At 40.6% G+C, this 57,671-nt stretch carries 43 protein-coding genes and 1 other RNA gene (1 of these 44 cut by a window edge); 27 read left to right on the forward strand and 17 right to left on the reverse strand.

The features are described from left to right. Nucleotides 1-1,580, reverse strand: the start of a protein-coding gene (locus tag ACXM0J_RS00840) for an SbcC/MukB-like Walker B domain-containing protein (RefSeq protein ID WP_086264829.1). The gene continues 2,017 nt to the left of window position 1, outside the view; 1,580 of the gene's 3,597 nt are visible here — the first part of the coding sequence; it begins with the start codon at nucleotides 1,578-1,580; its stop codon lies off the left edge, out of view. A 9-nt stretch (nucleotides 1,581-1,589) separates the two neighbouring features. Further along, complete coding sequence (locus tag ACXM0J_RS00845) at nucleotides 1,590-2,858, reverse strand: exonuclease SbcCD subunit D (RefSeq protein WP_086264830.1); 1,269 nt, start codon at nucleotides 2,856-2,858, stop codon at nucleotides 1,590-1,592. A gap of 164 nt (nucleotides 2,859-3,022) precedes the next feature. Between ACXM0J_RS00845 and ACXM0J_RS00850 the strand changes: the two genes are divergently transcribed. Then, entirely contained in the window at nucleotides 3,023-3,496 is a 474-nt protein-coding gene (locus tag ACXM0J_RS00850) for an OsmC family protein (protein WP_213034388.1), read from the forward strand. A gap of 74 nt (nucleotides 3,497-3,570) precedes the next feature. Here ACXM0J_RS00850 and ACXM0J_RS00855 read toward each other — a convergent pair whose 3' ends face one another. Continuing rightward, on the reverse strand, nucleotides 3,571-3,948 hold the full coding sequence (locus tag ACXM0J_RS00855; protein ID WP_001059437.1) for a VOC family protein: 378 nt from the start codon (nucleotides 3,946-3,948) through the stop codon (nucleotides 3,571-3,573). Nucleotides 3,949-4,328: 380 nt separating this feature from the next. Here ACXM0J_RS00855 and ACXM0J_RS00860 point away from each other — a divergent pair, with 380 nt between their 5' ends. Together ACXM0J_RS00860 and ACXM0J_RS00865 are read left to right on the forward strand one after the other, a co-directional pair. Continuing rightward, nucleotides 4,329-4,781 (forward strand): ABZJ_00895 family protein, encoded by a 453-nt coding sequence (locus ACXM0J_RS00860; RefSeq protein WP_032004218.1) that lies wholly within the window; start codon nucleotides 4,329-4,331, stop codon nucleotides 4,779-4,781. A gap of 83 nt (nucleotides 4,782-4,864) precedes the next feature. Next, complete coding sequence (locus ACXM0J_RS00865; protein WP_086264832.1) at nucleotides 4,865-5,770, forward strand: TIGR01777 family oxidoreductase; 906 nt, start codon at nucleotides 4,865-4,867, stop codon at nucleotides 5,768-5,770. Here ACXM0J_RS00865 and ACXM0J_RS00870 read toward each other — a convergent pair. Then, nucleotides 5,762-6,877 carry an NAD(P)/FAD-dependent oxidoreductase gene (locus ACXM0J_RS00870; RefSeq protein ID WP_086264833.1) on the reverse strand — a complete coding sequence of 372 codons (1,116 nt, stop codon included), beginning with the start codon at nucleotides 6,875-6,877 and terminating at the stop codon, nucleotides 5,762-5,764. The genes ACXM0J_RS00865 and ACXM0J_RS00870 overlap by 9 nt on opposite strands. Before the next feature lie 25 nt (nucleotides 6,878-6,902). Beyond that, the gene (gene hemB / locus ACXM0J_RS00875) at nucleotides 6,903-7,916 is read right to left on the reverse strand and encodes a porphobilinogen synthase (RefSeq protein ID WP_086264834.1); all 1,014 of its coding nucleotides are present in this window, start codon (nucleotides 7,914-7,916) and stop codon (nucleotides 6,903-6,905) included. 142 nt (nucleotides 7,917-8,058) lie between these two features. On the opposite strand from hemB, the gene ACXM0J_RS00880 reads away from it, so the two are divergent. The 10 genes from ACXM0J_RS00880 (at nucleotide 8,059) to ACXM0J_RS00925 (ending at nucleotide 24,891) form a co-directional block, all read left to right on the forward strand. Next, a complete protein-coding gene (locus ACXM0J_RS00880) occupies nucleotides 8,059-8,556 on the forward strand; it encodes a thioesterase family protein (protein WP_002121786.1) in 498 nt (165 codons plus the stop codon). Nucleotides 8,557-8,823: 267 nt separating this feature from the next. After that, nucleotides 8,824-9,975, forward strand: a complete 1,152-nt coding sequence (locus ACXM0J_RS00885; RefSeq protein ID WP_086264835.1) for an EmrA/EmrK family multidrug efflux transporter periplasmic adaptor subunit — start codon at nucleotides 8,824-8,826, stop codon at nucleotides 9,973-9,975. 6 nt (nucleotides 9,976-9,981) lie between these two features. Continuing rightward, nucleotides 9,982-11,505, forward strand: a complete 1,524-nt coding sequence (locus ACXM0J_RS00890; protein WP_086264836.1) for a DHA2 family efflux MFS transporter permease subunit — start codon at nucleotides 9,982-9,984, stop codon at nucleotides 11,503-11,505. Nucleotides 11,506-11,808: 303 nt separating this feature from the next. Further along, complete coding sequence (gene ggt, locus ACXM0J_RS00895; RefSeq protein WP_086264837.1) at nucleotides 11,809-13,794, forward strand: gamma-glutamyltransferase; 1,986 nt, start codon at nucleotides 11,809-11,811, stop codon at nucleotides 13,792-13,794. Nucleotides 13,795-13,955: 161 nt separating this feature from the next. Then, nucleotides 13,956-14,315: a transfer-messenger RNA gene (ssrA, locus tag ACXM0J_RS00900) on the forward strand. 87 nt (nucleotides 14,316-14,402) lie between these two features. Beyond that, complete coding sequence (locus ACXM0J_RS00905; protein ID WP_086264930.1) at nucleotides 14,403-16,679, forward strand: type I restriction-modification system subunit M; 2,277 nt, start codon at nucleotides 14,403-14,405, stop codon at nucleotides 16,677-16,679. Continuing rightward, on the forward strand, nucleotides 16,679-18,043 hold the full coding sequence (locus ACXM0J_RS00910) for a restriction endonuclease subunit S (RefSeq protein ID WP_086264838.1): 1,365 nt from the start codon (nucleotides 16,679-16,681) through the stop codon (nucleotides 18,041-18,043). Before ACXM0J_RS00905 ends, ACXM0J_RS00910 begins: the two co-directional genes overlap by 1 nt. Next, nucleotides 18,040-21,291 (forward strand): type I restriction endonuclease subunit R, encoded by a 3,252-nt coding sequence (locus tag ACXM0J_RS00915; RefSeq protein WP_086264839.1) that lies wholly within the window; start codon nucleotides 18,040-18,042, stop codon nucleotides 21,289-21,291. Before ACXM0J_RS00910 ends, ACXM0J_RS00915 begins: the two co-directional genes overlap by 4 nt. A 49-nt stretch (nucleotides 21,292-21,340) precedes the next feature. Beyond that, nucleotides 21,341-23,557 (forward strand): McrB family protein, encoded by a 2,217-nt coding sequence (locus tag ACXM0J_RS00920; protein WP_235823113.1) that lies wholly within the window; start codon nucleotides 21,341-21,343, stop codon nucleotides 23,555-23,557. Nucleotides 23,558-23,568: 11 nt separating this feature from the next. Then, nucleotides 23,569-24,891 carry an McrC family protein gene (locus ACXM0J_RS00925; protein WP_086264840.1) on the forward strand — a complete coding sequence of 441 codons (1,323 nt, stop codon included), beginning with the start codon at nucleotides 23,569-23,571 and terminating at the stop codon, nucleotides 24,889-24,891. A gap of 65 nt (nucleotides 24,892-24,956) precedes the next feature. On the opposite strand, the gene ACXM0J_RS00930 is transcribed toward ACXM0J_RS00925, so the two are convergent. The 4 genes from ACXM0J_RS00930 to ACXM0J_RS00945 form a co-directional block, all read right to left on the reverse strand. Continuing rightward, nucleotides 24,957-25,241, reverse strand: a complete 285-nt coding sequence (locus tag ACXM0J_RS00930; protein WP_086264841.1) for a hypothetical protein — start codon at nucleotides 25,239-25,241, stop codon at nucleotides 24,957-24,959. Between the two features lie 637 nt (nucleotides 25,242-25,878). Next, on the reverse strand, nucleotides 25,879-27,225 hold the full coding sequence (locus tag ACXM0J_RS00935; RefSeq protein ID WP_086264842.1) for an OprD family outer membrane porin: 1,347 nt from the start codon (nucleotides 27,223-27,225) through the stop codon (nucleotides 25,879-25,881). A 77-nt stretch (nucleotides 27,226-27,302) separates the two neighbouring features. Next, entirely contained in the window at nucleotides 27,303-28,688 is a 1,386-nt protein-coding gene (locus ACXM0J_RS00940; RefSeq protein ID WP_086264843.1) for an MFS transporter, read from the reverse strand. Nucleotides 28,689-28,860: 172 nt separating this feature from the next. Continuing rightward, nucleotides 28,861-29,805, reverse strand: a complete 945-nt coding sequence (locus tag ACXM0J_RS00945; RefSeq protein ID WP_000050879.1) for a dihydrodipicolinate synthase family protein — start codon at nucleotides 29,803-29,805, stop codon at nucleotides 28,861-28,863. Nucleotides 29,806-29,992: 187 nt separating this feature from the next. Here ACXM0J_RS00945 and ACXM0J_RS00950 point away from each other — a divergent pair, with 187 nt between their 5' ends. From ACXM0J_RS00950 to ACXM0J_RS00990, 9 genes are all read left to right on the forward strand, one after another. Beyond that, nucleotides 29,993-30,883: a LysR family transcriptional regulator gene (locus ACXM0J_RS00950; protein WP_001105551.1), complete on the forward strand. Its 891-nt coding sequence runs from the start codon at nucleotides 29,993-29,995 to the stop codon at nucleotides 30,881-30,883. 136 nt (nucleotides 30,884-31,019) lie between these two features. Next, nucleotides 31,020-31,541: a sigma-70 family RNA polymerase sigma factor gene (locus ACXM0J_RS00955; RefSeq protein ID WP_086264932.1), complete on the forward strand. Its 522-nt coding sequence runs from the start codon at nucleotides 31,020-31,022 to the stop codon at nucleotides 31,539-31,541. Next, nucleotides 31,542-32,558, forward strand: a complete 1,017-nt coding sequence (locus tag ACXM0J_RS00960) for a FecR family protein (protein ID WP_086264844.1) — start codon at nucleotides 31,542-31,544, stop codon at nucleotides 32,556-32,558. A gap of 138 nt (nucleotides 32,559-32,696) precedes the next feature. After that, the gene (gene hphR / locus ACXM0J_RS00965; protein WP_304457260.1) at nucleotides 32,697-35,870 is read left to right on the forward strand and encodes a hemophilin receptor HphR; all 3,174 of its coding nucleotides are present in this window, start codon (nucleotides 32,697-32,699) and stop codon (nucleotides 35,868-35,870) included. Between the two features lie 190 nt (nucleotides 35,871-36,060). Continuing rightward, nucleotides 36,061-36,852 carry a Slam-dependent surface lipoprotein gene (locus ACXM0J_RS00970; protein WP_002041986.1) on the forward strand — a complete coding sequence of 264 codons (792 nt, stop codon included), beginning with the start codon at nucleotides 36,061-36,063 and terminating at the stop codon, nucleotides 36,850-36,852. Nucleotides 36,853-36,931: 79 nt separating this feature from the next. Then, nucleotides 36,932-38,422, forward strand: coding sequence for a hemophilin secretion modulator (gene hsmA / locus ACXM0J_RS00975; protein ID WP_086264845.1), 1,491 nt, complete (start codon nucleotides 36,932-36,934; stop codon nucleotides 38,420-38,422). Between the two features lie 10 nt (nucleotides 38,423-38,432). Further along, nucleotides 38,433-39,368 (forward strand): energy transducer TonB, encoded by a 936-nt coding sequence (locus ACXM0J_RS00980; protein ID WP_086264846.1) that lies wholly within the window; start codon nucleotides 38,433-38,435, stop codon nucleotides 39,366-39,368. A 32-nt stretch (nucleotides 39,369-39,400) separates the two neighbouring features. After that, nucleotides 39,401-40,000 carry a biliverdin-producing heme oxygenase gene (locus ACXM0J_RS00985; protein WP_086264847.1) on the forward strand — a complete coding sequence of 200 codons (600 nt, stop codon included), beginning with the start codon at nucleotides 39,401-39,403 and terminating at the stop codon, nucleotides 39,998-40,000. Nucleotides 40,001-40,028: 28 nt separating this feature from the next. Continuing rightward, nucleotides 40,029-40,469: a YbaN family protein gene (locus ACXM0J_RS00990; RefSeq protein WP_086264848.1), complete on the forward strand. Its 441-nt coding sequence runs from the start codon at nucleotides 40,029-40,031 to the stop codon at nucleotides 40,467-40,469. 5 nt (nucleotides 40,470-40,474) lie between these two features. Here ACXM0J_RS00990 and ACXM0J_RS00995 read toward each other — a convergent pair whose 3' ends face one another. Continuing rightward, nucleotides 40,475-40,750: a hypothetical protein gene (locus ACXM0J_RS00995; protein ID WP_086264849.1), complete on the reverse strand. Its 276-nt coding sequence runs from the start codon at nucleotides 40,748-40,750 to the stop codon at nucleotides 40,475-40,477. A gap of 321 nt (nucleotides 40,751-41,071) precedes the next feature. Between ACXM0J_RS00995 and ACXM0J_RS01000 the strand changes: the two genes are divergently transcribed. Together ACXM0J_RS01000 and ACXM0J_RS01005 are read left to right on the forward strand one after the other, a co-directional pair. Next, nucleotides 41,072-41,779 carry a YoaK family protein gene (locus ACXM0J_RS01000; protein ID WP_086264850.1) on the forward strand — a complete coding sequence of 236 codons (708 nt, stop codon included), beginning with the start codon at nucleotides 41,072-41,074 and terminating at the stop codon, nucleotides 41,777-41,779. Nucleotides 41,780-41,929: 150 nt separating this feature from the next. Next, nucleotides 41,930-43,843, forward strand: a complete 1,914-nt coding sequence (locus ACXM0J_RS01005) for an esterase/lipase family protein (RefSeq protein WP_213034389.1) — start codon at nucleotides 41,930-41,932, stop codon at nucleotides 43,841-43,843. A 55-nt stretch (nucleotides 43,844-43,898) separates the two neighbouring features. Here the strand turns inward: ACXM0J_RS01005 and ACXM0J_RS01010 are convergent, their stop codons facing one another. The 7 genes from ACXM0J_RS01010 to betI all read right to left on the reverse strand — a co-directional run bounded on the left by ACXM0J_RS01010 (nucleotide 43,899) and on the right by betI (nucleotide 52,890). Then, nucleotides 43,899-45,233 carry a basic amino acid/polyamine antiporter gene (locus tag ACXM0J_RS01010; protein WP_086264852.1) on the reverse strand — a complete coding sequence of 445 codons (1,335 nt, stop codon included), beginning with the start codon at nucleotides 45,231-45,233 and terminating at the stop codon, nucleotides 43,899-43,901. Between the two features lie 5 nt (nucleotides 45,234-45,238). Next, nucleotides 45,239-46,117 carry a homocysteine S-methyltransferase family protein gene (locus ACXM0J_RS01015; protein ID WP_086264853.1) on the reverse strand — a complete coding sequence of 293 codons (879 nt, stop codon included), beginning with the start codon at nucleotides 46,115-46,117 and terminating at the stop codon, nucleotides 45,239-45,241. Nucleotides 46,118-46,334: 217 nt separating this feature from the next. After that, nucleotides 46,335-46,805 carry a hypothetical protein gene (locus tag ACXM0J_RS01020; protein ID WP_479750155.1) on the reverse strand — a complete coding sequence of 157 codons (471 nt, stop codon included), beginning with the start codon at nucleotides 46,803-46,805 and terminating at the stop codon, nucleotides 46,335-46,337. 91 nt (nucleotides 46,806-46,896) lie between these two features. Beyond that, entirely contained in the window at nucleotides 46,897-48,537 is a 1,641-nt protein-coding gene (mqo, locus tag ACXM0J_RS01025; protein WP_086264855.1) for a malate dehydrogenase (quinone), read from the reverse strand. Nucleotides 48,538-49,047: 510 nt separating this feature from the next. Beyond that, nucleotides 49,048-50,706, reverse strand: a complete 1,659-nt coding sequence (gene betA / locus ACXM0J_RS01030; RefSeq protein ID WP_057062629.1) for a choline dehydrogenase — start codon at nucleotides 50,704-50,706, stop codon at nucleotides 49,048-49,050. 95 nt (nucleotides 50,707-50,801) lie between these two features. Continuing rightward, complete coding sequence (betB, locus tag ACXM0J_RS01035; RefSeq protein WP_086264857.1) at nucleotides 50,802-52,274, reverse strand: betaine-aldehyde dehydrogenase; 1,473 nt, start codon at nucleotides 52,272-52,274, stop codon at nucleotides 50,802-50,804. Beyond that, nucleotides 52,267-52,890: a transcriptional regulator BetI gene (gene betI, locus ACXM0J_RS01040; RefSeq protein ID WP_005070763.1), complete on the reverse strand. Its 624-nt coding sequence runs from the start codon at nucleotides 52,888-52,890 to the stop codon at nucleotides 52,267-52,269. The genes betB and betI overlap by 8 nt, the downstream gene beginning before the upstream one ends. 264 nt (nucleotides 52,891-53,154) lie before the next feature. Here betI and ACXM0J_RS01045 point away from each other — a divergent pair, with 264 nt between their 5' ends. The 3 genes from ACXM0J_RS01045 to ACXM0J_RS01055 all read left to right on the forward strand — a co-directional run bounded on the left by ACXM0J_RS01045 (nucleotide 53,155) and on the right by ACXM0J_RS01055 (nucleotide 57,591). Next, the gene (locus ACXM0J_RS01045) at nucleotides 53,155-54,777 is read left to right on the forward strand and encodes a BCCT family transporter (protein WP_086264858.1); all 1,623 of its coding nucleotides are present in this window, start codon (nucleotides 53,155-53,157) and stop codon (nucleotides 54,775-54,777) included. A 121-nt stretch (nucleotides 54,778-54,898) separates the two neighbouring features. Then, a complete protein-coding gene (locus tag ACXM0J_RS01050; protein ID WP_033848536.1) occupies nucleotides 54,899-56,965 on the forward strand; it encodes a choline transporter in 2,067 nt (688 codons plus the stop codon). A gap of 11 nt (nucleotides 56,966-56,976) precedes the next feature. Continuing rightward, nucleotides 56,977-57,591, forward strand: coding sequence for a MarC family protein (locus ACXM0J_RS01055; protein WP_002117499.1), 615 nt, complete (start codon nucleotides 56,977-56,979; stop codon nucleotides 57,589-57,591). Nucleotides 57,592-57,671 lie beyond the last annotated feature (80 nt).

The following is a 57,671-nucleotide window of genomic DNA, read 5'->3' on the forward strand; positions in this document are numbered from 1 at the left end:
TATAACTCATGATAAAGTTTAACTTTCTGTTGAATCAGATCTAGCTGAGTGATTTGAGCAAGTTTCTGATCTTTATCTTTACGTTGCTGTTCAAGCTTTAACTCAATTTGTTCAACTGTACCTAGTGAAGCTGTGAGTTGTTCAACTTCACTTTTAGCTTCCGATAGCTTTTGGCGAGCAAGGGTAGGGTTACCGAGCTGTCGTTCAATCGTTTGGTAATTTTGAATAAATTGCCCAAGTTGATGTAGATGCGCTGAAAGGCCTTTGTCCAATACAGCATATTGCTGAGTCTGGGTAAGTTGTTGTTGTAGATAAACTTGACTCTGCTCAAGTTGTGCAATCTGCTGTTGCACAGTATTTTGCTGTTGTTGCAGTGGACTGAGTTTCTGCTCAAGTACATTTTTCTTTTCTTTGCACTTTTTATATTCATCGGCAATAAAGGCACGTTCTTGAATGGACTGTCGAACTTGATTTAAAGCTTGTTGATGTTGTTGCTCAAAATCGAGCGTTTGTTTGAGTTGTTGTTCTGCAAGTTGATATTGTTTTTGTCCGGTTTCAAAAATTTGTACTAAATCATTAAACTTGGTTTGCGCTTGCTGAATTTGCGGCTCAAGTTGTTGTAGCGTTTGTAAATTTTGAGCTTGCTGAAAAACTTGTGGGCGTATTTCAGAGAAAACTTCGAGTCGTTTTAATTGCTCACGTTCAGGGGCAAGTTGCTGATGGTGATTTTGCTGGGTTTGAAACTGTTGTTGTTTAGCTTGAACTTCTTGTTCAAGTTTTGCTTTACGTTCAAACCATTGTTGTTGTTTGTCTAAAACATTTTTTTGTTGTTCTAACTGTTGATGGTTTTGCTCGGCTTGCTGATATTGTTCGGTAAAAGCCGCAATATCTTCATCAGACAAAATTTCGATATGTCCTAAAAACTCTTCAAGCTGTTTACGCTGCTTTGCAATATCGGCTGTTTTACGAAAAGCCAATTCACCGATTTTGGCGAAAATGCTGGAGTTGGTCAGGTACTCAAGTAACTCACCACGCTCGCTGTCTCGTGCTTTTAAAAACGCGGTCACTTCTGACTGAGCAAGTAGTACAGCACGAGTAAACTGTTCAAAAGAAAGCTGTGTAATTTGTTTAACTTTTTCATCAACCGCTTTGGCTTTATCGGCAAGCACCACACCATCGGTTAGACATTTTAAATGGCGTTGCACGCTTTGTAATTTACCATTTGGGTTTTCACGTGCACGTTTAATTTCCCAGCGTGCCAAATAGCGTTTTTGATCTTGTGCGATAAAGCAAAGTTCCGCAAAACCATGTCCTGTACCACGGCGTAAGACAGTTAAAGGTGAGTTGGTGAGTAACTCGGAACCATCAACATCTTTTAATTTGCCATCGCTGTCTTTAAGACGAGGCACCCGATTAAACAAAGCCAGACACATGGCATCTAAAATGGTTGACTTACCTGCGCCTGTTTTCCCTACAATTGCAATCAGACCTGCATGGGCGAGAGGCGCGCTTTCAAAATCAATAAAGTGTTCATCAGAAAGAGATGCCAGATTTTTTATTCGAATGGATAAAATTTTCATGACATATCCTTAAGGGGTTGCATCATTTTCAAGATGTTTTTGTGCTTCTTGTACTAGGCTTAGAAAATCTTTTAAGACAGCATCATCGGCGCTGTAACCTTGTTTTTCCCAAATATTTTGAAAGAGTTTTTCTGGTGTTGGTGGTTCAAGAGCAATGTGCTGAGTAGTATTTGAATCGGTCGCGTCTTTATTCACATATTGACGTGAAATACGCACTAAACGGTAGCGGTCAGGTGGCAGGGCTGCCTCAAACTGCTGACGTAAATTAGGCTGTGGTGGCGTTAAACTATAATATTCAATATCCACATATTCACGGTGGTCAATATTTTCAATCACGCCGTGAGGCAAGGCTTTAAGTTGTTGCAGTACCTCGTTTAGCTCACCACGAATGCGGTGCAATTGTATGCAACGTGGAATTTCGACAGCTTCAAATTGCAAACGGCTGTCTGTGTCTTGAGTCGGATCAACTTTGACCTCAACCACTTGGTGTTTATAGTTAATTTCACTAAAAGAAAGCGGAATTGGCGAGCCACTATAACGAATGTGTGGCTGACCTACTTTTTGTGGTTTATGTAGATGTCCTAAAGCGACATAGTCGACAGCATCTTCAAACAAAGTTGTTGAAAGCGCCTCTTCATTACCAATAATAATTGGGCGTTCAGAGTCGGATGTTTCTCCACCTTGCATGTGGGCATGTGACATCAAAATAAGCGCTTGGTCTGGTGTCTTGCGACGTTTGGCTTCAGCAATGAGTTGCTGGTGCAAATAGGCAATCGCATTTTTACTGTTAGTGGTATGTTCATTAAAACCCGTAATTTCGGCCGAACGTAAAAAAGGCAAGGCAAGGCACCACGCCACAATATCCTGATTTTGATTATAAATAGGTAAAAGTAGTCGATCGAGGTCTAAGGTTTTATCTTCATTCCAGCGAACCACGCCCACGGTTTTTGCGTTATATTTTTCTAAGAGTGGTTCGACCTGTTCAATACGGTAGCCTGAGTCATGGTTACCCGCAATCATGAGTGTTTGCATGTGCGGCGCAAGGCGATGAGCATCTGCTAAAAATTGGTAGAGTTGTTTTTGTGCTTGAGAACCGGGGTTAATCACATCAAAAATATCGCCGGCGATGAGTAGGGCATGTGGTTGTTTTTCTTGAATTTGAGTGAGTAACCAGCTTAAAAATTGTTGGTGTTCGTAGTGGCGTGAATGATTATAAAAAAACTGCCCCAAATGCCAGTCAGAAGTATGTAGAAAATGTACGGACATAGAAACAGACATCAAGCCAAAATAAACACAGATACGTTAGCATAAATTGGCAGGAGATTTTATCAAGACATTTTAAAGTGCTCGTTATTTAAGCCTAAGTTGAAACTTGAATTAAATTTTTCACTTTAAACGCCGCTTTGTTACTATCGACTTAAACCATGAACTTTGAGAACAAAATGACCATTCATGAATACGAAGTAAAAATACAGTGGGAAGGGAATACAGGAACAGGTACTTCTTCTTATCGTTCATATAAAAGAGACTTTAGCATTCAACATCCGCAAAAAACCACGATTCAAGGTTCATCAGACCCTGCCTATTTAGGCGATGTGACCAGATGGAACCCTGAAGATTTATTGGTGGCATCAGCTTCAGCTTGTCATAAGCTTTGGTATTTACACCTGTGTGCAGTCAATCATATTCATGTGCTGAGTTATGTCGACCATGCACTTGGTTTTATGGAAGATGCAGATCCAGTTAAACGTGGTCACTTTACCCAAATTACTTTAAGACCAGAAGTTGTTTTAGAAAAAGGTGCTGACCAAGCGCTTGCAGCAAAACTGCATGAAGAAGCACATCACGAATGCATGATTGCCAATTCGGTGAATTTCCCAATTACATGTGAAGCCAGCTTTAGCTTTGCCGAATAATCAATATGAAATAGCCACCGATAAAAAGGCGGTGGCTATATATTAAAAATAAATAGAGTCGTTAAATAAGATCTTTAAGCTGCGTTTTCATCGACTTGGAAAATACCAAAAACATTGTGGTCTAAATCGACAAAATAGCCATGCCAAGCGCGGCCCGGAATAGCGAATTTATCCATTGCGACAATACCACCTTGCGCTAAAATTTTTGCAGCTACCTCATCGAAGTTTTCGACCTGAACCGAACAGGTAAATGCATTGGTGCCATATTCCATTGGAGGTGTTTGAGCGGGGCGTTTTAATAGCCCACCCATAATTGAAGGTGTCTCTATGCGGTAATATTCAATCGGTAAGCTTTCATCGAGTTTAAATTGCCAGCCAAACACAGCTTGATAAAACTGCGCATCGCGGGCAGGGTTTGAAGACTGGATTTCAAAATAGGCAATGTTGTTCATATTATTTAAAACATATTTTTATGGTGTAAAAAGTATACGCATAGCCTTTATCGCCACGAAAGCACTATTGTGTATGGTGAGCGTAAAATAAATGAAAGTGCTAGAAAATAAAAACCGACGATTCGAGTGATGAGAGAATCGTCGGTCAAAAACTTCATCAAGGGTTTCGGCTGCTAACAAAACCTAATCCGAAGGAAGGAAAGAGTCGTAATGAAAGGTCACCGAAACAATTTTGCGGATGCCGTGCAAAGGAAGTATTCGGTTGCTGCGACCTTATTACCCTATATAACGTCAAGAGATTCGAATTGGTTGACAGAAAAATGAAAAAAAATCGAAAAAAATTTATAATTATTTTTTGAACCCATAAATTAGGCAAAAATATGACCAAATTACGTTCTTACTTTCTCTGGTTTTTTGCTTTATGCATTGTGCTCACCTTAATTGTAGGTGTGGTTGCAGCACTATTACCAGCGAGTGTAGGTGGTATTTTAACAGCTGTTCCATATTTAGGCGCAATGATTTTTGTCTTATTTAAATTTTTAAAGAAAGAACGCCGTGCCCCAACTGTACCAGAAAAAAAGAAATTTACTTTGGGTTTTACCCTGATTTTTTGGGGCTATAACTTGTGTGGTGTTTTATTTGGTCTGTTTTTATTTGCCAGAAAAGACCCTGAGATTTTGCAGAACTTTATGCTTTATCTCAAACAGCCTCAGTTTTTAAGCATTATGGTGATTATGCTTTTAATGTTAGCTATTCCGCTTTATTTAATTACCTACTGGTTTTATGGCAAACAAGCACAGCGCATGGCTGACAAAATGTTTAACGTGCAATAGATCACTACGAAAACTCATACGATTAAATATAAATGAGTCTTATACAATTAAATAAAACGTGAATCCTCAGCTTAGGAGGAAATATGAATAAGAATGTATTAATTACAGGTGCAAGTGGTTTTATCGGAACACATTTAATTAAGTTCTTGCTACAAAAAAATTATAACGTGATTGCTGTGACACGGCAGGCTGGAAAGGCATCTGACCATCCTGCCTTGCAGTGGGTACAAAAGTTTGAAGATATTTCGACCCGACAAATTGATTATGTGGTGAATTTGGCAGGTGCAAATATTGGCGAGAAACGCTGGACCCAGTCACGTAAAAAACAACTCATTGAAAGCCGTGTAAATACGACCCGAAAACTGTATGTATGGCTCAAGCAGTCTGAAATTTTTCCCGAAGTGATTGTGTCTGGTTCTGCGATTGGTTATTACGGAATAGATGATCAAGAAAAGTGGACAGAGGTGTGCACAGAACAAAGTTCACCACAGCCTATTTTTATGTCTCAGCTTTGCCAAGAGTGGGAGCGAGCAGCTTTAGCAGATCCTCAACAAAATACTAAAATTATTCGCTTAGGTGTGGTGTTTGGGCAGGGCGGTGGCATTTTGCCTAAAATGTTGCTTCCTATTCGACTCAATTTAGTCGGTCAAATTGGTCATGGTCGTCAGCCTGTGGTTTGGGTACATATTGAAGATGTATTAAACGCAATTGAGTTTATATTTCAGCATCCTCAATCTGCTCAAATTCACAATGTCGTAGCGCCAGAAAACGTGACTCAAAAAGCTTTTGTTGAACAAGCTGCTGCGGTACTCAATAAGAAACCATTATTGTCGGCGCCAAGTACGGTTTTTTGCTGTTTGCTAGGAGAGCAGTCGCAATTGATTTTGAATGGGCAATACGTTAAACCCGCTGCCTTACAAGCAGAAGGATTTGAGTTTGCTTATCCTCAGTTAAAAATGGCTTTAGAGAATATACTCTCCTCAGGCTAAGATTTTATTTTGCAAACGCTCTGGTGAATAGGCTTTGGCACCCACTAATGTCGGTTGATCCAGCATAAGCTGACGGAGCAATTGCGCAGAACCTGCACCCATGCATAAACCATTTCTAAAATGACCAAAGTTTGCCCATAGGTTGTCCATTTCAGGCATTTTGCCAATGTAGGGAACGCCATTTGGTGAACTTGGTCTGAGGCCTGCCCAGCGATGTACAATCGGGAAATCGGCCAGTTCAGGTACCATTTCTAAACACGCTTCTAAAATATTGTGCTGCGTAGTTTCATCGGTAGAGGTGTCAAAACCACGATGTGCCATGCTTGACCCACACACAATATGACCATCCATACGAGGAATCAGATACATCACTCGATTCATACACATGGTCGGTAGCCAGTGAGCAGGGGTTTTAAATAACAGCATTTGGCCTTGAACAGGTTCGACTGGAATTTCGAGTTGTAATTGTGAGTTCCAGTAATGGCTCCAAGCGCCCGAAGTTATTACAAAATGGTCTGCTGTATGTTTTCGACCATCTTCAGTTTGTAGCGCCTGTATCACATCGCCCTGTTGAATCAGTTTTTTAACAGCAGTGTGTTCGAAAAACTCAACTTTTGGATGTTGTTTTAAATAGCGAATCAGTGACTGTAAAACGCGTGGGTTGCGAATATTAGACAGTTCAGGGAAATAAATGGCTTCTTGAAACTGATCGGAAATATGTGGATTAACTTGCTCTAGCGCATCTCGTTGTAAGTATTCACAGCGCTGCATCGGTTCTTGATGCTGCTCGGCGTAGGAAAGTCCAACGTCAAAATCTTCTTCATCAAAAATCAGCATGCCTGTGTCATGAATTTCAAAATCAATCCCTGTAACAGGGTAGAGCTTTTGGTTCCATGCTTGATAAGAGGCTTTGCCAAATTGAGCAAGTTGGTTCACTGCATGCACATAGCGCCACGGGTACATCGGAGAGAGAATACCTCCGCCAGCCCAAGAGGCTGCTTGTCCCGCTTGTTGTTGATCAAAAATGCTGACTTTACAGCCTTGTTCAACCAACTCCAGCGCAGACATTAATCCACTTATGCCCGCGCCAATGATTGCAATATGCATGCAGTGTTATCCTTTCTCTGCGAACTTAGTTCATTTCCTTGAGTTTTTCAGCAGCGGTTTCTGCAAAGTAAGTCCAGATTCCGTCTGCACCAGCACGGCGGCAGCACATGAGTGATTCTAAAATGACTGAATCTGATAACCAGCCATTTTGAATTGCGCCGGCTAACATTGCATATTCGCCACTCACTTGGTAAATGAATGTAGGAACACCAAAGGTATCTTTCACTTCACGTACCACATCCAGATATGGCATGCCCGGTTTTACAATCACCATGTCGGCGCCTTCTTGAATATCAAGCGCGATTTCATGTAAAGCTTCGGCACGGTTGGCAAAGTCCATCTGGTAGTTATATTTATTACCACCTTTGAGGTTGGATGCAGAGCCAACAGCATCACGGAACGGACCATAGAAGCTAGACGCATACTTTGCAGAGTAGGCCATGATGTTGGTGTAGATGTAACCATTAGCTTCTAAAGCCTGACGAATTGCGCCAATACGGCCATCCATCATGTCACTTGGTGCAATTACTTCGGCACCTGCTTCTGCGTGACTTAAGGCTTGTTTAATCAAGCATTCTACAGTCTCGTCATTTAGCACATAGCCTGTTTCATCAATAATGCCGTCTTGACCATGAGTGGTATATGGGTCGAGGGCACCATCGGTAATTAACACCATTTCTGGTAATTCTTTTTTAAGCAGACGACATGTGGTTTGTACTAAACCATCTTCATGCCATGCAGCTTCTGCGGTGAGGCTTTTATCTTCTTGCGGGGTAACTGGAAAAAGAGCCAGTTTTGATACGCCCAATTCCAAAAGTCTTTCAGCTTTTTTCAGTAACAAATCTGCCGACAAACGCTGAATGTTCGGCATACTTGGAATATCTTGGGTCTGATTTTGTCCCGGTAATACAAATACTGGATAAATCAAGTGATTGGTAGTGAGCTGTGTTTCGCTGACCATCGCACGCAACTGGTCATTTTTACGGATACGGCGCATGCGAGTGGCTGGAAATGCAGGACGATTGAACGTATAAGTCATAACAATCTCGATGTTCGGTATTACACTAGGATAGGTTGGCGGATATTCCATTACTGTCAACCGACTGCTGTATTGTAGCCCCATAATGGTGTATTTGTACAAAATTATGGGCGTTTATCATGCTTTTAAATTTAGGCAACATATGAGTGAAGAAAAGAAAAATTGGACTGGGAACATCCATTTAGGTGCAAAAACTGACCTGACTGTGGTTCTCAACCAATTATGTAAGGCGTTTAATAGCTCTCCTTTTTTTAAGCATAGTGGAATGATTATGCGTGTGGTGGACGGGCACATTGAAGGCTATATCGAGATGCAACCCAACCTGATTGGCAATTTGGCATTTCAGATTTTGCATGGCGGTGTTGCTGCAACTTTGCTCGATAGTATTGGCGGAATTGTGGCAATGGAACACCTATATCGCCGTTCAACTCCCGAAACTTTAACTGAAACTATTAAGCAAGTGTCGCGTTTGGCAACAGTCGACATGCGTGTAGATTATTTAGCACCGGGGCGTGGTAAATATTTTATTGCACGTGCCGAAGTACTACGTTTAGGTCGTAAGGGCTGTACCATGCGCATGACCATGGTCAATGATGAAGATAAAGCGATTGCTGCCGGCATTGCTTCATATGCCTATTAAGCAATAAATTGAACCCTTTAAAAGCGCCAAGTGCGCTTTTTTTAGTGTTTGAAAAGCTAAAATTTTTACAAAAACTTTGAGATAAACATTAATTTAATTAGAACGAACGCATGAGTTATAAATTTTTATTCTCATATTATGAGGTTTTAGCGTTAAAATTAGCTCCTTTGACAATGCGGTATGTCTTGTTTATAGAAAAATAAAAACTCTATAACAAGGTGTAGTGCGAGATTGATGGCAAAGCCAACTCATCTTTAGGAACATACCATGACTGATGCACAAAGCAATGTACAAGAAACAGTGCCAACAACATCTGCCTCGGATGAAAACAATCAAAACAAGCGCAAAAAATTTCTTGGTTTTTTTGCGCTAATTTTATTGATCGCCGCTATTTTGTATGCAATCTGGGCATTATTTTTAAATAATTCGGTGAGTACGGATAATGCCTATGTCGGTGCAGAAACCGCGCAAATTACTTCAATGGTGAGCGGACAGGTCGCTCAGGTTTTGGTAAAAGATACCCAAACGGTACATCGCGGTGATGTGCTGGTTCGTATTGATGACCGTGATGCCAAAATTGCATTAGCTCAAGCCGAGGCAGAGCTTGCCAAAGCAAAACGCCAATATAAACAAACTGCGGCAAACAGTAGTTCTTTAAACTCTCAAGTGGTGGTTCGTGCTGACGAAATTAATAGTGCTAAAGCACAAGTTGCTCAAGCACAGGCCGACTATGACAAAGCTGCTTTAGAACTGAACCGCCGTGCACAGCTTGCTGCCTCTGGCGCTGTGTCTAAAGAAGAACTCACCAAAGCACAAAGTGCAGTTGAAACAGCTAAAGCAGGGCTAGAGCTTGCTAAAGCCGGCCTTGCACAAGCGACTTCTAGTCGTAAGGCAGCCGAAAGCACCTTAGCTGCAAACGAAGCGTTAATTCAGGGTGTAAGCGAGACTTCAACACCTGATGTACAAGTTGCACAAGCCCATGTTGAACAAGCTCAGCTTGATTTGGAACGTACCGTGATACGTGCGCCAGTCGATGGTGTGGTTACGCGTCGTAATATTCAAGTCGGCCAACGGGTTGCACCGGGCACCAGCATGATGATGATTGTGCCGCTCAATGATTTATATGTAGATGCAAACTTCAAAGAAAGTCAGTTGAAAAAAGTCCGTCCGGGTCAGGCGGTCACGCTGACTTCAGATTTATATGGTGATGACGTTGAATATCACGGCAAAGTGATGGGCTTCTCTGGTGGTACAGGCTCTGCCTTTGCCTTAATTCCGGCTCAAAACGCAACAGGAAACTGGATTAAAGTGGTTCAACGCTTACCGGTTCGTATTGCACTTGACCCAAAAGAACTTGCTGAACACCCACTACGTGTTGGCTTGTCGATGGAAGCAAAAGTCGACTTATCTGCGAAGTAAACGCTTATGAAAACGCAAACACCTTTTGCCGAACTAAGCGGTGGCCGTTTAATACTGGCAGCGTTTGTTATTGCCTTGTCGAACTTTATGGTCGTGCTCGATACGACCATTGCCAACGTATCTGTACCGCACATTACCGGTAACCTTGCCGTTTCAAGTACACAAGGAACATGGGTTGTTACGTCGTATGCTGTTGCAGAAGCGATTTGTGTACCTTTAACAGGGTGGCTTGCGGGTCGCTTTGGAACCGTTCGGGTTTTTATTTTTGGTCTGATTGGTTTTACCATTTTTTCTTTCTTGTGCGGACTAGCAAACTCGTTAGGCATGCTGGTGTTTTTCCGTATTGGACAAGGTCTATGCGGTGGTCCGCTTATGCCACTCAGTCAAACCTTACTCATGCGCATTTTCCCTCAAGAAAAGCATGCACAGGCGATGGGCTTATGGGCAATGACCACAGTCGTTGGGCCAATTTTAGGACCAATTTTGGGTGGTCTGATTAGTGATAACCTGTCTTGGCACTGGATCTTCTTTATTAACTTACCAGTTGGTATTGTCTGTGTATTAGCAGCAATGCGCTTGTTAAGAGTAGCTGAAACAGAAACCATTTCTTTAAGAATCGACACGGTCGGTTTAGGTTTGTTAATTTTGTGGATTGGTGCGCTACAGCTCATGCTTGACTTAGGGCACGAACGCGACTGGTTTAACAGCACCAGCATTATCGTTTTAGCTTTAACTGCCGCCATTGGCTTTGTGGTGTTCCTGATATGGGAGCTGACCGACAAACATCCCGTCGTAGACGTCAAAGTCTTTAGGCATAGGGGTTTTGCAATCTCGGTACTGGCCTTGTCACTTGGTTTTGGCGCATTCTTTGGCAGTATTGTACTGATTCCGCAGTGGCTGCAAATGAACCTTTCTTACACCGCCACGTGGGCCGGCTATTTAACCGCAACCATGGGCTTTGGTAGTTTGACCATGTCACCGATTGTGGCAAAGCTCTCGACCAAACATGACCCACGTGCCCTGGCGAGTTTTGGTTTGATTTTGCTGGGTGGTGTGACCTTAATGCGGGCATTTTGGACCACAGATGCCGACTTTATGGCGCTGGCTTGGCCACAAATCCTGCAAGGTTTTGCTGTACCGTTCTTCTTTATTCCATTGTCGAATATTGCACTCGGTTCGGTACTCCAGCACGAAATTGCATCTGCTGCGGGCCTCATGAACTTTTTAAGAACCATGGCAGGGGCGATTGGCGCTTCAATTGCAGTGACAGTGTGGGACGACCACGCCAAAGTTGCCCGTAGTGAAATGGTGTCAAACCTAAATACTGCTGAAGTACAAAACACACTTTTGCAAAATGGTTTTTCGGCTGACTCGACCTTAGGAATTATTTCAAACCTTGTCGATAAAGAAGCCATTACCATGTCGGCAAACCATGTGTTTTTGCTATTTGCAATGGTGTTTGTCTTTGCGGGTCTGGTCATTTGGCTGTGTCCAAAACCCAAACAGGTCAGTGGCATGCCTTCTCACTAAACACAAAAAAGCATCTCTTCGTAGGTGCTTTTTTTAGGCCAACTACAAAATGAGTGAGTTTATAAATAGCAGATTTTGCCTATATTTAAAGAAATAAAGCATGCCAGAATTGGGCAAATCAGTTATAAAAGAGTGTGATGACAAACAAGGAGACATTACACAGAGCACAAAATAAATGTCCTCAATCATTTAATATTATTAAAACTTTATTTTTATCAAAGATTAAAAAACTGAAGACCTGAAAACAAAGAAGCTTGCATGGCAATTGCATGGATAGGCAGGCGTATATATTGGAGTTATCACGTGAATAAAAGATATTCATTTTTGTTCAGTAGTTTATTAGCAGTCGGTTTATTACAAGGATGTGGAGATGACTCCTCGTCAGATCAGCCCAAGGATGATTCAAATACAACCCCGCCCAATTTAATTGTAGATAATGACCCGACCAGTTGTAGCAAACTGGCCCAAGACGGATCAAGCGTGGTGGTCGGTTCAAACCAAAACGATGATCCAGCAGCGCCTGAGGGTGCGTCGGGTTATAGACTCGGCAACACGGTTAAATACGCAGATAAATATATGGTGGTGGCAAACACACCACTTGCGGTAAAAGCAGGCTGTGATGTTTTAAGAGCAGGCGGTAGTGCAGTCGATGCAGCCGTTGCGGTACAAGCGGTGTTAGGTTTGGTCGAGCCTCAATCGAGCACCATTGCTGGCAGTGGTTTTATGATGTATTACGATGCCAAAACCAAAAAAGTCACTGCATACGATGGCCGTGAAACCGCACCAGCCGCAGCCAACGAATATTATTTAATTCGCCAAGATATATATGACCCAAATTCACCAGCACCTGTACCAAGTGCCCGCCGTAGTGGTCGCTCGATTGGTGTACCGGGTGTGATGCGTTTGCTTGAACAAGCACAAAAAGAACATGGCAAACTTAAGTGGAACCAACTTTTTGGTGAAGCGATTGGTTTGGCTGATAACGGTTTTCGCATTCCGGGGCGTTTGGCAGATGCAATTGCAAGCAATGCAAGCAATTTAGCACTCGATGCAAATGCAATGGCGACCTATTTCTACCCAGATGGTTCACCACGTAAAGTAGGTGAAACCATGACCAATAAGGCCTATGCAAAAACGCTTGAAGCACTTGCCACGCAAGGCGCAAATGCGCTGCACACTGGCCCGATCGCCCAAGCGATTGTAGCGAAAGCAGGACAGACGTTAGGGGATGACCCAGCACGAACTCCAATTACTCCAAGTTTAATGACCTTGCAGGATTTATCGAACTATCAGGTTAAAAAACGCGACCCGATTTGTACAACGTACCGTGACCGTTACTATGTATGTACCATGCCACCTCCATCTTCAGGAGGGATTGCAGTTGCACAGACGCTGGGTATTTTAGAAAACTTTGATATGTCGCTTTACCCACCTAAAAACCCTGAGAATGAAGGTGGTGTGCCCGATGTGATGGGCGTGCATTTAGTATCTGAAGCAGAGCGTTTGGCCTACGCCGACCGCGATAAATATGTGGCAGACACTGACTTTGTCGCTTTACCAGCACAGGGTATTGCAAGTTTTATTGATAAAAATTACCTGAAACAACGTGCAGCACTAATTAACCCGAACCAAAGTATGGGCGTTGCACCAGCAGGTAATTTCAACCCAGCTTCGGGTGTCGACACGACTGTTGAACATGGCACGACTCAGTTCACGATTGTAGATGCCTATGGCAATGTGGTTTCAATGACATCGACTGTTGAATCTAGCATGGGTTCATTCCACATGGTGGATGGTTTCTTGCTATCGAACCAGTTAACTGACTTTAGCGCGAATCCTTATGATAGCACTGGGGCACTGGTTGCCAACCGTGTAGAAGGAGGCAAACGCCCACGTAGTACTATGGCGCCAACTTTAGTGTTTAAAGGCACCACGCCAGATGAGTTTTATATGGCAACAGGTTCACCAGGTGGCGGTACGATTATTCAATATGTGGTTAAAACTTTGGTGGGTGCATTGGACTGGAACTTAAATGCACAGCAGGCGACTTCACTTGTTAACTTTGGTGCGACCAATAGCAAAAACACCAATGTGGATAGCTCGAATGTACAGCTTTCTTTAGTTGACCTGATTGAAGGCTTAAAAGCAAAAGGGCATGGCATATCGAACACTGCGCAAACCAGCGGTATTTCAACGATTATGAAAGTAAATATAAATAATCAGAGTAAATACGCAGGTGGGGTAGATCCACGCCGTGAAGGTATTGTTTTAGGCAATGGTGCTTTATAGACCCACCTTTAAAAAAAAGCTGTCATTTTTGGCAGCTTTTTTATGTGGCCCTTGAAAAAAACAAAAGGCTCTCCATTATGTAAATATGTTCATCAGTAGCAGACTGTTGATAAATTGCACAGCATTTTATTTTAGTTATGCTATGATGTTCAGACATTCATGGGGATGTTATTGGCTTCGACGCCGGTGATGAAACTCATAGATGCATGCCGAGAGCGCATTTTCTCTCGTAAATAAAATTTGCATTTTAATAGTCGCAAACGACGAAACTTACGCTCTAGCTGCCTAAGGGCAGTTTGTCCGCTTCCTAGAATACTTGTGGTTTAGGAACCCGACCGTAGCGCACGCACACAAGTCCGTATAGAGTCAAGCCTCGGGGCTTTATACCAAACTTAGAGGATCGCACCTTGTACCCTGTTCGTCGGGTCACTTGGTGTTAAAACAATAGACGATATCTAAGCATGTAGTATTCTCGAGCGTAGTGCTGGCGGACGCGGGTTCAACTCCCGCCATCTCCACCAAAATTCGAAAAAGCCCCAAATTTAATTATTTGGGGCTTTTTTATTGACCAATTAAAATTAATAGTTGTACATAAGGTTTTAGTAAACATGACAAATACGAACTTTTCTCAGGTTGCTGCTTTTATTTGGTCTGTTGCTGACCTACTACGAGGAGATTTTAAGCAGTCCCAATATGGGAGAGTAATTTTACCTTTTACATTACTACGCCGTTTAGAATGTGTGTTTGAGGGTAGTAAAACCAGTGTCTTAGAGGCAAATGAAAAAGTGAAGGTGATGCCTTTACCAGAAGAAGCAAAAGAAAAAATGTTACTAAAGGCAACACAGGGCCTATCTTTTTTTAATACCTCAGAGCTTGATTTGAGTAGTTTAGGGCAAAAGAATATTCGGGCAAATCTCGGTAATTACATCCAACACTTTTCAAAAGATGCGCGTGAAATCTTTGAATATTTTAAGTTTGATGAATTTACGGGTTTATTGGATGATGCAAACTTACTTTATAAAGTCATTCAGAAATTTGCTTCAACCGATTTAAGTCCAGAAAATATTTCTAACCATGATATGGGTTTGGTTTTTGAAGAGCTTATTCGACGTTTTGCTGAAAGTTCGAATGAAACCGCAGGGGAGCACTTTACTCCACGAGATATTGTACGACTCACCACTGGCCTCATTTTTAGCCAAGATGATAATGCCTTAAATAAAGAAGGAGTGATTCGGACCATTTATGACCCAACTGCTGGGACAGGTGGTTTCTTATCTTCCGGTACGGAATATGTTTATGAGCATAATCCTGAAGCAGTGATGCGTGTTTTTGGTCAGGAACTTAATCCAGAGTCCTATGCTATTTGTAAAGCAGATATGCTAATTAAAGGACAAGATGTCCGTAATATTAAGCTAGGAAATACATTATCTAACGATCAGCTCACTTATGAAAAATTTGACTATATGTTGTCAAATCCGCCATTTGGTGTGGACTGGAAAAAGATCGAAGATGAAATTAAAGATGAGCATCAACAAAAAGGCTTTAATGGCCGTTTTGGTGCTGGTTTACCCCGTGTGTCTGATGGTTCACTGTTATTCTTGATGCATTTGATTAGCAAGATGCGCGATGTGGATAGCACTGGTCAAGGCAGTCGAATTGGTATCATCTTAAATGGTTCACCTTTGTTTACAGGTAGTGCAGGCAGTGGTGAAAGTGAAATCCGCCGTTATATTTTACAAGCGGATTTGCTTGAAGCGATTATCGCCTTACCTACAGACATGTTCTATAACACAGGTATTGCGACCTATGTTTGGGTACTCAGCAATAAGAAAGATATTGAACGTAAAGACAAAGTGCATTTAATTAATGCATCGAACCTCAGCTCGAAAATGCGTAAGTCACTTGGTTCAAAGCGTAACTATCTAACAGAATCAGAAATTAAGACAATTACCCAAAACTATGGAGCGTTTGAAGCTGTAGATACACTGACTTTAGATGGTGAAAGTGAACAGCAAAAACCATTCTCAAGCAAAATTTTTAACAGCTATGAGTTTGGCTATCGCCGTGTGACCATTGAACGTCCGTTACGTTTATCAGCGCAACTGTCTGATGACCGAATTGCAACTTTACGTTTTGCACCTAAGCCATTTAATGCCGTGATGCTAAAAGTCTATGAAAGTTATGGCAAAGAGTGGACTGAAACAAGCTATGGGCAGTTGAGTGATGATGCTCAAATTGAAATTCGTGCATTGATCAAAGCTGAATTTAGTGAACTCAAAGAAAAAGATATTAAAACTGTACTTGAACCAAAACTCTGGCTTGAACAACGGGCTTTAATGCATAAAGCACAAAGCTTACAAACCAAGATCGGTACAGCACAGTTTGATGATTTTAATATCTTTGATGAGCTACTTAAACAGGCTTTAAAAGACACCAGCATTAAACTCGAAGCGAAAGAGAAAAAGCAGTTCTTGGATGCCATCACTTGGAAAAATCCTGAAGCTGAACCTGTAATTAATAAAGTCATTAAAGTACAAGAAAACCCGCTATACGGTCAGTTTAATTATAAGGGCAAAGTGGTTGAGTTTGTTCAGGATGGCGATTTGCGTGATGCAGAAAATATTGCGCTTGATCCAAATCAAAGCACCATCGATTTAATTGAGTCTTATTTTAAGTGTGAAGTGCAACCGCATGTGCCTGATGCATGGATTAATGCAGATAAGTGTGATGCACAGGATGGCGAGATTGGCATAGTCGGTTATGAGATTCCGTTTAACCGTCATTTTTATGTGTATCAACCGCCACGTGATTTGGCGGAGATCGATGCTGACTTAGATGCTGTGAGCCGTGAAATTATGGCGCTTCTACAAGAGGTGCATTCGTAATGGCGAAGTATCAGAAATATGCTGAATATAAAGAGTCTGCTGTTGAGTGGTTAGGGGAGATTCCTAGTCATTGGCGAGTAAGTAAGGTTAAGTATTTAGCACCATTTCAAGTTGGATGGACACCACCAACTAAAAACGATACTAATTTTATTGGAGAAAATCTTTGGGTAAATATCTCTGACTTAAAAGCGAAAACTATTACGAGTACATCGAAACAGATTTCTGATAAAGCGGCGCTAGAGGCTTCTATGGATATAACTCCTAAAGGCTCTTTAATGTATAGCTTTAAATTATCTGTTGGTGCGGTATCTTTTGCTGGTTGTGATATGTATACCAATGAAGCGATAGCATCATTCTTAGATAAAAGTAAGTTGCCACTATCATTTTTATATTATGTTCTTCCACAATTTGTTATTGAAAATGCATCTACTAATATCTATGGTGCAAAAATTCTTAACCAAGAATTGATTAAAAATGCAAATTTACTAGAGCTACCATTTGATGAAGCTCAAACTATCGCCAATTTTCTCGACTACGAAACTGCAAAAATTGACACCCTTATTGCCAAACAAGAAGAGTTGATTGCACTGCTTAAAGAAAAACGCCAGGCAGTGATTAGTCATGCTGTGACTAAAGGTTTAAATCCAAATGTACCGATGAAAGATTCAGGTGTGGAATGGTTAGGGGAAGTGCCTGAGCATTGGCGTATATGTCGTCTTAAGCATGTTGGCTACATTCAATCTGGTATTGCAAAGGGTAAAGACCTCAAGGATAAAATATCAATCTCCGTTCCAATGTTGCGTGTAGCTAATGTTCAAGATGGTTACCTTAATTTAGATGAAGTTCATCAGATTGATATCGAACCAGAGCAGTTAGAAAGATATCTTTTGCAAAATGGTGATGTTCTCATGAATGAAGGTGGAGATAATGACAAATTAGGTCGAGGTGCTGTTTGGCGTAATGAGATAAAAAACTGTATTCATCAAAATCATGTTTTTGCTATTCGAACAACCCTAATTGAGCCTGAATGGTTAGATATTTTAACTAGAGCAAGTTACGCAAAATTCCATTTTTTTAGACAATCTAAGCAAAGTACAAACCTAGCTTCCATATCTGCAACTAATATTAAGGAAACACCGATATTAGCGCCACCAAAGAATGAACGTGAGCAAATACTTAGCTATCTAAATAAACAGTTTGATCGATTTTCAAAACTGGAAAATAGATGTTATCAACAAGTTGAATTATTAAAAGAACGCCGTACAGCGCTTATTTCCGCAGCCGTAACAGGAAAAATTGACGTTCGTCATTGGCAAAGCTCAAATAAAAATAATAATCAAAACAACATGGAGTTAAGTGCATGAGATCGGATGCAACTTTAGAAACTATCTTTCAACAAGACATCATTACGCAAATGCAAAGCCATGGTTGGCTGGTGGGTTCAGCGCAGGGCTACAACCGTGAAAAAGCCTTATACGAACAAGATGTTTTAGACTTTGTACAAAAGACCCAAGACTTAGAGTGGCAAAAATTTAAAAGTATTTTTCCCAATGATACAGAACGTCATTTTTTAGATACTGTGGTAGCACAACTTAAAAAAGCGAATATTAATGCGACTGATATCGAATCTCGCAGTTATGGAACTTTGGGCGTATTGCGTCATGGACTGAAAACCCGTGGTACACGCTTTTCGTTTTGCCAGTTTAAACCTGAACATGGCCTAAACCCTGAACTCAATGAAATCTATAAACAGAATATTTGCCGTGTCGTACCTGAGTTGGTGTATAGCCCATACGCCAACAAAGCCGAATTAGAAGCAACAGGTAAACAAGCCAAAAAATGGCGCATCGACTTAGTGCTGTTTATTAATGGCTTTCCTGTGGCAACGCTGGAACTCAAGTCAGAGTTTAAACAAGCTGTGCAAAATGCCATGGCACAGTACAAAAAAACACGCCTGCCAAAAGACCCTGAAACCAATAAGCCTGAACCTTTACTCTGCTTTAAACGTGGGGCATTGGTGCACTTTGCGGTGAGTCAGTATGAAGTGTATATGGCAACCCATCTCAATGGCGACAATACCTATTTCTTGCCATTTAACAAAGGCACTAAAGAACAAGGTGCGGGTAATGATGTGCCTGAAGATATGAATGAATACGCCACAGGTTACCTATGGAATGAAGTGCTGACCCCAGACAGCTTGCTGAATATCGTGGGCAACTTTATCCATTTACAGATTGAAGAAAAGGAAGATTGGGAAGGGCGAAAATATAAAAGAGAAAGCCTGATTTTCCCACGGTACCACCAGTGGAAAGTGGTCACTAAATTGGTTGAAGATTCCTTAAAAGAAGGTACAGGGCAAAAATACCTGATTCAGCACAGTGCAGGTTCAGGTAAATCTAATTCAATTGCATGGACCGCACATCAACTGTCTAGCCTATATGATGCTAACAATAAAAAGATGTTCGATTCAGTGATTGTAGTGACTGACCGAACTATTCTCGATGCGCAGTTACAAGATACGATTTATCAGTTTGAACATGCTGACGGTGTGGTCGGACGAATTAATAATAAAGAAGGTGATGGTTCCAAATCTGAGAAATTGGCAAAAGCATTGGAAATGGCGCAGCCAATTATTATTGTGACCATTCAAACTTTCCCTTTCGTACTTGATGCAATTGAAAATAGTACTAGTTTAAAAGAACGCAAATATGCTGTAATTGCTGATGAGGCACATTCTTCTCAAAGTGGTAAGACATCAGTTGAACTAAAAAAAGTATTGATGTCTGATGAGTTTGATGAAGATAAATCTACAAATGAAAAAATTTCAGAAACAATGGCAGCTCGAATTGGTAATTATAATTTAAGTTATTATGCCTTTACTGCAACGCCAAAAGATAAAACGCTACAGCTATTTGGACGTTTGCCCAATCCAAGTTTACCACCATCTAAAACCAATAAACCTGAAGCTTATCATGTCTATTCAATGCGCCAAGCAATTGAGGAAGGCTTTATTTTGGATGTCTTAAAAAACTATACAAACTATAAAGTCATATATAAGTTAAAGCAGAAAATTGAAGAAAAAGACGATCAGGTCGATGCAAAAAAAGCCAAGATTAAACTAAATCAATGGGTACGTTTACATGACCATAATATTTCTCAAAAAGTACGTGTGATCATTGAGCATTTTAAAAAGAATGTAATGGGCCTATTGGGTGGCCAAGCAAAGGCGATGGTGGTAACGAGTTCACGTAAAGAAGCTGTACGCTATAAGCAAGCCTTTGATAAATATGTGGCTGAACAAAATTATGCCAATATTCAAGCGATGGTGGCATTTTCAGGTGAAGTAGAATTTGCTGAAAATGATGCGGACAGCCGTCATTTACTTGGGCAAAAATTTACTGAAAGCAATATGAATTTGAACTTGAAAGGCCGTGAAATGCGTAAGGCATTTGACAGTGATGACTTTCAAGTAATGATCGTGGCAAATAAGTTCCAAACAGGTTTTGATCAGCCAAAACTTTGTGCGATGTACGTCGATAAAAAATTAGGTGGTGTGGAATGCGTACAAACCTTATCACGCTTAAATCGTATCTATCCTGGTAAGGCAGAGTCCGGCACATTTGTACTGGATTTCTTTAACGATCCGCAAGATATTTTGGATGCGTTCCAACCTTATTACCAAACAGCAGAACTAGCAGACGTTTCTAATCCTGATATTGTCTATGACTTAGCTGAAAAACTTAAAGCAGCACGTATTTTCTTAATGACCGAAGTTGAACAATTTGTTGATGCTTTCTATAGCAAAAATAAATCCAATGCTGCACTCGCCAATATCTGTAAACCTGCGATGCAACGTTGGCAGCAAAGCTATACGAAAGCAATTAATGATTATGATGTGACAAAAAATCGTTTGGAAATTACTAAACGAACAGACGAACCCGTTTTAATTGCCAATGCTGAAAATGAATTTGCCGAAGCGAAAAAAGCGCGTGATGCACTCGAAATCTTTAAAAAGGATTTAGGTAGTTTTACGCGTTTTTATGAGTTTATGTCACAGATTGTAGAATATAACGATGAAGAGCTCGAAAAAATCAGTTTGTTTGCTCGTAACTTACGACCATTATTGCGTGAGCAAGCGGCTGATGAAGATGTGATTGACTTAAGTAATGTTGCTATGAGCCATTATCGACTCTCTAAGATTCGGCAGCAGGATATCCAACTTAAAGCCAATAGTACTGAACATAAATTAGAACCAGCTAATGATTTGGGTACGGCAAAGCCAAAAAATAAAAATGAAGAATTTTTATCAGTCATCTTGCAGCGTGTAAATGAAGTATTTATTACCGATAAGCTGACAGATCAGGACATGATTAATTATGTATATACGGTAGCAGACAAGATGTCTGAAAACACTAAAATGATGAAGCAAATTCAAAATAATACTCGTGAACAAGCAATGTTGGGTGAGTTTGATAGTGCTTTAGATGATGCTGTTTTAGATAGTAATACTGCACATAATCAACAAACTATGCAGTTGATGAGTGATCCCTCTAAGATGCGTCAGTTTGCGAATATTATTTATGATGTATTAGTGAGTAAATCTGAGCTTTAGAAGTTAATTTTTTAATTTAGATGGTTTTAGTATAGGGGAATAAATAAGCATGAGTGGGTATTTCCGAGAAGAACATTTTGAGTTATTGCGAAAGTTACAAAACCAATTAAGAAATAAAAATGATAATGCTCAAGATATAGCGTATGGAACATTAAAAGAAGCTAATAGTTTAACTAAAGTTTGGGCTGAGGAAATTATTAAAAAACAATTTCCATTAGGAGTGTTAGATTTCCGAAATAGTCCACTTGATCAAAGCAGAAAATTTAAACCTTATACATGGGCGAAAATTTATCCTGAACAAGATTCTCCAAAAGAATTAGCCTTGACTGTAGGCATAGACGGAAATTTAGGATTTATTGTTAAAATAGATACAGTTGGTGCTAGTAGTAAGTTACGTAATCAATATGAACAAATAAGAGGGGAATTTAATAATAATTCATCAATAATTTCTATTTTGTCAATTGAAGAGGGACTTGCAAAAACTTTGGAAGAGTTAATTGAATGGAGTGTAAAAAGTATTCAAAAATTTAAATTAAGTTATCAAGATCTTTGTAAAGAATTAGCCTTAAATACACTTCAAAATAATTCAATAGTTACCACTCAAGAAGTTCTTGCATATTTAAAAGCTAGATATCCTCAGTCGGAACAAAAAACAAAGTACATTTTCCTATGTGTAAATAAACAATATAAAGAGTTAGCCCTAGAAACAAAAAATCTTAATACAACTTCTGTACGTCTATTTATATCAGACAAACCACCTAGCACAATTATAGAAGATACAGAATGTCGATTTATTAATAGTCAAACTTTGCCTAATTCGAACTTAGAAAAACATACTAATACTTTAAAAAAATCAAATGAATACTATCAGATATGTCCTAATAGTATTGAACAATTGAAATCACTATGTGATTGGTATGAATTAGATGAGAATAGTAAAAGTAACCCTGTAAGGATAGCTCATTTTGGAAAATCAAATATGACAATAGATACTTCTTTGAATCGAATTCTTTTCGGTGCTGCGGGTACTGGTAAAACCTTTAATACAATCAACCATGCGCTTTCAATTATTGAAGGTAAGTCACTTGAAGAATTAAAAGATGAAAAGCGTGAAAAATTAAAAGAAAGATTTGATGAATATAAAAATCAAGGTCGAATTAAGTTTGTAACGTTCCATCAAAGCTTTAGTTATGAGGATTTTGTAGAAGGAATTCAAGCTGAAACTGATGATCAAGGAAACTTAATTTACAGAGTAAAACCTGGAGTTTTTAAGGATATATGTGAAAAAGCTACAGGGGTTTCTCAACAGGCAGAATCTATAGATGAAATAGTAGAAAAATTTCTTGATGAAATTACCGAAACTCCTTTAGAACTAAAAACGCAACAAAATAAAAGGTTTAAAGTAAGTTATGTTGGTAGTGGTGTAACCCTCCAATGTCAACCATTAGCTTCCGAAATGAATGCTACTTATTATGCAAATATAAGTAAAATTAAAAGTTTACTTTCAGGTGAGCAAATTGAGAATGCCTATAACAGAAGTTACATAAAAGCAGTTGCTGAGTTTTTAAAACCTAAAGTAAAACCAGTCCAAATCAATAAAAATGATCAGAATCACGTTTTGATTATTGATGAAATTAACCGTGGTAATATTTCACGTATTTTTGGTGAGCTCATTACTTTAATTGAAGATTCCAAACGACAAGGGGCAGAAGAGTCTCTTTCTATAATTTTACCATACTCTAAGAAACCCTTTTGTGTACCAAAAAATCTTTATATTATAGGAACAATGAATAGTTCAGATCGTTCGCTGACAGGTCTTGATATTGCCTTACGTCGACGATTTACTTTTATTGAAATGCCACCGCGTCCAGAGCTATTAGATAATTTAGAGATAGATGGTGTAAATGTTCAAGAACTATTGACTGTTATCAATCAACGTATTGAAATATTGCTTGATCGGGATCATTGCCTAGGTCATGCTAATTTTATGAGCCTAGAGCAACAGCCAACTTTAGAAAATCTCTCAAACATTTTTAAGCAGAAAGTTATTCCACAGCTTCAAGAATATTTCTTTGATGATTGGGCAAAGATTAATTTAGTTTTAAATGGTAATGGAATGCTTAAGCCAAAGCCTGTGGAAACATCAGCAATATTCCCAAATGTAGATTCTGAGGAATTAGGATACTTTGAAGATAAAAAAATTTGGGAATTGGTGCCGACTTCATTTAACTCTATTGAAAGTTTCAAAAAGATTATTCAGTACTGATAGGGGCGAAAATGTCTGATCTGATAACTGTCAGAGAATATGCATACATTAGCGTTGCACATACTGGATGTCCTGAATCAACGATAGACCATGCTTATATTTCAGCATCTGCTTTTGACCATTTATGTGAACTTTCGGCTTCATTTTCTAAACATGGTGCAAAAGTATTTGAATTAGCTGGGCGTAGAAAGCTCAGACTAGATCAATATGTTGGAGTCATAGAAACCAAGTGTGGTACGCGTATTGAAATATTGCCCAAGCATGTTGATATCAATCTTAATGAATCCAATGAAACTGCGATTGAAAAAGAACGTGAGCTCTTAAAAAAGATGCTCAAAGTATCTTTACATTTACCATATCGTGATGCTGGGGAGGCTAGCCTAAGTCGTTTTAAACAACCTATACATGAGTGGATCATAGATCAGTTTCTTTGTAATTTTGAAAAACTAATTCAACGCGGTTTACGCTTTGATTATCATCGTGTGCAAGAAGAGCAAAAGTACTTGAGAGGGCAATTACAGCATGTGAAGCATATGCGGCAATCCCCAGCAAGAAAGCATATTTTCCCGATTGAGTATGACATCTATGAAGTTGATCGCCCTGAGAATAGGTTGATTAAAACAGCATTAGATGTCGTTTGTAAAAAAACACGAAGTTCTAAAAATTGGAAACTTGCTCAAGAGCTTCGCTTAATGACTGGGGAAATTCCAAAGAGTCAAAATATAGTTCAAGATTTCAAGCAGTGGCAGTCAGGGCGTTTACTCGTACTATATGCAGAGATAAAACCATGGACTGAGCTGATTTTAAGTGAATATATGCCTGTCTCTACTCAGGGCAATTGGTATGGTATGAGCTTATTATTTCCTATGGAAAAACTTTTTGAGCATTATGTTGCTTATTATTTACGTCGTGAGTTAAAAGAGTGGGATGTAAAAACACAAGTATCAAGCCAACATATTTGTATTTATAAAGAAAATCCAATTTTTAGATTAAGACCTGATATTCAATCTCAACATAAGAAAACTAGAAAAAAAATTATTTTAGATACTAAATGGAAATTATTAGATCAAAATAACGGAACAAGGCGCTTTGGTGTAAAGGATGGCGATGTGCAACAAATGTTTGCCTATAGTCACTATTATTTAGATCATGCAAGTGAAGTAATTTTAATCTATCCATATCAGAAAAATAAATTTGAAGATGAAATCTGCTTTGAATTTAATGTACAAAATAAACAAGCATTCTTAAGGGTAGTACCATTTAATTTGGATCGGCCACAGAATATTATAGAATTTATCTCCCCCCAAGGCCCCCGTGCCACAACAGAACTTTAATTTTTTGCGCTGATTTAAAGTCATTCACCATTGCGACACAGAGATAAGGGAGCTAAGCCAAACACTTAGCCCATGTCTTCTTTATCGCACCGCCGCATCACACTAAAAAAAGTAGGGGCAAAGTCCTGTGGGAGAGCAGGACTTTGCAAACTGACATGTTCTAGGCGTTGCATGAGCTGAGGCGAATACACTTGTTCGAGCCGTTGGTAAATACAATCGCAACTGGCTTGGGTGTGCCCACCCGACAGGCAAATTTTTTCAAACTCCTGCTGAGTGCGAAGGTCACAACCCGAAACGCTGTAATCACCTATAACAAGGCCTAAAACCAAAATAGTTTTATAAAATTTCATATTATTCTCGTGATGATTTGGGGATATCTCAATGAGAAAAAATAAACCGCTATATTTTAAGTTTTAAAATCATTTTTAAAGGCAATAGTTAACCCGCCTATAAAAGCAATAAAATAAAATGACTTAAATTTTAAAATAAAAATAATTTATAGATTTAAAACTTTAGATAATAGAAAACCTAAATTTTAAATAAATAAAGAGTTTATAAGGGAGAGGGGATAAATATATATCGTGGCATGGTCAACTCCTTAAATTGTATGGAGCTCTACCACCAAAGATCACCGTCAATTGATTATGGTGGTAGAACGAAAGGGGGTTAGCAGACTGGGATCCAAGGAACCAGCACGCGCGAGCGCGTCCCCCTCCCGTCCTACCGCAAAGAAAAGGGACGCAAGGGTCTAACGACTTATAGTGGAACTATAACCCGCCATGGATCTACGGTCTGCTAAAACCGACTGGCAATGTAGGCCAGCGGGACCATAATAATCATAAGTTTTTAACAGGTCAATTCAATTTAAATAAAATATTATAAAAAATTTAAATATAAATTTATATTTTAATTAAACTCAAAAGTTAATATCTCTAAAGCTATAAATTAATAAAAATAATAAAGCAAAACTAAACGTTTAGCCTGCTCTTAAAATGTACGATGATAATTAATAAATACTCGGTGCTGGTCCCAATCTTTACGGGTCATGCCATTTATTTTTTCACCTAGGTTTGCATTTTCAAACTTTGACTCATAATGTAAAAATGAATAACGCACATCTAAGTTTTTCACCCACGGCAAGGCATAACTCACCGTAAAGTCAAAGTAACGCTCTTTACCTTCAATATCACTGCTGATATTACTTTGGTGAGCGCCAAAGCCATAAATATACTTCGCTTCGGTTTTTAAACCTTTCACATAGTCTTTCCAGTTATATTTCAGGCGAAGGGCAACGGCGGTTTCATCGTTATTGGTAAAGTCAGGGCCAATGGTCGCAGAGGTCGGAAACGGGTTAGTGCCGTGGTCTTGTGTTAAAACCGAGTTGCGGTCAGAGTGCACGGCAAAGTTATCTTCAATCCAAAAACCATCAAACTTTGAAACGGCAATACCACCTTCGAGATTATTCTTGGCCACATTTACATCGACAAAATAACCATTGCCCCGGTTGTTAATGTCTTGGCCTTTGACACAGTCCAACTCGGTTTCGGCACCGCATTTAAACAGCTTGCCATCATCACGCGAGAAAAAAGCACCTGTGTTAAATGTCCACACCACGCCATGAAACGGCAATTTATATTGAGCAATCGCCCCATACTTTTTTAAATAATCTTTGCTATTTAAATATTCGGCATTCACGCTCCAGTTCTTGTACTGATACTTGGCACCAAGTAAACCGACATAATCAATTCGCTCGTCATTTTCAGTCACCAGTTTTTCAAAAGAGTCCATGCTGCGCGGTTTCCAGCGATCATAGTAGGCGATGTAAGTCTGTAGCTGATCATTGAGTTGAAACTGACCACTCGCACCAGAAAAAGTGTCGGGCACTGCGCGGTTATTGGTGCTTTTAAGCAACAGCGAATCGTGCAACTGACGGCCTAATTTAATTTCGCCTTTATCGCCGAGTTTTGCTTTGAGGTAGAGCTGCCCAAAAGCCGCAAAGTTTTGATCGAGCTTGCCGTTATTTTCAACCTCTAAAAGCTGAGCGCTCGGCTTGCCAGAGTCAAATAACTTGGTGACTGCATAGAGTGAGCCATCTACCCCAAGCCAGTCCCACATGTACGGTGATTGATAATTTAACTCAAGCCCTAACGCACTTTGTTCATATTCACTTGACGAAGGCGAAGGGTTGGCAAGCGTAGGGTGGGCAGTGCCTTCATCGTTCCAGTAACGGGTATTAATTTTTAATTCTAACTTACCAAATTGTTGAGGAAGCTCTGCATACGCATTGCTCACGCTGCCTAAACCAATACAGCCCCATAGCAAATATTTATTCATTTTAAATTCCTTTTTTAAGTATGAATAAGCCCTTTGCCTAACGCTGGGTTAGGCAAGCTTTTTATGAAATGGATGAATTAAGGAGAAAGTTTTTCGAGCACTTGGCCTTTGGTTTCAATGGCGAACAAGAAGGTCACTAGGCCACCAATCAGCGCCACAACGGCAAGCACACTAAACACATATTGAATGCCATAACCACCGACCACGAGGCCGACCATAACAGGCCCAATTGCAGAGCCGGCACGAAGCCAAGCAGTACTAAAACCAATGCCCATCGCACGTAGACGAGTAGGGTACAGTTCGGCAGCGTAAAGGTATAAAGAGAATGAAATGGTCTGCAAAATGGCATAGCTGAGCGTTGCTAAAATCACAACTTCCATCGCCGATTTTGCGCCTAAAATCGAAAGGCTCATGAGTGGAATAATTGCCAAGAAAAACGCTGCGCTGTACCAAGGGCGGCGGCCGACTTTATCAATCATTAACGCACAGATAATAGAGGCAATCACACCCACGCCCGAGGTAATCCAGCCATAACCTAAACTGGTTTGCAGCGACAGACCAAAGTGTTGTTTGTAAAGAGATGGCAGCCAAGTCACCATGGCATTGTTCACCATATAAACGCAAAACCACATGCCCCACAGGGTAAAAGTACGTTTACGGTAAATACCACGGAACAGCTCGCGCCAGTCGGTTTTTGCCATGCCTTGCGGGTTAATTTCTTTAACCACAGGTTCAGGCAAAGTTTTACCGCTTTTAATGGCACCCTCTTCAAAGCTTTTGACGACTTGATCCGCTTCTTTAAAGCGGCCTTTGGAAGCAAGCCAGCGTGGTGACTCAGGCAAGAAAAACCGTAAAGGAATCACCAGTAACGATGGAACTAAGCCCACTATGAACATGACTTTCCAGCCATAAATTGGCATCAAGAAAAATGCCGCCATGCCTGCAAACATAAGACCAAGTGGGAATAAAACTTCATAGAGCAAGAAAAACTTACCGCGCTTTTCTGCACCAATAAACTCATTAATATAGGCACTCGCAACAGGTACTTCGCCACCTGTTCCAACACCTTGTAAGAAACGGAAAATTAACAGCGACATTCCGCTCCACGCAAACAGACAGGAAATGTCCATTGCTACAAACAGTAAAATGGTAAAAGACAGCACTTTTAAACGACCGACTTTTTCGGCAAGAGAACCAAAAAAGATCGCACCGACCAGTTGCCCGACATAGCCCGCAGCAATGATTGCGCCGACATAGGCAGGCGTTAGGTGCCATTCGGTAATGAGTTGGGGTAAAGCAAAGGCAATCGCAAGAACAGTATAAGCGTCAAAAAAGGTCGCAATACCAATGGTAATTCGCATAAATTGCAATCGACCAGTGACGGGTAGCCGTTCAAGTCTGGCAATAATTTCCGCATTTTTTTGATGATGACTAATTTGTTCTACATCCGCTAGATTTGTCATCTTCTATCTCCTTATTACTACATTCCTCGTAGTTTTGTTGTTCTATTTCGCACTACCTGTTCACCACAGTTTGCATGCTTTTTATTATTGTTTTTAAGAGACATGCCCGATGTTTGGCCTCAGGCAGCGTACAGGAAAAAAAGGCTAGCGTACATGCTAGCCCGAATAGAATTTAAGCAACGGCTTGGGTTAAATCGACTTTGCCAATTCCGGCTTGACGCATTGCATCATGAATTTCTTGCTCAGCACCATCAGCGAGTGGAAGCAGAGGCGAACGCACAGTGGCATGGTCCAAAATTCCGCGAGCAACCAATGCATGTTTAAGCGCGACCGTGCCTTCCATGTGTGAACCACGGTGATAAACATTGCGAGTCACTGGTAATAATTGGTCGTGAATCGCACGAGCTTTGGCGTAATCTTTAGCTTTACCTGCTTTAATCATTTCAATTAACAGTTCAGGGGCAATGTTGCCATAGCCAACCAAAGCGCCGTCTACATCAAACATGGTGTGAAGCAAATATTCATCGTGGCACGTCAACACCTGTAAGTCTGGACGTTCACGGCGAATAATCGGAATTTCGACATCCCAACGGCGCATGTTACGCACACCATTTTTCATGGCAAACACACCTGGCTGTGCAGAAATATCGAGTAGAGTCTCTAGGTCGTAAGTGGCCTTCGTTGCATCTGGATATTGGAATAAAATAGATGGCAAACCGCTTTCTTCATAAATCGCTTTATAGCGATCTTGCGGTGCGCCTTTTTGATAGCCAAAACGCAACCAGCCATGTGAAGGGTAAATCAAACCTGCCGAAGCACCTGCACTGACTGCACGTTTTGCTTCTTCTGCTGCAACCGAAGTACCTTCGAGCGTAATCCCTGCGATTACCGGAATTTTGTCATCTACCGATTTAACAAAGCTTTCGATGACCTGCATTTGTTCTTTTTGCGACAAGAATGTTCCTTCACCTGCATGCCCAAGAACAACCAAGCCTTTCACACCATCAATACTGCCTAACCATGAACCTAAACGTTGAATTGCATTATGGTCTACTTGTCCGTCACGGGTAAAAGGAGTCACAGGTGCTGGGGTTAATCCACGTAAATCTAAACTCATAATCGTACTTCCTATACAGTGTAATTAAATATTCTCTGGTTCTTAATCTGACTTAAATCGTGTTGTAGAGAACATGATTGGAGTATAGAAATAGGTGAGCTATGTAGGAATTACCAATTCTTGAATTTCAGTTATACTGAAAATGTATGGCTCAAAATGCTGCCTATTTACGATTTAGGAAGAATCGATGAATTATGAATTATGGAAAATATTTTTAGATGCGGTGGAGCTCGGTAGCTTAAGCAAAGTCGCCATGCTGCATAACACCAACCAACCGCAAATCAGTCGGCAAATGAACGAGCTTGAGGCGCAATGTGGTGGTCGTTTATTTAACCGAACTGGACGTGGTGTCGAGCTGACCGATTTAGGCCAGCATTTACTTCCTAAAATTCGTTCATGGCTAAACGTAACCGATCAACTCAATAATGAAATTTTGCACTCGACCGATACCCCGATCGGGACGGTTCGTATTGCCAGTTTGCCGTCTACTGCACATCCGTTGTTATCGACTCTGTATAAAGTGCTTCAAGAGAAATATCCCTTAATTAAACTGTCGGTGCGTGAAGGGCAAGGCGTGCATTTAGAAAAATGGCTTGAAGATGGCAGCGTCGATTTAGCCATACTCTATCGGTTTAATCCAACGCCTAAACAAGGAGATGTTTACCTTACCGAAGCCGATACTTATTTGGTCGGCTGTGAAGGAGATGCACTCACTCAGGCTAGTGAAGTCGATTTTAAAGAGGTAAGTCAGTTACCGCTGGTCACCTTTTGCAGACCAAGTAACTGGCGTAATTTTTTAGACCATATGGCCTATGAAAATGGGGTAGAGTTGAATATTGTGTTTGAAGCCGACTCGATTAGTTTGCAAACCCATTTGGTTTCCGAATCTCGCATGTATACCATGTTGGGGCCGCAAGCGTTAAAGAAGGCCAGCCAATACACCTCAATTCAAGCCGCAAAAATTATTAATCCCGCGCTCAAGCGCTATATTTCTTTGTCTATTTCTAAACATGGCTATTTAACGCCTGCGTGTAAGGCGGTGATGGAAGAAATTAGGAATTTGGCTGATTTGCTTTAAGAGAAGTGCAGCAAAGCGAGCGGACAATTAATTCAATTTATTAAACAGTGATTTAAGTTTTACTTGAATTATTGCTTGACTTGTTTAAATGATAATTATTATCATTTGTGAGTTCCTTGTTTTGAGTCCAATTGCTGTGAACAAAACTTCTTTGCTTGTAGATCAGTTATATAGAAGTCACCAAAGCTGGCTTCACCAATGGTTGAGACAAAAATTAGGTAATAATGATCAGGCCGCAGATCTGGTTCAGGACACATTTATTAAACTACTACAAACGCGTGACGAGCTATTCGGCATTAAGGAACCGCGTGCCTATTTAACCTCGATTGCTAAAAATCTGCTCATTGACCAAGTGCGCCGTAAACGCATTGAACAAGCTTATTTAGATGGCTTGAGCCAAATGGAATATATGCTTGATGCAGTGGCTTCACCCGAAGACCAAATGCAAATTATTCAAGCAATTAACCAGCTTTGCAAAGCACTCGAAGGGGTTTCTGAAAAAGCACAACAAGCTTTTATTTTGCATTACCTCGAAGGCTATACCCATAAAGAAATTGCCGAGCGTTTAAGTGTATCGACCAAAATGATTCAAAAATATTTGGCGAGCTGTTTAATTCAGTGCTACCAAAACCGACAAGACATGGACGCTTGCATTTAAATGGCCATGGATAAAAGCAAACATCACCAGCTCGTTGAAGAAGCCGCGCATTGGATTGTTCAACTGAGTTCGGATGATGAAAGCTCACGAAAAACCGCCAAACAAAAATTTGAAGAGTGGAAGAAAACCAGTGAGCAACATCGTCAAGTGGCTGCCGATATTGAACAGTGTATTGGTTCAATTCAAAAACTTTCCCAAACCAGCGGTCATAAAAAAGTCACCAAGGTTGCTCTTAAAGCTGGTCTAAACTCAGGCAAAGCCTATAAACATTTACGTGCAGGAACAGCTTTTGCAGTTGTGTTTGTTGCCATGAGTGGGGCGTTATTTTATTTAACTGACACTACCGTGGCCTATGTTACGGCTGACATTCAAGGGCAATCGGGGCAGTGGACCACGCAAACCTTACCAGATGGTTCACGTTTAATTTTACGTGGTAAAAGCGCAGTTAATGTTGATTTTAAAACTAACCAGCGAGTGGTTGAGTTGGTGCAAGGTCAAATTTATGTCGATGTTGCTAAAGATAAGACTAGACCGTTTTTGGTCAAAACCAGTCATGGGAAAATTCAGGCACTCGGCACAGCTTTTAGTGTCAGTTATGACCCTTCGGCAACTGAACTCAAAATGTTGCACTCAAAGGTAAAAGTAGAGGCCACACAAGTTAAAACGACCCAATTGCATGCGACTCGACAAGCCATTGTTGAAGCAGGGCAAGCCATTAAAATGGACAAGAATGGTGTACAAAAACTGCCTGCACTGAATGTTTATAACGAACAACAAAAATGGCAAAAGCATCAGCTTATGGTAGAAAACCTGCCGCTGAATCAAGTGCTACAAGAGCTAGACCGCAACTACAAAGGCAAAATTATTTTTAATGATGCGGCACTGCAGCATGTGCGGGTCAATGCTGTGTTGCCTTTAGATCAAACCACAGAGTCGCTTAAGCTTTTGGCTACGGTTTTTCCAGATCTGAAAATTAAGCAAATCACGCCGTTTGTGGTCATGGTTTCTTTAAAATAATAAAAAATTAAATTTATTTTCAATTTTAGGTTCCACTTTTTTGAAAGTCGTTCGTCATAGTAAGTAGAAGCAATAAGTATGGATCATTTTAATTTGTTTTGTTGAATGATTCTTATTACGATTTACTGGGCTGGGCAAATGAGAAAAGCGGGAACGGGGCAAAAGCGGAATCGATCGATTTTTCGATTCTCAACATTGGCATTTGCCATACATGCTGTGTCGATGGGTGGGCTTGTTACGCTGCCTATGCAGCAGGCTTATGCAGAAACAGCCGGAGTTAAAAGCTATAACATTCCTGCTGGCCGTCTTGCTAACGTACTCAATCAGTTTGCCGAACAATCGGGTACTTCAATTGCAATGGATGCACAGCAACTTCAAGGGGTACACAGCCTAGGTTTAAAAGGTAACTTTGCAGTCGAACAAGGTTTTGAGCAGCTTTTAAAAGCAACCGAATTTAATGTTGTAAAAGTTGGGCAGGGCTACACACTCACCAAGAAACCTACGCTGCGAGTCACTCCCGCTAAGGTTCAGGCCGCTAGTCTGCCGCCAAGTAGTGCTGTAATTGAAGAAGATGCGTCGGTACGACTTACGCCAATTGTGGTGTACGGCAAAGAAGACCGTGACACAGAAGGCTATAACAAAGTTTATGACGCAAACCGTTCTTCGGTCTATGCGGGCAAAGACTATGTCGAACGCTTTAAAGGAACCAACCCAGCCGATGTATTACAAGGTATGGTGGGAGTCTATAGCGGTGATGCCCGTAACAGTGGCGCACTCGACCCAAGTGTACGTGGTGTGCAGGGTGTTGGTCGTGTGCCTTTAACCATTGATGGCACCGAACAGTCAATTGCCGTATGGCGTGGCTACAACGGGGTAAATAACAGAAACTATATCGACCCCAATCTCATTGCGGGCATTGAAGTCATTAAAGGCCCATCTTTAGAGCGCAATACCACAACTTCTGTAGGTGGTGGTGTGGTAGTTAAAACGCTAGAGGCCGATGACATTGTTCGTCCGGGTAAGTCTTTTGGTGCAGAGTTAAAAGTAGAAGGCTCAACCAACTCAATTGATCCGTCTTTGCCAGACATGAGCAAAGTGGGCCAAAACTACGATAACACCACGCCTTGGATCGACATGAATGGGTCAAAGTATGACCCCGATATTTATAAAAAGAACCGGACAAGAAGTGATAACTCTCATTTTTCGGGCGATGACTTAGCGGGCCGACTGGCAATTGCCACCAAGCAAGATAAATTTGATTTACTGGCAGTTTATGCAGTACGTGAGCGCGGCAATTATTTTTCGGGCACACATGGCGCAGGCTACTATAAACGAGCGACGCCAGACAGCAGCCTCGATTTTATTCCTTACTTTGCCTATGCCTATCAACCGGGCGATGAAGTTCCTAACACCTCAAGTCATATGGAATCGTGGTTATTAAAAGGGACCTATCGCCCAACTGATAGCCAGACTCTTAAACTGACTTACCGAGATACCAAAAATATTTTTGGTGAAATTATGCCGTCTCGGATTGTTTGGGGTATTACCCCTGACTTGGGTGTTCCGCAGTGGCCTTTAAGCAATATTCACTCTAAAGCTTATAGCCTCGAATATAAGTTTAAGCCTGAGAATAATCGCTGGATTGATTTCTATGCCAACATTTGGCAAACCGACACCGAAAGCCAGACCTACACACGTGGTGGGTGGCCAACCACAATCGATTTTCGAGATAACACGATTATTAACACGGCAATAAGCCATTCTGACAATACGCGTAAAGGCATTACGGTCAGTAATAAAACTCGTTTGTTAGACCAGCTTGATTTGACGCTCGGTGGAAGTTTCTTAAAAGAAAAACTAACGTCTGACGATATATATGGCGAATTTGGACCAAGTTATTCGCTCTATCAGGCGCTGCCACGAGCAGGACGCCGTGAGGAAAAAACGTTCGACTTTAATTTTAATTATCGACCGCTGTCTTGGTTAAGTTTTGATGCGGGCATGCGTTATCGCTCGTATTGGGCAGTTGATGACTTTTTAAATAAGTCTTTGCAGAGCGAGATTGACCCGAGTTTAAATCCGCTGTTTACCAAAAAAAGTAGGCTTAAAGAATATACCTTTGAATATCAGACCATGCCTGAGAGTTACACCTCGACTCAGCAGCGTTTAATCAATGTTTTAAAACAGCGCTATGCCACAAAAAATCCTGAGTGGGATGGGCAGCTCGACACTGTGCCAGCATCAGAGAGCACGTTGTATAACATGATCTGGTCACAGAAAAATACGCTGAGCTGGAAAGCAGATGCGAATGGGCAATTGTCGCTTGCCGATAATCCTTTAAACCAGCTCAATGCCTCTGGACAAAAGTACGTCGTAACTGGCGGGAACTTTATGTCGGTGGTAGACCAAGTTCCGGTTGAGTCTGCCGACAAAGTTAAAGATAGTGGCTGGGCACCGCAATTAGGCGCCTCAATTCACCTCACGCCAAACAGCAGAATCTATGCACGCTATGCAGAGGAATATCGCTTACCAAGTTTGTTTGAAAGCACTGTCGGTTTTTCTGCCATGTTGCCATATCAAGCAATCAAACCTGAACACGCTTTTAACTACGAAGTGGGTTATGTCTATGACATGCGTGATTGGTTTAGCACAGCACGCAATGCTGACATTAAGCTCGCCTATTACTACAACAAAACCAAAAATGTGATTGAGCGTGACCAAAACCTTATTTTTACCAATATGGATGAGCAAAAGCTGTCAGGTCTAGAATTACAAAGCCGTTTTGATAATGGCGGTTTTTTCACAGATTTGAGCGTGGCCTATAACTTAAAAAATGAAGTGTGTGACACCAATAGTGCCATTAACAAAATGATTTTAGGCGGCACGGTTCAAACCGAGCAGGGCCTTGAGTTCCGTGAGCCGTATCAGCGTTGTGTCGATGACGGTTTCCCAAATGGCTACTTGGTGACCATGGCTACACCTGAACTGAGTTTCCACGGTTTGCTTGGCGCACGCTTTTTTGATGAAAAGTTAGAACTCGGTGCACGCGCAACATTCTATAAAGCTTATGAAAGCCCGCTACGAAAAAACAATGATGCTAGCGTCAATAAAGGCTATTACCTCAATGTGCCTTTGGCTTGGGATGACACGTGGATTTTTGATGCCTATGCGCGTTATCAGGTCGATAACTACAACACGGTTGAGTTTGTCGGCAGTAATCTTTCTAACCAGTTTTATATCGATCCTTTAACTCGTAGTGCCATGGCCGCACCAGGCCGAACGATGAAAATTAGTTGGACCACCAAATTTTAAACAGAATTTGATTCCCTCTACACATACATAAAAGGGGAGTCAGGTAACAGTAAATAATAAGATTGAATGATTATTATTTACAAAAACTGAGTAGGTTTGCAGCTGGGCCTACTCAATAAACTAAAAATAGCGAAATCGTTATTTTAAATTAAACAATAACTTAGTTTTAAAAAAGATGGAGTAACAACAAATGAAAATCTCTCAATTGTTCTTGGGTCTTGTTGCTTGTTCAACTGCATTTGCTTATGCAGGTATTGATGGTATTTCGAGTAATGAAAGTAACATCAAAATCGGTGCTGCTGCCAATGCAAGCCATCCGGGTGGTGTAGCAGCGGTGTCGGTTCAAGCTGCGGGTGCACCATATAACGCTTTTACAGGTTTTAGTTCGTTAAAAGGTTTGGCTCAGGCTTTTGCTGCTCAGGGAACGAGTAATACCAATGTAACGGTTGGCAGCAAAACCTTTAATATTTCGCATATTCCAGTGTCTGCAATGCCACCTTCACACAGTGCATTAGGTAATTTTAACTTTGGTCAGGTGGGCACACAGGAAGTCTATTTTGGTGAATGGTGGAAAGCGGGCGACACGCCAGCAAGCGCGAGCCATACCGTTTACTACGCGGGTGATAACACTAATACCACGGTTCCAACCGCGGGTACTGCAACTTATACCGTTGCAGGGATTAATGGTTCTGGAAGCAATCTGTTAAGTGGTACGTTCACGGCAAATTATGGCGCGGGTACACTTGAAGGAACGCTTACCGGAACAGGTACGGCTGTTTCATCATTAAGTCTAGATGGTGTGGCATTTAACCCAGGTACTGCTGCGTTTGCAGGTTTGGCAACGGCTAACGGTACGGCTGGTGTCGACAACTCTGGTGTGGTGCAAGGTCAATTCTTTGGTGCAAATGCTTCGGCTTTAGCGGGTATTGCCCAGTTTGATAATGTGTCTTACAACACTGCATTTGGCGGTGCTAAAAATTAATGAATGCAAAAGGAATCTACATACGTAGGTTCCTTTTGTTTTTTTGGCTTTTGCTTGGTTGCTTCAGGTTTATTGTTTTATGAAACGAACGCTTTTGTGCTGTCTAACATTGTTGAGTTGTCCATTTTTATATGCCGACGAAGACACACAGCTTCGTCTCAATCAAAGCTTGGACCAAACGCTTTTACAAGAACAGCGCCAGTTTCACGAGCAGGGAACCATTCGTAGTACCGAGCAATTACCTAAACTTCAAATTAATGGACAAGAATACAGTGTTGAGCAAAACCCGAATGATCTTGCCAAGGCGTTATATTTGGCTGTCATGCAAAAACAGTGGCTCAAAACCACGGTTTATTTAGAACATTATAAGAAATATGTTGGCTATGATCGGGCTTTAACCGACTTTGCCGAAGGGGCAGTTGCACGTTCTCAGGGGCAACTGAAATTGGCTGAACAAAAATTTCAAAGTAGCCTAAAACAACAACCTCATAATTTAATTTGTGAACTTGAGTTAGCGCGCGTGCTGTTTGAACAACAGAAGAATAAGGAAGCAGCACGCCTTTTTATTTCCATTCAAGACCAACTGAAACAAAGTGATCCTGCTGTAATTCCGTCTGGAGTTTTAACAACAGTGAATACCTTTGTTCAGGCATTAAAAAAACGAGACTCTTGGCAAGGCTCGGTTTCAGCGGGTTACACCTATGTCAGTAATTTAAATAGTTCGTCTGAACAGAGCAAAACATGGACGCTTTATGGCAAAGATAGTAAGGGTAATATTATCCCAATTGAGCAAGTTACTCGTGGGACGCCTAAAGCTGAGTCGGCAACGGGCTTAGATTATGAAGCCAGTCTTATAAAACGCTATGCGATTAAGGGGCATCATGGCGTGGCTTTACGTGCGCTGGCGTTTGGACAATCCTATAACGACCACGCGGCATTTAATGAATCTACCGTTAACATTAATGCAGGCTACAGCTACTTTGACTTAAAAAATCAAATTGGGGTGAGTCCGCTTTTTGAACATAAACGTTATGGCAACGATGGTCTTTACAATGCGTGGGGCGCACGTGCCGAGTGGATGCATTTTATCTCGGCAGATAAAGCCTTCAAGCTTGAAGCTGAGAGTAAAGATTTAAATTATCAGAAATATAAAACCCTAGATGGGGTAGAAAGCTCAGCTTTTGCTACTTTCTGGAAAATCCTCCCAAATCAGTGGACCATTTTTAGTGGTTTAGATGTAGTCGACCATTCGACCCAAGAAAAATATATGGCTGCCTACCAACAGCAAGGTGTGCGTTTAGGCTTAAGTAAGTCTTGGCGTGCTGGTTTTAACACTACTTTATTGAGTTCTTACCGTTGGCGTCAGTTTGATAAATACGCAGAAACTTTCTTAGCTCGTCGTCATGATTTTGAACAGAACTATACCTTTGTTGTGCAAATGCCGCGCTTTGAGTTTTATGGCATGACACCCAATTTAACCTATCGCTATAACCATAATAAAAGCAATGTCGATTGGCTGTATTCCTACGATAAACACAACATTAGCCTCAAGCTTGAGCATCGTTTTTAGGGAATAAGTCATGAAATCAAAATCTTTATTCCCTACACATAAGCCGATGTTTATGTTGCCTTTACCACAAGGGCCGAAGCATTTTTATAAGTGCTTAACTGTAGTCGTGGTGATTGGTCTGCATGTGTTTGTTGTCTGGATGCTGAGTCATTTAATTGAACCTTATACTTTTCAAGCAACCCCCAAAGTAGATGCATTAAAAGTAAGTTTTGTGTCATTGGCGCCTGCTAAAAAGCCATCGCATGAAAAGACTGAAAGCCAACCTGAAAAAAGTGTAACGCCTCAATCTACATTAAACAGTTCAGTTTCTTCAGTACCTGAAAAATCAAAAAACTCGCCTACAAATGTTCAAACATTAAATGTTCAAACATTAGCGTCAAAAACTGCCTCTAAAGAGGTCGTACAAAATAATTTAAATAACAAACAGCAAGCACAACCAAAAACGACTTTAAATAATTTAGTTTCGTCTCAAGCAGTGCAGCCTACAGAAAGGCGAGCGGCTCATAACGATAAAAAACTGAGTTCGACAGACCTTGAACAAACGCAAACTGAGCATTTGTCACAAAACACCAATAGCGAAACCAAAAGTGGCGGCGTCAAAACACCCGCAACGCAGCAAGAGTATTCCAAAGCACCGAGCACTCAAGTTGAACACGATGATGTTGTTCAGGTGAGTAGCGTGGATGTACTGAGTTTTGGCGGGCTTGACTACGATGACCGCGAGTTAAAACAACAAAATCGTTTGGTTGAGCTTCGTATTCGCATTAATGAAAAAGGGCAGCCAATCAACATTCAATTACGTCAAAGTTCGGGCATTCAAAGCCTTGATGAACGGGTCATGCAAGCTACACGTAAATCCAGATTTAAACCCCACAAAATTAACGGTCGAGCCGTGACCATCGTTGTGGATTTTCCAGTCCAACTCAAACTCAATCGGGGCCGTTAACCGATGAGCGATATCCATTTTGCAGGAGAAAGATGATGAATTCATCTACAGACCAAATCATTAGCAACAGTTTGTCTTTACGTTTGAAACAAGAAACTGCTGCTGAACACGAACGTATGCATCAATTAATGTCAAAGGCAAAGGTGTTTTCAAGTAAAGAAAAATACGCGCAATTTACTTTGTCTCAATATTACTTTCAGCGTGAAATTGAACATCTTTTTGAGAAAGAGGGTGTAGCTGGACTGATTCCGGACTTAGACATTCGTGGCCGCTCAAAACAAGCACTTGCTGATTTAAATGATTTAGGTATTCAACCCAACGGGCAGCAATTACAGAGTGAAAACGTACAACTACCCGAAGCTTTAGGCTGGATTTATGTGTCCGAAGGTTCAACCTTAGGAGCTGCATTTTTATTTAAAGAAGCTCAAAAGCATTTGGGTTTTTCTGAAACGTTTGCTGCACGTAATTTAGCGGCCTATCCCGAAGGGCGTGCGAAAGTCTGGAAACGTTTTGTACAAGCACTGGATGAAGCAGGCCTTGACCAAACTCAGCAAGACCGAGTCGTTCAAGGAGCTTTAGATGCCTTTGGATATTTTGGTCAGGCGCTTGATCAGCTTGATAAATTGAAGTAGTAAAAAGTGGATAAAGGGAATACCCGATATGGACAAACTCAATCAAGTAAATATGATCGTAAAACATGAGCAGTCGTTAGCACCCGCTCAACCAGTCAGTAAGCTTGCCCGTTCTGTTTGGGCGCGTTGGGTGTTTATTGGTTTGGCTTGGTTGTGTATTGCGCTTGGCATATTGGGTATTTTTATTCCGGGTTTACCCACCGTTGATTTTATGATTTTGGCTGTGTTCTTTGCGGCTCGAGGCTCTGAAAAACTTCATCAATGGTTTCGAAATCATCGTTATATCGGTCCACTCATTCGCGAGTGGCAAGAACATCGGCGTATTCCTAAAAAAGCAAAATACATCTCGACGTTGAGTATGAGTTTGGCTGCGGGACTGATGATTTGGACTATTCCACATCCGTGGTTTGTCTATCCGGCAATTTTATGTATGGCAGGGGTATTAGTGTGGATGTGGCTTAAAAAATAAAAGAATTATGATCTGCACTGTTGCATGGTACGACGCATGGTTTTTATAAAGTCACGCGGTACCTCAGGGCTTTGTAAACTTAAATTTCCAAGTTTATTCATAAATTTAGGGGAGTATTGACGTTCTAAACGATGATAAATGCATGTACAGCTTGCACGGCTATGACCAGCTGCAATACATTTCAAATAAAAATCACGATGAGGACTGTTTTTTTGACCCGCGAAGGCAACAGATACAAATAATAATCCCCCTAAAAAAACTGAAAAATTATAAAGTGACATATATCTACTCGTGATTGTTGTTATTGATTATCCATATTCTGGCATAAATTTTTCAGGTCCAAAACCAGTTGATTTCAACTAGCGGCTTCATCATAGTTAGAACAGTTTTGGAGGTCAAATTGATTTAAGGATGAGAACAGTTTAGTGTTTTAAAAATAGTCAATTTTGATTGTTGCCATTTTAAAGACAGTGTTACGACATTACGCACCCTATTTTTTTACATGATTTTTTGCTTTCATAAACGCTTTAGTATTATTCATTTTTAAATCATTTATATACAACTTAATTGCTTTAAAGTTTTAATTTAACAGGATATTTTATATGACAGATACCCCAATTAAAAAAGACACAGAAAGTACCTGGGCAATATGTCGAGATCCTGTTTTACTCACCATGGTGGGTGGAGCAATTGATACTATTGGCTTTATTGCGCTGTTTGGCTTTTTCACCGCGCATGTGACGGGAAACTTAGTGTTGGCAGGGGCAGCATGGGTTAAAGGTGGCTCGGGGTTATGGATCAAGCTCGCAGCAATTCCATTATTTATTTTGACCGTTGTTATTACCAAACTGTTGATTGACCGCAGTCAGGTCAAGCACAAAACGTTGTCTTATTTATTTTTATTTGAAGCTATTTTTCTATGTGCCTTTATGGTGGCAGGGCTTTACTTCGAGCCATTTAAAGATCCGGATGCGCTAACAGTTGCAGTAACAGGAGGACTGGGTTTAATTGCTTTGGCTATTCGTAATACTTCAAGCAAAACCCTTATTAAAAATATTAGCCCAAGCACCATGATGACAGGCAACACTACCCAACTTGGGATTGATATTGCCAACTTACTTAAAAACAATAATGCAGCCAATCGGGTAAGTTTTCTAAAAAGCGCCAGTATTGTAATTGGTTTTGTGATTGGTGCTTTCTTAGGAGCGATCCTCTATGTCTATTTTGATTTCTGGAGTGTAGCGCCGTTTATTTTACCAATTTTGTATTTCTCTTATTTAGCTTCACAGCAAAAGTTCAACCAAGCTTGATTTGAAAAAATAACAAAAAAGCCTGAATTAAAATGAGTTCAGGCTTTTTTTTCGTAATAAAGGAAGACGGAAGCGGAGTCGAAATTGTTCGTTCACTGCTTTACAGGCATAATGACCAGATGGGGAATACATTCGATTAAGGAAGGCAGAATGACAAAGTCTTACCATTATTCAATCATAACAATAATGGCTTTGCTCAGTGGCTGTCAGGTCATTCATTTAAAAGAAAGTAATTTAAGCAATGCTTTAAAAAGTAAGAATGAAAGTATTCTGACCGACGGCACCTTAAGTCATCAAACCCAAAACTTACTGTATTTGGTCAAAGAAGATGAAAAAACTTGCCTACAAAATTTTGATGATTGTTTAAACAAAATTCAGAGCCTGTCCGAAAATAGCAGCCGAGAAGAACGCTATGCTGCGCTGAGTGAAATTTACTTGGCAAAAGCTTTAGATGTCGGGCGTAGTAGCCAGTGTAATGTCATTAATAAAAGTAACAGTTGCGTTGAGCAAGAGTTAGCGCTGTTCGATAAAAGCTTGCGCTATAGTTATGTCTATTTATTTGACTCTGAAGAGTCGCCTTTCGATCGGGTGTTTGACCATCGCCAAAATCAGGTACGTATTTTTTATAACGTCGCCTTGTCAAAGCTTATGACCACGTATTTTAATCATTTAAATACGCATCGCTTTCCACCGTTGCTTAAAGCGGATGGTCATGAGTACCACGTCAATTTTGACCACGCGTTAGATGTACAAAAAATTGAAGTCGATACTTTTCGCTCCAGCTATAACATGAACTTTTCTGGTTTTAATACCGTCAACCGTAAGGATGGTTTGGGGGCAGAGTTTATTGTTGGGCGTAAAGAAAATGATGTAAATCACGGCTTCATTTTAGACCCAGATAATTTTTATACTCATCAGGCCAATCCTAATATTCATTTACCACGCTTCTTTCCAGCTACTGCCATTGCATATCCAAAACAAAAAGCCACAGCCGATCAGGTCATTGCTGGGGCAGAGTTAGAAATTGCGATGTTCGATCCATATCGACAAGACCGTGTAAAAATCGAAGGTGTGGACTATCCACTGACTGCAAACTATTCGGCACCTTATGGGCTGTGGCTATCAAAATATAATTTAGGAGCAGCAGGTTATTGGTCTTTAATTAATAAAGAAGCCAATTTAATCATGCCGCATTTATATATGCTGGAACCTTTTAACCCGAATAAGAAAATTATTGTGTTTGTTCATGGTTTGGCAAGTAGCCCAGAGGCGTGGGTGAGTCTAACCAATGACATTATGGGCGATGCCGAATTAAGGAAAAACTATCAGGTTTGGCAGGTGTTTTATTCAACTAACATGCCGATTTTTGAAAGTCGTTTTCAGATTTATTCTTTGCTGAATCAAGCTTTTCAAAATGTTGCTAAAGACAGTTATGCGGCACATGATGCCGTGTTAGTTGGGCATAGTATGGGCGGCGTGATTAGCCGTTTACTGGTGAGTAATGCCGATGTTTCAGAGCAAGCCATGCAAAAAATGAATGAAGCTCAGCTAAATCGTTTAAAAGAAAATCCGGTAATTCAAGAGCGTTTTCAGTTCAAGGCTTTGCCATATTTTAATCGAGTTGTTTTTGTTTCAGCACCGCATCATGGTACTGACTACGCTGACCGATGGTTTACCCAAATTGCCCGCCGTATCATTCGTTTGCCAGCTGATTTTTTTATTGCAGTTGAAATGAGAGATGAGAAAAATACAAAACTCAGAAAAGGCTTAATTGAAAATGGGGCGAGTAATTTAAGTCGCTCTTCTAACTTTATGCAGTTGACTCAAGCCATTCAACCATCGCCACAAGTGGTCTATCACTCAATTATGGGTAATATTAATGGGACAACTGATAAGTTAAAAAGCAGTGATGGGATTGTGCCGTATCAAAGTTCGCATTTGGGTGGGGAGCAGTCGGAGTTGATCATTAAAGGTGGCCATTCGATTCAAACTAGCCCTGAGGCAATTTTAGAATTACGCCGTATTTTACGATTGCATTTAAAGCAGTCGCAGCCTTCAAAGTAGAGAGTTTTATTCTTAGAAAACCACTGCTGAACTGGGTCAACAGTGGTTGAAATGACTAATTTAGCTGATTTTGTTTGAGCGATTTTTTATGCTCAAAGTAGCTGATTGAAAAAATAACCAAGCCGATCAAATACAACACACCAGACAAGAGTAGTAAGTCTAGTCCTGCGGCATAGAGCAACCAAAGCGCATAGATTGAAGCAACGCTTGCAATCGCAATGTGAGGCGTGCGTTTATGGCGAATAGATTCTTTAAGGTAAAAAGCCGACACCAGAAAATAAGGCAGCAAAATCATGACCGATGAAATCAATAAAAGCTGAGTGTAGTTTTTATTGAAAAAATACACGGCAATTAAAGAACCTTGTACGACCAGTGTCGTCAACCAAAGTGATGAAATGGGTACATTATTTTGATTATTCTTTAAAAATAATTTCGGGAAAGCACCATTTTTTGCAGCTAAAAATGGAATTTCAGTGGCAAATAAAGTCCAACTTAAATAAGACGATGCAACAGAAATAATGAGTCCAATGGTAATAATGATGGTACCCGGCAAGCCGATCAGTTGCTGCAAAATGGTCGCCATTGATGGGTTATGCATGCCTGCAAGCGCTTCACGACTCGCCACACCATAAGCCAATACGGTCACCATCACGTAAAAACTTAATGCCAGCAAAACACCTAAAATAGTTGCTTTACCAATATCATGACGCTTTTTTGCACGCGATGATAAAACTACAGCACCTTCAATACCGGTAAATACCCAAAGGGTAATCAGCATCAGGTTTTTCACTTGCTGCCAAAGTGGAACTTGCAAAGAAAAGTCATTTAAGTTGAGTTTGAACAAATCAAACTTAAAGGCAATAAATGTGAAAAAGATAAAGACTACCATTGGAATAATTTTGGCAATGGTCGCCAGTAAATTCACAATCGCAGCTTCTTTAATGCCTCGACTTACTAACCAGTGCACCAGCCACACAAAAATGCTTGAGCCAATCAGTGAATAAAGCGTATTACCTTCACCAAAAATAATATGGTCTTTGCTGTCGGTAAACATGCCGACGCCTGAAAAGGCAATCACCACATAACCCACAATACCAATGGTAGTACACAACCAATAGCCCCACGCTGAGCAAAACCCGATCAGGTCTCCAAAGCCTTCTCGCGCATAGTTATAAATACCGCCGTCAAGGTCTGGTCGTTGACGCGTTAAATGTAATAGCGAGAGGGCCAAGAAAATAATACCGACCCCAGTAATGAGCCATGCAACAAGAAGGGCAGAGCCGTTAGCGACTTGAGCCATATTTTGGGGGAGGCTAAATACGCCTGACCCCACCATAGAACTAAAGACCAGCGCTGTAAGAGACAATAATCCGATTTTGGCAGCAGACATGGTATTTATTCTTTAAAAAATTGTGAAAGTTCAGCAATGTGTTCTGGTCCGATACCACAACAACCACCCACTAAACTTGCACCTGCTTGCTGCCATTGTTTAGCAAAATCAAGATAAGCTGGAGCATCTAAGTCTTTACGAATTTCATCCAGACCATCGTTGGCAGTAGCGCTTTCATCTTGCGGTGGGAACGCGTTGGCGTAAGCACCAATCTGTACAGACGCAGGAATAAGTCCTTTAATTTCATTAATCGCTTGCAAGATCACTTCAGGTTGGCAGCAGTTAAACAACACTGCTTTGGCATTTGATTGTTTGATGAACTCAGCCACTTGCTGCATATTTTCACCAGAACGAAGGAGTGCTTGTTCTTGTTTAATCTCATCTTGCAGCGTAAATGACACCCAATAGTCCTTACCATCTTGTGGCAATAATGCATGGACTGTTTCGACTTCTTTTAAGCATGATTGGGTTTCAGCGAGCCAGAAATCTACTTCTGGTGCCAATGTGTTAATGATCGGCTCAGCAAGGCTTTTAGCTTGTTCAGGTTGGAACAGGTCAGCACGATAAGAACCAAATAATGGTGGTAAGCAGCCTGCGATTTTGACATTTTTGCCGCTTTCTTGAACTGCATTTTTTGCTTGTTCAATCGCAACTTTAATTAAACGCACACCGTCGGTTTCAAAGCGTTCTTGACCAATATGAAATGGCACAACAGCATAGTTATTGGTGGTAATCACTTCTGAACCAGCATTGATAAAATCAAGATGTACTTCTTTTACTGTTTCTGGTGCTTCAATGAGTGCAAGCGCAGACCACTCTGGTTGACGAAACGGAGCACCACGACGGGCCAATTCACGGCCTAAACCGCCATCTAAAATCTTCATAAATTACAACATAAAGGGAGAAAAAATAATTGAGTTAATCTAGCGTGTAGATGGATTGTGTTCAATCGCGAATATGCTCGATATATTTCTAAATAAATTAGATTGTTATGAATATTTTTTCTTAAGAGGATTTCTGTAGACGATGTTCAGTTTTACTGATGAACTTTATTTGAAAAAGATGAGGTATTTATTTGAATGCATTGAATAAAAAATGATCTTATAACGCGCCAAATTGCTGCCAACTTTCACCAGTATGCTGCGTTTTATAATACGCTTTAAATTGTTCAAGTTGCATAAAATGTATGCCTGACCAAATCAATAAACTAATGAATAATAAAACCTTAGATAAGCTGCGAACTTTTTCTAGTCGAGCAAAAGCTAACAGTACAAAAAATAAGGCAGGTAAAAATATAAAGAATTGAACAGGGGAGAAAAATAAATGAGCAGCACTGAAATATAACGCCGCTGCACTGATGAGCAGATTTAAAACAGAACATAGCTTTTGATATTTACCGAGCTTAAATGCATACGCGGTGATGGCAAGTAGTACGGCTGAGCTGATGTAAATTGCTGTACCACCAATCATCCATATATAAAAACCGCTTACCAAAAGATAAGCCAGCAGCAAAAAAAGCACGAGCTTAAAACCAAATGATAAGAGGTGAGAAGATGAGTTTAAATGGGTCATAGCGAATCTAAATATCTCAGCTGAGGTCTTAAAAAACAAAAGGACGAATCGAAATTCATCCTTTTGGAATTTTATTTATACATCGTCAAACTTAATTTGCTTTTGCAATTGGGGCAGCAGCAGTTTCATCGTTTGCAGCTTTGAACGGAGATGTATAGTTCAAGCCAAGCGTAGAACTTGTGTACTGACGAACTTTATCGAGTAACACAGGATCTTTGCTTAAGTCTTGTTTATAAGACACTACAATTTCATGAAGCTTCTGGTTCCACTTACCTTCAGTTTGCTGAGGGAAAGCTTTTTCAAGCAAGTTAAGCATGATGTATGGAGAAGTCGAAGCACCCGGAGACGCACCTAACAATGCAGTTACAGCACCATCTTTAGACGCAAAGATTTCTGTACCGAATTGAAGTGTTGCAGGTTTACCCGGTTCTTTCTTGATGATCTGAACACGTTGACCACCTTGGCTTAAACGCCAGTCTTCAGCTTTCGCATCTGGGTAGTATTTACGAAGTTCATTGAGACGGTCTTCATCTGACATCATGACTTGGCTCACCAAGTATTTAACAAGATCAAGGTTTTCCAAGCCAACAGTCGTCATTGGTAAAACGTTGTTTTTGTTGGTTGATGCAAGTAAATCAAGCTGAGAACCATTTTTCAGGAACTTGTTTGAATACGTTGCAAATGGGCCAAACAATACATATTTTTTACCGTCGATATAACGTGTATCAATATGTGGTACAGACATTGGAGGCGCACCAAGTTCAGCACGGCCATATACTTTCGCTGTGTGTTTAGCAGTAATTTTTGGGTTGTCAGTAATTAAGAACTCACCACCAACAGGGAAGCCAGCATATTGTTTAGCTTCTGGTAAACCAGTAAGTTGCAATAATTTAACTGCTGCACCACCTGCACCGATAAATACAAAACGTGTTTTAACGTGATCTACTTTACCAGTTTTCAAATTTTTGAAAGACACAGTCCAAGTTTTGTCATCATTTTGGCTGATGCCAGTCACTTCAGTTGATGTCTGTAATTTGAAATTCGGGTTTTGATTTAAATGACCCACTAATTGTTTAGTGATTGAACCATAGTTTACGTCAGAGCCAACATCCATACGGGTCGCGGCAACTTTTTGACTTGGATCACGGTCATTCATGACTAAAGGTGCCCATTGTTTAATCACAGCAGGGTCTTCAGTAAATTTCATACCTTTGAACAACGGGCTTTGAATCATGGCAGCATAACGTTTTTCTAAGAACTGAACGTTATCGCCCCAAACAAAAGCAATATGCGGAACTGGATTAATGAATGATTTCGGTTCAGCTAAAACGCCTTGTTTTACCTGATATGACCAGAACTGTTTAGCAACTTCAAATTGAGAAGCAACTTTTTCAGCTTTGGCAATTTCCATCTTACCGTTTTTCTCTTCGGTATAGTTCATTTCCATAAAGCCAGAGTGGCCTGTTCCGGCATTGTTAAAGCCGTTTGAACTTTCTTGAGCAACTTGGTCAAGACGCTCAAACATACGAATTTGCCAGTTTGGTTCAAGCTCAGTTAAATAAGTACCAAGAGTAGCACTCATGATGCCGCCGCCAACAAGAACAGCATCAACTACTGGCTCATCTTTTGCAGTTTCAACTTGTTTTGACGTTGTAGGCTTAAACAAGAACGCAATACCTGCAATTAAAATAAGAATGATTAATACCAGAAGGTATTTCAAAAACTTTTTCATGTAAGGGGGACCTTAAAATAAGTTATTTGAGTCACTTAAGGTGTGAGGAAACCTAGACAGCGTATCCAGACAAAAAGGATATAAATGCGAAAGTAAACTCTCTAAAACTGAGAGTCTTGAAAAAAATAAAAATTACTTGGGATTATCGCAAACACTCTATATTTTAGACTAATTTTGCATTGACAAGACAATTTTTATAATAAATGGGGTTCATCAAAATCATAAATATGATTTATATTTAACCAAATTGAGCTTTGATAAGACAATTTAAGTTGATTTTTATTATGTAAATGTTTGAAATTTAAATAATAATTTTGATTTGATTAAAGTTAAGTCAATTGAGGAATATGTGCCTATAAAAATCGATTAATTTTTATTTCATACCATATTTATGTAAATAAGCTCTTCGCAGGCGCTTATTTTCTGTCATACATAGTTCTTATTAATATTGATTCTATAAAGATTAAATTAAGGGCATATCTCTGCATAAGAAATATGCCCTTTCAGATTTTATGATGCTACATAGAACGGTGCAGTTGAACGTGGTAACGCTTCACGTCCACGAATTTGGTCTGCAATTTTCTCGGCAATCATGATGGTGGTTGCATTTAAGTTACCGGTAATAATTAGTGGCATAATTGAGGCATCGACAACACGTAAACCCTTCATACCGTGTACACGACCTTGACCATCTACAACAGCCATTTCATCTTCACCCATCTTACAGCTACAAGACGGATGGTAAGCTGTTTCTGCATGGTTTCGAACAAAGTCGTCAAGCTCTGCATCGGTTTGCAAATGTTTGCCCGGACTAATTTCATCACCACGATATGGATCAAGCGCAGGTTGCTGCATGATTTCACGAGTGATTCGGATTGCATCACGGAACTCGCGCCAGTCTTGTTCGGTCGACATGTAGTTAAACAAGATACTTGGATGCTCAAACGGATCTTTTGATTTAAGTTTGATACGACCACGTGAAGGCGAACGCATTGAACCTACATGAGCTTGGAAACCATGTTCTTTCACTGCATTACTACCGTTGTAGTTAATGGCAACTGGCAAGAAATGGTATTGGATGTTTGGCCATGTAAACTCATCAGAACTACGGATAAATCCGCCTGCTTCAAACTGGTTACTTGCACCAATACCTGTGCCGTTAAATAGCCACTCGGCACCAATCGCAGGTTGGTTATACCATTTTAAAGCAGGGTATAAAGAAACGGGTTGCTTACATTTATACTGTAAGTACATTTCTAGATGGTCTTGCAGGTTTTCACCTACACCCGGCAAATCATGAACCACATCAATGTCCATTGATTTTAAGAAGGTACTTTGACCCACACCTGAGCGCTGTAAAATTTGTGGTGACGCAATTGCGCCTGCGCAAAGTAATACTTCGCGTTTAACCAAGGCACGTTGTAAGTTGTTTTGGTCAGCACCAATAATGTATTCAACACCAATCGCTTGCTTTTGATTAAACAAGATTTTATTGGTTGTAGCATGGGTCAAGATAGTGAGGTTTGGACGACCTTTTGCCATATCTAAATAACCGCGTGCAGTGCTTGAGCGACGACCTTTAGGGGTTACCGTACGGTCCATTGGACCAAAGCCTTCTTGTTGGTAACCGTTTAAGTCATCAGTACGCGGGTAACCTGCCTGTACACCTGCTTCAACCATGGCATGGAACAGTACATTGTTGCCATTTTTAGGTGTAGCAACGGATACTGGACCGCTATCACCATGGTAGTCGTTGCCACCAATGTCACGGGTTTCGGCTTTTTTGTAGTAAGGCAAACAGTCAGCATAAGACCAGTTTTCAAGGCCTTTATGAGTTGACCATTGCTCTAAATCCATTGCGTTACCGCGGATATAGCACATGCCGTTAATTAAAGATGAACCACCTAAACCTTTACCACGACCACATTCCATACGACGGTTATTCATGTGTGGCTCAGGGTCGGTTAAGTAAGCCCAGTTATAGCGACGGCCTTGAAGAGGGTAGGCCAAAGCTGCCGGCATTTGTGTACGGAAATCCAAGCGATAATCTGGTCCACCCGCTTCTAAGAGTAAAACAGTGGTATCTTTGTCTTCAGTAAGACGCGCAGCGAGTACATTTCCGGCAGATCCTGCGCCAATAATAATGTAATCATATTCTTTAATATTCATAACTATCCTTTTTTTACTAACAGTTTGCCTGAGCAATCTATAAAGACTGCTCGGCATATGTGATTTAGGTTGAAGTGTTTAAAGCGATGGAGGCATTAAAAAATGCTTTGATAATCACCAAGTTCAACTTGAATAGATTTGATACGAGTATAGTGCCCAAGCGTAGTTAAGCCATTTTCACGGCCTACACCAGATTGTTTATAGCCACCGACTGGCATCTCGGCAGGCGATTCGCCCCAAGTGTTAATCCAGCAAATACCAGCTTCAATTTGGTGAATAATGCGATGAGCACGGCTGATGTCTTGAGTAACAACGCCAGCAGCTAAACCAAAGGTGGTATCGTTGGCACGGCGGATGACTTCTTCTTCAGTTTCATAGTTTAAGATGCTCATGACAGGTCCAAAAATTTCTTCTTGAACAATCGCCATCTGGTCAGTGCAGTCGCTAAATACTGTCGGTAGTACATAAGCGCCTTTGGCAAGTTCGCCCTCAGTTGCGCGGCCACCGCCAATTAACACTTTAGCGCCTTGTTGTTTGCCTGACTCAATGAAGGACAAAACTTTTTCCATATGAGGGAAGCTAGTGAGCGGTCCGAAGTTTGTGTCTTTAGCCATTGGATCGCCAATGCGAATACGTTTTACACGCTCTACAACAGCTTTTTCAAAGTCGGCTAAAAGTGATTTTGGAACAAATACGCGTGTACCGTTAGTACATACCTGACCTGAGCTAAAGAAGTTTGCCATGACTGCAATATCTGCTGCGCGGTTAAGATCAGCATCTTCACAAATAATCAGTGGAGATTTACCACCGAGTTCCATGGTCACTTCTTTAAGCGTAGAACCAGCGGCACTTGCCATGACTTTTTTGCCAGTTTCCACACCACCAGTGAATGAGATTTTTTCAATCACGGGATGTTCAGTCAGCCATTGTCCAATTTCACGGCCAGCACCTTGCACCACGTTAAATACGCCGTCTGGTAAGCCAGCTTCTGTATAGATTTCTGCAAGTTTAAATGCAGTAAGTGGGGTGGTTTCGCTTGGCTTGAAAATCATGGCATTACCGGCAGCAAGAGCAGGGGCAGATTTCCATAAAGCAATTTGAATTGGATAGTTCCAAGCACCGATACCGGCAACTACGCCTAAAGGTTCACGGCGTGTATAAAAGAAACTTGATTCGCGAAGTGGAACTTGTTCACCTTGAATGGCTGTTGCAAGTCCTGCGTAGTATTCGAGTACATCTGCGCCAGTCACAATATCGACTGTAGATGTTTCGCTAAAAGCTTTACCTGTGTCGAGTGTTTCAAGACGGGCAATCTCATCATTACGTTCACGAAGAATGTCGACAGCACGACGTAAAATACGTGAACGTTCCATGGCAGTCATGGCAGCCCAGATTTTTTGTCCTTGTTGGGCACTTTGTACAGCAGCTTCAATATCTTGTTCAGAAGCTTGTTGAAGAGTCGCGATTGTCTCGCCGTTGGCAGGGTTAATACTATTAAATGTTTTTCCACTGGTTGCGTTAACGTAGCGTCCGTGGATATACAGTTGATGAACTTGTGCATCACTCATTTTGTCTCTCCTGCAAAGGCTTGTTCGCAAATTGCAATTGCGTTTGTACATAATCGTAAGCAATGGAACGAGCAAGGTTGCTGTCAAATTCGTTATGACGGCTTAAACTGCCTCGTAACCATAATCCATCAATCAATGCTGCCAAACCTCTAGCGGCAACACTGGCCTGTTGTTCATCCATTAACTTAAGAAAATAAAACTTTAAGTTGGAGTACAGGCGTTGATCATTAATCTTTTGCAAGCGGCTTAAGTCTGGTACATGCATACTTGCTGACCAAAAGTCCAACCAGACCCGCATTGCTTTTTCATTGACCTGACTAATGTCAAAGTTAGAGTCGATAATGGCCTTAATTTGGCTCTCTGGATGCGAATCTGCTTCTGCTCTGTACTGTTCGGTTTTACGACGCAGAACATTTAACATTTCTTGCATACAGGTATTTATCAACCCCTGTTTGTCGCCAAAGTAATGGCTGACAATGCCGGTCGACAGCTCGGCTTTTTTTGCAATTTGTGCAATGGTGGTATTGGATAACCCCACTTCATAAATTACGTCGAGTGCAGCGTTCATGATTTCTTCACGTCGCACATGTTCTGGTTTTACTCTGCGTTTTGTCATGGTTGTCCACATCAGCACTTTTATGGGTGCTTAAAATTCAACATGTTAACTTGCAGAGCATCATAGCACTTTTTTATCATACTTGTTATTGATTGAACGTTCAATCAATAACAAGTATGATATGTAAAAATCAATGAATTTTTGAACATGCTTCTAAAAAGAAAGAAGTGAAATCAAAGGTTCTAAAGGATAGGATGATGCGCATAAGTACATTACTTATCACGTTATTTTGAGAAAAATACACCGATTGCAAGGAGCAATAAGATGGTGTTGAAAAGTGATGGATATTCTTCAGACCATATTCGGTTAAATCGTTTCGTATTTTGGAGTTCAGCCATCAGTATCGGCATTTTTGGCCTACTTTTTGTGCTGTTTCCAGAAAAAAGTCAGTTTTGGTTGACCTATGTACAAGAGCAAGTAAATCACTTTTTCGGGTGGTATTACATGTTGGTTATTGTGCTGTGTCTGGGCTTTGTCGCTTGGCTCGCCTTTTCAAAAGTAGGACAGATTCCTTTAGGAAAAGATGACGACAAACCTGAGTTTAGCTATTTGGCTTGGACTTCAATGCTGTTTTCGGCAGGGATTGGTATTGCACTACTTTATTATGGTGTGGCCGAACCTGTTGACCATTTTTTAAGACCACCAGAAGGTGAGGCAGGAACGATTCAGGCAGCCCGTAATGCGATGACGTATAGCTTTTTGCATTGGGGGATTCATGGCTGGGTACTCTATGCATTGCTTGGAGTCACTTTAGGTTATTTTGCTTTCAGACAAAACTTACCATTAGCACTTCGCTCGGCGCTTTATCCAATTTTTGGAGAGCGAGTGCATGGCTTGGTGGGTGACTTTGTTGATGGCTTTGGAATTTTAGCGACGGTCATTTCCTTGGTCACCAACTTGGGAATTGGAGCGCTGGTACTGGTATCGGGCATTTGTTATTTACTGCCGCAAATTCCGGATAACTCTGCGACCTTAATTACTGCCGTGCTTATCATGATGTTCGTTGCCACGATTACGACAGTGGTGGGTATTGAAAAAGGCTTGGCATGGTTGTCTCGTATTAATTTACGTTTGCTATATGCTTTACTTTTATTTGTATTTTTAACAGGTCCGACAAACCATTTATTAAATGGTCTGGTGCAAAATACGGGCGATTATCTCAATAATTTTATTGGTAAAAGTTTTGATATGTATTTATACAATCAAAAAGCCAGTGGCTGGTTGGGTTCATGGACTGTATTTTATTGGGCTTGGTGGATTGCTTGGGCGCCTTTTGTCGGTATGTTTATTGCCCGCATTTCAAAAGGACGTACCATTCGTGAAGTAGTATTAGGTGTATGCCTGATTCCACTCGGCTTTACACTGGCTTGGATCTCGGTTTTTGGAAACACTGCAATTTATTTAATCTTGCAGCAAAAACAGAAAGTATTAGGTGATATGGTCTTAACTGATCCAGCATTGTCTTTATTTAAGTTACTCGAATATCTGCCGTTTAATCCTTACGTTGCGGGTATTGTTGTTGTAATTTGTTTCGTTTTATTTTTGACACCAGTTGGCTCTGGTACACTAATGATCGCTAATTTGTCCTCAACAGGGGGCACCAATGATAGTGATTCACCGATCTGGTTACGCGTCTTTTGGTCTGTGGTAATTACCATTGTAAGTATTGGCTTACTATTAGCCGGTAGTTTTAACTCCATGCAAAGTGCTGTGGTGTTATGTGGTTTACCATTTTCAGTCATTATTTTGCTTTATATGTTTGGTTTAGCCAAAGCGTTAAAGCAAGATGATTTTGACCCTCAATTAGTGAAAAAACAGTTAGCTGTTTCAAAAGACATTTCAGTCCCATCGAATTGTGACCAGAATAAAGTGACCGAGGTTTTATAACCTCAATCGATCACATCTATATATTATTTTTTTGCGTTTAAAGTCGTCTTTTCATTGTTTTAAATAAGAGTGAAAAGACGAAATTAAATATTTTGTTTTTATTTTATTCCTTGAGGATTGTATGGCAACAGATAATCCAAGAGCAGTTGATGATTTAACATTATCTAAATCTAAAAAAGACCCGCTCAACCGTGTGGTTTTTTATTTTTCAGCTGTACTTATTTTAATTTTTTCTCTCGTCACGTTTTTGTTCAACGATTTTGCAAATCGAGTCATGAATGCCGTGCTTCAGTGGGTAACTTCAACCTTTGGTTGGTATTATCTGCTGGCTGCAACACTATATATGGCCTTCGTGATTTTTATTGCCTGCTCAAGATATGGCAGTATCAAATTAGGACCTAAGCATTCAAAGCCTGAGTTTAGTTTACTCAGTTGGTCTGCCATGCTGTTCTCTGCGGGTATTGGTATCGACCTCATGTTCTTCTCGGTCGCTGAACCACTATCTCATTATATGCAACCTCCGGTCGGAGCAGGGCAAACCTATGAAGCAGCACGCCAAAGTATGGTTTGGACATTGTTTCACTATGGTTTAACTGGCTGGTGTATGTATGCCTTGATTGGTATGTCATTGGGATATTTCAGCTATCGTTATAATTTGCCGCTTACCATTCGTTCTGCACTTTATCCAATCTTTGGACAAAGAATTAATGGGGCAATTGGGCATAGTGTTGATACAGCTGCCGTGATCGGGACAATTTTTGGTATTGCGACGACCTGCGGGATTGGAGTAGTACAGCTGAATTATGGCCTACATGTGTTATTGGGGTTACCAGAAAATATCTGGATGCAATTTATCCTGATTGCTGTTGCGGTGGGTATTAGCGTTATTTCGGTGACATCCGGGGTCAATAAAGGCCTGCGGATTTTATCTGAAATTAATATTTATGTTTCGGTCGGGTTATTGCTGTTTATTTTATTCTTGGGAAATACTGAGTTTTTACTCAATGCCCTTGTCCAAAATATTGGTGACTATTTAACTCGTTTCCCTGCTTTAGCATTACAAAGTTTTGCTTTTGAACAGCCTAAAGAATGGATGAGTAGTTGGACTTTCTTCTTCTGGGCGTGGTGGATTGCTTGGTCTCCATTTGTAGGACTCTTTTTGGCACGTATCTCAAGAGGGCGTACCATTCGTGAGTTTGTATGCGGTACATTAATTATTCCACTTCTATTTACACTCACGTGGTTATCTATTTTTGGTAATAGCGCACTGCACAGTGTTATTTTTGAAGGCAACCAAACCTTAGCAGCAACGGTGTTAGCAAATCCGGCTCATGGTTTTTATGACTTATTAGCACAATATCCGGGCTTTACCTTTATCGCTTCAATTGCCACCGTAACAGGGCTTTTGTTCTACGTGACTTCTGCCGATTCGGGAGCTCTGGTTTTAGGTAACTTCACGACTAAACTTACTAATATCGATAATGATGCTCCACGTTGGTTAAGCGTGTTTTGGGCAGTGGCGATTGGTTTACTCACATTAGCTATGCTCATGACCAACGGCATTACCGCCTTGCAAAACGCAACTATTATTATGGGTTTGCCGTTTAGTTTTGTGATGTTTCTTGTGATGGCTGGGCTTTATAAGTCCCTCAGACTTGAAGATTACAGACATGCTAGTCGCAGTATGAATGCAGCGCCAGTCGTAGGAAACGTTGATATTCTGAACTGGAAACAGCGTTTAACTCGAGTGATGCATCATCCTGGAACCACTGAAACACACCGCATGCTAGATACGGTATGTTTGCCAGCTGTTCAGGCTGTTGCTGATGAGTTGATTAAGCAGGGTATGAATGTGGACGTGCAGCAAACCCCGCTTGAAGATGAAGATACGCTTTACCATCTAGATCTCACTATCCATTTGGAAGAAGAGCAAAACTTTGTTTATCAGATCTGGCCTGTACGCTATAGCGCGCCGAACTTTAGCCAGCGTGTAAAACGAGGCAAACAGTTCTATTTCCGACTTGAAACCTATCTTTATGATGGCTCTCAAGATAACGATCTGGTCGGTTACAGTAAAGAACAGGTCATTAACGATATTTTAGATAAATATGAAAGACATATGACGTTCTTACATATTAATCGTATTAGTCCCGGGAATCGTCCATTGTTCCCAGATCCACAAGCTTAAGAGGAAAATGCATGGCTTCTCCTTATCTACATTCTTTTGCTTTATTTTTCTCTTTGCTCAATCCATTTTTAATGAGCATTTATATGATTGGCCTGATTCGCCATTCAGAAGCTAAGGTGTTTAATAAAGCACTGATTCAGGGAAGTTTGATTGCTTTTGTCGTCTTCATGCTATTTGCATGGGGCGGCGAAACAATTTTTAGTAAATATCTGAATGTACGTTTTGAAGCCTTTCAGATTTTTGGAGGTCTTATCTTTTTGGTGATTGGCTACCGCTATGTGTTTCAGGGTGCCGACACCATTGGAGAAATGCGTGGTGCTCCAGAACATCTGGCTGGCACCATTGCCATGCCGTTTATGATCGGCCCAGGGACTATTAGCGCTGCGGTAGTCACAGGGATTGAAATGTCAATTGGTGAGGCAGCGCTAGTAATTGCCTTCACCTTGTTTTTAACTTGCAGTATTTTGATTTTGATGAAATTTTCACATGATCATTTACGCTATAAACATGCCAAACATATTGACCGTTATTTTGATATTGTCGGGCGTTTATCTGCTTTATTAATTGGTACGATCGCCATTGATATGATTATTAATGGTGTAACAGGCGTCATTAATAAAGTTTAGTAAAATCACTCATAAGAACCTGCTATGCCATTGAACATGGAATAAAATGGCATAGCATCTTCTAAAAAATTCTAAGATAA

The organism is Acinetobacter sp. GRABPA_MV_2 (genome assembly GCF_056725885.1).

Excerpts from the sequence above, each read along its gene's own strand:
- ACXM0J_RS00845 (WP_086264830.1), bottom strand. The coding sequence starts at position 2,858 with ATGTCTGTTTCTATGTCCGTACATTTTCTACATACTTCTGACTGGCAT.
- ACXM0J_RS00850 (WP_213034388.1), top strand. The coding sequence starts at position 3,023 with ATGACCATTCATGAATACGAAGTAAAAATACAGTGGGAAGGGAATACA.
- ACXM0J_RS00855 (WP_001059437.1), bottom strand. The coding sequence starts at position 3,948 with ATGAACAACATTGCCTATTTTGAAATCCAGTCTTCAAACCCTGCCCGC.
- ACXM0J_RS00860 (WP_032004218.1), top strand. The coding sequence starts at position 4,329 with ATGACCAAATTACGTTCTTACTTTCTCTGGTTTTTTGCTTTATGCATT.
- ACXM0J_RS00865 (WP_086264832.1), top strand. The coding sequence starts at position 4,865 with ATGAATAAGAATGTATTAATTACAGGTGCAAGTGGTTTTATCGGAACA.
- ACXM0J_RS00870 (WP_086264833.1), bottom strand. The coding sequence starts at position 6,877 with ATGCATATTGCAATCATTGGCGCGGGCATAAGTGGATTAATGTCTGCG.
- hemB (WP_086264834.1), bottom strand. The coding sequence starts at position 7,916 with ATGACTTATACGTTCAATCGTCCTGCATTTCCAGCCACTCGCATGCGC.
- ACXM0J_RS00880 (WP_002121786.1), top strand. The coding sequence starts at position 8,059 with ATGAGTGAAGAAAAGAAAAATTGGACTGGGAACATCCATTTAGGTGCA.
- ACXM0J_RS00885 (WP_086264835.1), top strand. The coding sequence starts at position 8,824 with ATGACTGATGCACAAAGCAATGTACAAGAAACAGTGCCAACAACATCT.
- ACXM0J_RS00890 (WP_086264836.1), top strand. The coding sequence starts at position 9,982 with ATGAAAACGCAAACACCTTTTGCCGAACTAAGCGGTGGCCGTTTAATA.
- ACXM0J_RS00905 (WP_086264930.1), top strand. The coding sequence starts at position 14,403 with ATGACAAATACGAACTTTTCTCAGGTTGCTGCTTTTATTTGGTCTGTT.
- ACXM0J_RS00910 (WP_086264838.1), top strand. The coding sequence starts at position 16,679 with ATGGCGAAGTATCAGAAATATGCTGAATATAAAGAGTCTGCTGTTGAG.
- ACXM0J_RS00915 (WP_086264839.1), top strand. The coding sequence starts at position 18,040 with ATGAGATCGGATGCAACTTTAGAAACTATCTTTCAACAAGACATCATT.
- ACXM0J_RS00920 (WP_235823113.1), top strand. The coding sequence starts at position 21,341 with ATGAGTGGGTATTTCCGAGAAGAACATTTTGAGTTATTGCGAAAGTTA.
- ACXM0J_RS00925 (WP_086264840.1), top strand. The coding sequence starts at position 23,569 with ATGTCTGATCTGATAACTGTCAGAGAATATGCATACATTAGCGTTGCA.
- ACXM0J_RS00930 (WP_086264841.1), bottom strand. The coding sequence starts at position 25,241 with ATGAAATTTTATAAAACTATTTTGGTTTTAGGCCTTGTTATAGGTGAT.
- ACXM0J_RS00935 (WP_086264842.1), bottom strand. The coding sequence starts at position 27,225 with ATGAATAAATATTTGCTATGGGGCTGTATTGGTTTAGGCAGCGTGAGC.
- ACXM0J_RS00940 (WP_086264843.1), bottom strand. The coding sequence starts at position 28,688 with ATGACAAATCTAGCGGATGTAGAACAAATTAGTCATCATCAAAAAAAT.
- ACXM0J_RS00945 (WP_000050879.1), bottom strand. The coding sequence starts at position 29,805 with ATGAGTTTAGATTTACGTGGATTAACCCCAGCACCTGTGACTCCTTTT.
- ACXM0J_RS00950 (WP_001105551.1), top strand. The coding sequence starts at position 29,993 with ATGAATTATGAATTATGGAAAATATTTTTAGATGCGGTGGAGCTCGGT.
- ACXM0J_RS00960 (WP_086264844.1), top strand. The coding sequence starts at position 31,542 with ATGGCCATGGATAAAAGCAAACATCACCAGCTCGTTGAAGAAGCCGCG.
- hphR (WP_304457260.1), top strand. The coding sequence starts at position 32,697 with ATGAGAAAAGCGGGAACGGGGCAAAAGCGGAATCGATCGATTTTTCGA.
- ACXM0J_RS00970 (WP_002041986.1), top strand. The coding sequence starts at position 36,061 with ATGAAAATCTCTCAATTGTTCTTGGGTCTTGTTGCTTGTTCAACTGCA.
- hsmA (WP_086264845.1), top strand. The coding sequence starts at position 36,932 with ATGAAACGAACGCTTTTGTGCTGTCTAACATTGTTGAGTTGTCCATTT.
- ACXM0J_RS00980 (WP_086264846.1), top strand. The coding sequence starts at position 38,433 with ATGAAATCAAAATCTTTATTCCCTACACATAAGCCGATGTTTATGTTG.
- ACXM0J_RS00985 (WP_086264847.1), top strand. The coding sequence starts at position 39,401 with ATGATGAATTCATCTACAGACCAAATCATTAGCAACAGTTTGTCTTTA.
- ACXM0J_RS00990 (WP_086264848.1), top strand. The coding sequence starts at position 40,029 with ATGGACAAACTCAATCAAGTAAATATGATCGTAAAACATGAGCAGTCG.
- ACXM0J_RS00995 (WP_086264849.1), bottom strand. The coding sequence starts at position 40,750 with ATGTCACTTTATAATTTTTCAGTTTTTTTAGGGGGATTATTATTTGTA.
- ACXM0J_RS01000 (WP_086264850.1), top strand. The coding sequence starts at position 41,072 with ATGACAGATACCCCAATTAAAAAAGACACAGAAAGTACCTGGGCAATA.
- ACXM0J_RS01005 (WP_213034389.1), top strand. The coding sequence starts at position 41,930 with ATGACAAAGTCTTACCATTATTCAATCATAACAATAATGGCTTTGCTC.
- ACXM0J_RS01010 (WP_086264852.1), bottom strand. The coding sequence starts at position 45,233 with ATGTCTGCTGCCAAAATCGGATTATTGTCTCTTACAGCGCTGGTCTTT.
- ACXM0J_RS01015 (WP_086264853.1), bottom strand. The coding sequence starts at position 46,117 with ATGAAGATTTTAGATGGCGGTTTAGGCCGTGAATTGGCCCGTCGTGGT.
- ACXM0J_RS01020 (WP_479750155.1), bottom strand. The coding sequence starts at position 46,805 with ATGACCCATTTAAACTCATCTTCTCACCTCTTATCATTTGGTTTTAAG.
- mqo (WP_086264855.1), bottom strand. The coding sequence starts at position 48,537 with ATGAAAAAGTTTTTGAAATACCTTCTGGTATTAATCATTCTTATTTTA.
- betA (WP_057062629.1), bottom strand. The coding sequence starts at position 50,706 with ATGAATATTAAAGAATATGATTACATTATTATTGGCGCAGGATCTGCC.
- betB (WP_086264857.1), bottom strand. The coding sequence starts at position 52,274 with ATGAGTGATGCACAAGTTCATCAACTGTATATCCACGGACGCTACGTT.
- betI (WP_005070763.1), bottom strand. The coding sequence starts at position 52,890 with ATGACAAAACGCAGAGTAAAACCAGAACATGTGCGACGTGAAGAAATC.
- ACXM0J_RS01045 (WP_086264858.1), top strand. The coding sequence starts at position 53,155 with ATGGTGTTGAAAAGTGATGGATATTCTTCAGACCATATTCGGTTAAAT.
- ACXM0J_RS01050 (WP_033848536.1), top strand. The coding sequence starts at position 54,899 with ATGGCAACAGATAATCCAAGAGCAGTTGATGATTTAACATTATCTAAA.
- ACXM0J_RS01055 (WP_002117499.1), top strand. The coding sequence starts at position 56,977 with ATGGCTTCTCCTTATCTACATTCTTTTGCTTTATTTTTCTCTTTGCTC.